The organism is Actinomadura bangladeshensis, from assembly GCF_004348335.1.
Lineage (GTDB): Bacteria > Actinomycetota > Actinomycetes > Streptosporangiales > Streptosporangiaceae > Spirillospora > Spirillospora bangladeshensis.
Genome location: NZ_SMJW01000019.1, coordinates 1 through 53,745 on the forward strand (window position 1 = coordinate 1; position 53,745 = coordinate 53,745).

60 protein-coding genes are annotated in these 53,745 nt (G+C 70.0%); 40 read left to right on the top strand and 20 right to left on the bottom strand.

All coding sequences use genetic code 11. The features are described from left to right. The first annotated feature begins 35 nt into the window (after positions 1-35). The 4 genes from E1284_RS06125 to lysX all read left to right on the top strand — a co-directional run bounded on the left by E1284_RS06125 (position 36) and on the right by lysX (position 3,448). Positions 36-254, top strand: coding sequence for a hypothetical protein (locus tag E1284_RS06125; RefSeq protein ID WP_243714283.1), 219 nt, complete (start codon positions 36-38; stop codon positions 252-254). Beyond that, positions 251-1,108, top strand: a complete 858-nt coding sequence (nadC, locus tag E1284_RS06130) for a carboxylating nicotinate-nucleotide diphosphorylase (protein ID WP_131937985.1) — start codon at positions 251-253, stop codon at positions 1,106-1,108. Before E1284_RS06125 ends, nadC begins: the two co-directional genes overlap by 4 nt. Positions 1,109-1,122: 14 nt before the next feature. Continuing rightward, positions 1,123-1,905: a type III pantothenate kinase gene (locus E1284_RS06135; RefSeq protein ID WP_131937987.1), complete on the top strand. Its 783-nt coding sequence runs from the start codon at positions 1,123-1,125 to the stop codon at positions 1,903-1,905. An 85-nt stretch (positions 1,906-1,990) separates the two neighbouring features. Next, the gene (lysX, locus tag E1284_RS06140) at positions 1,991-3,448 is read left to right on the top strand and encodes a bifunctional lysylphosphatidylglycerol synthetase/lysine--tRNA ligase LysX (protein WP_243714294.1); all 1,458 of its coding nucleotides are present in this window, start codon (positions 1,991-1,993) and stop codon (positions 3,446-3,448) included. Here lysX and E1284_RS06145 read toward each other — a convergent pair. Together E1284_RS06145 and E1284_RS06150 are read right to left on the bottom strand one after the other, a co-directional pair. Next, positions 3,432-4,673 (bottom strand): cytochrome P450, encoded by a 1,242-nt coding sequence (locus tag E1284_RS06145; RefSeq protein WP_131937991.1) that lies wholly within the window; start codon positions 4,671-4,673, stop codon positions 3,432-3,434. The two genes, lysX and E1284_RS06145, sit on opposite strands and share 17 nt — an antisense overlap. Positions 4,674-4,768: 95 nt before the next feature. Then, positions 4,769-5,791: a LacI family DNA-binding transcriptional regulator gene (locus E1284_RS06150; protein ID WP_165965142.1), complete on the bottom strand. Its 1,023-nt coding sequence runs from the start codon at positions 5,789-5,791 to the stop codon at positions 4,769-4,771. Positions 5,792-6,276: 485 nt separating this feature from the next. Here E1284_RS06150 and E1284_RS06155 point away from each other — a divergent pair, with 485 nt between their 5' ends. After that, entirely contained in the window at positions 6,277-6,507 is a 231-nt protein-coding gene (locus tag E1284_RS06155; protein WP_021591725.1) for a transcriptional regulator, read from the top strand. 222 nt (positions 6,508-6,729) lie between these two features. Here the strand turns inward: E1284_RS06155 and E1284_RS06160 are convergent, their stop codons facing one another. Continuing rightward, a complete protein-coding gene (locus tag E1284_RS06160; protein WP_243714284.1) occupies positions 6,730-7,725 on the bottom strand; it encodes a C40 family peptidase in 996 nt (331 codons plus the stop codon). 362 nt (positions 7,726-8,087) lie between these two features. On the opposite strand from E1284_RS06160, the gene E1284_RS06165 reads away from it, so the two are divergent. The 7 genes from E1284_RS06165 to E1284_RS06195 all read left to right on the top strand — a co-directional run bounded on the left by E1284_RS06165 (position 8,088) and on the right by E1284_RS06195 (position 16,110). Beyond that, positions 8,088-8,609: an amino-acid N-acetyltransferase gene (locus E1284_RS06165; protein ID WP_243714285.1), complete on the top strand. Its 522-nt coding sequence runs from the start codon at positions 8,088-8,090 to the stop codon at positions 8,607-8,609. A 5-nt stretch (positions 8,610-8,614) separates the two neighbouring features. After that, positions 8,615-9,430, top strand: coding sequence for an RDD family protein (locus E1284_RS06170; RefSeq protein ID WP_131937997.1), 816 nt, complete (start codon positions 8,615-8,617; stop codon positions 9,428-9,430). Positions 9,431-9,437: 7 nt separating this feature from the next. Then, positions 9,438-10,085, top strand: coding sequence for an RDD family protein (locus E1284_RS42935; protein ID WP_243714286.1), 648 nt, complete (start codon positions 9,438-9,440; stop codon positions 10,083-10,085). Between the two features lie 1,053 nt (positions 10,086-11,138). Then, the gene (locus E1284_RS06180) at positions 11,139-11,462 is read left to right on the top strand and encodes a histone-like nucleoid-structuring protein Lsr2 (RefSeq protein WP_131938000.1); all 324 of its coding nucleotides are present in this window, start codon (positions 11,139-11,141) and stop codon (positions 11,460-11,462) included. 602 nt (positions 11,463-12,064) lie between these two features. Then, complete coding sequence (locus E1284_RS06185) at positions 12,065-14,599, top strand: ATP-dependent Clp protease ATP-binding subunit (protein ID WP_131938002.1); 2,535 nt, start codon at positions 12,065-12,067, stop codon at positions 14,597-14,599. Between the two features lie 210 nt (positions 14,600-14,809). Continuing rightward, a complete protein-coding gene (locus tag E1284_RS06190) occupies positions 14,810-15,205 on the top strand; it encodes a VOC family protein (RefSeq protein ID WP_243714287.1) in 396 nt (131 codons plus the stop codon). A 233-nt stretch (positions 15,206-15,438) separates the two neighbouring features. Then, positions 15,439-16,110 (top strand): ArsR family transcriptional regulator, encoded by a 672-nt coding sequence (locus E1284_RS06195; protein WP_131938004.1) that lies wholly within the window; start codon positions 15,439-15,441, stop codon positions 16,108-16,110. Between the two features lie 334 nt (positions 16,111-16,444). On the opposite strand, the gene add is transcribed toward E1284_RS06195, so the two are convergent. Then, the gene (gene add, locus E1284_RS06200; RefSeq protein ID WP_131938006.1) at positions 16,445-17,419 is read right to left on the bottom strand and encodes an adenosine deaminase; all 975 of its coding nucleotides are present in this window, start codon (positions 17,417-17,419) and stop codon (positions 16,445-16,447) included. Positions 17,420-17,706: 287 nt separating this feature from the next. On the opposite strand from add, the gene E1284_RS06205 reads away from it, so the two are divergent. Continuing rightward, positions 17,707-18,828 carry an NADAR family protein gene (locus E1284_RS06205; protein WP_131938008.1) on the top strand — a complete coding sequence of 374 codons (1,122 nt, stop codon included), beginning with the start codon at positions 17,707-17,709 and terminating at the stop codon, positions 18,826-18,828. A gap of 94 nt (positions 18,829-18,922) precedes the next feature. Here the strand turns inward: E1284_RS06205 and E1284_RS06210 are convergent, their stop codons facing one another. After that, positions 18,923-19,801, bottom strand: coding sequence for an HhH-GPD family protein (locus E1284_RS06210; protein WP_131938055.1), 879 nt, complete (start codon positions 19,799-19,801; stop codon positions 18,923-18,925). Between the two features lie 108 nt (positions 19,802-19,909). Between E1284_RS06210 and E1284_RS06215 the strand changes: the two genes are divergently transcribed. After that, positions 19,910-20,485, top strand: a complete 576-nt coding sequence (locus tag E1284_RS06215) for a hypothetical protein (RefSeq protein WP_243714288.1) — start codon at positions 19,910-19,912, stop codon at positions 20,483-20,485. A 156-nt stretch (positions 20,486-20,641) separates the two neighbouring features. Here E1284_RS06215 and disA read toward each other — a convergent pair whose 3' ends face one another. The 4 genes from disA to E1284_RS06235 all read right to left on the bottom strand — a co-directional run bounded on the left by disA (position 20,642) and on the right by E1284_RS06235 (position 25,083). Beyond that, a complete protein-coding gene (gene disA, locus E1284_RS06220; RefSeq protein WP_131938010.1) occupies positions 20,642-21,724 on the bottom strand; it encodes a DNA integrity scanning diadenylate cyclase DisA in 1,083 nt (360 codons plus the stop codon). A 113-nt stretch (positions 21,725-21,837) separates the two neighbouring features. After that, the gene (gene radA / locus E1284_RS06225; RefSeq protein ID WP_131938012.1) at positions 21,838-23,259 is read right to left on the bottom strand and encodes a DNA repair protein RadA; all 1,422 of its coding nucleotides are present in this window, start codon (positions 23,257-23,259) and stop codon (positions 21,838-21,840) included. A gap of 30 nt (positions 23,260-23,289) precedes the next feature. Then, on the bottom strand, positions 23,290-24,348 hold the full coding sequence (locus E1284_RS06230; protein WP_131938014.1) for an alpha/beta fold hydrolase: 1,059 nt from the start codon (positions 24,346-24,348) through the stop codon (positions 23,290-23,292). 36 nt (positions 24,349-24,384) lie between these two features. Beyond that, positions 24,385-25,083, bottom strand: a complete 699-nt coding sequence (locus E1284_RS06235) for a class I SAM-dependent methyltransferase (RefSeq protein ID WP_131938016.1) — start codon at positions 25,081-25,083, stop codon at positions 24,385-24,387. Between the two features lie 141 nt (positions 25,084-25,224). On the opposite strand from E1284_RS06235, the gene E1284_RS06240 reads away from it, so the two are divergent. From E1284_RS06240 to E1284_RS41220, 9 genes are all read left to right on the top strand, one after another. Next, entirely contained in the window at positions 25,225-26,109 is an 885-nt protein-coding gene (locus E1284_RS06240; protein ID WP_131938018.1) for a sugar phosphate isomerase/epimerase family protein, read from the top strand. Beyond that, positions 26,106-26,690 carry a TetR/AcrR family transcriptional regulator gene (locus E1284_RS06245; RefSeq protein WP_131938019.1) on the top strand — a complete coding sequence of 195 codons (585 nt, stop codon included), beginning with the start codon at positions 26,106-26,108 and terminating at the stop codon, positions 26,688-26,690. Before E1284_RS06240 ends, E1284_RS06245 begins: the two co-directional genes overlap by 4 nt. 123 nt (positions 26,691-26,813) lie before the next feature. Beyond that, complete coding sequence (locus tag E1284_RS06250; protein WP_207923592.1) at positions 26,814-27,563, top strand: ABC transporter ATP-binding protein; 750 nt, start codon at positions 26,814-26,816, stop codon at positions 27,561-27,563. Next, entirely contained in the window at positions 27,560-28,294 is a 735-nt protein-coding gene (locus E1284_RS06255; RefSeq protein WP_131938020.1) for an ABC transporter permease, read from the top strand. Before E1284_RS06250 ends, E1284_RS06255 begins: the two co-directional genes overlap by 4 nt. A gap of 120 nt (positions 28,295-28,414) precedes the next feature. Further along, on the top strand, positions 28,415-29,587 hold the full coding sequence (locus E1284_RS06260) for an LCP family protein (protein ID WP_131938021.1): 1,173 nt from the start codon (positions 28,415-28,417) through the stop codon (positions 29,585-29,587). A 56-nt stretch (positions 29,588-29,643) separates the two neighbouring features. Next, on the top strand, positions 29,644-30,564 hold the full coding sequence (locus E1284_RS06265) for a proline dehydrogenase family protein (protein ID WP_131938022.1): 921 nt from the start codon (positions 29,644-29,646) through the stop codon (positions 30,562-30,564). A 54-nt stretch (positions 30,565-30,618) separates the two neighbouring features. After that, the gene (gene proC, locus E1284_RS06270) at positions 30,619-31,413 is read left to right on the top strand and encodes a pyrroline-5-carboxylate reductase (protein ID WP_131938023.1); all 795 of its coding nucleotides are present in this window, start codon (positions 30,619-30,621) and stop codon (positions 31,411-31,413) included. Between the two features lie 85 nt (positions 31,414-31,498). Beyond that, on the top strand, positions 31,499-31,933 hold the full coding sequence (locus E1284_RS06275) for a hypothetical protein (RefSeq protein WP_207923593.1): 435 nt from the start codon (positions 31,499-31,501) through the stop codon (positions 31,931-31,933). Positions 31,934-32,016: 83 nt separating this feature from the next. Then, complete coding sequence (locus tag E1284_RS41220) at positions 32,017-32,169, top strand: hypothetical protein (protein ID WP_165965143.1); 153 nt, start codon at positions 32,017-32,019, stop codon at positions 32,167-32,169. Here E1284_RS41220 and E1284_RS06280 read toward each other — a convergent pair. Further along, positions 32,166-33,149, bottom strand: coding sequence for an alpha/beta hydrolase (locus tag E1284_RS06280; RefSeq protein ID WP_131938024.1), 984 nt, complete (start codon positions 33,147-33,149; stop codon positions 32,166-32,168). The two genes, E1284_RS41220 and E1284_RS06280, sit on opposite strands and share 4 nt — an antisense overlap. A 168-nt stretch (positions 33,150-33,317) precedes the next feature. On the opposite strand from E1284_RS06280, the gene E1284_RS06285 reads away from it, so the two are divergent. From E1284_RS06285 to E1284_RS06310, 6 genes are all read left to right on the top strand, one after another. Further along, entirely contained in the window at positions 33,318-34,532 is a 1,215-nt protein-coding gene (locus E1284_RS06285; RefSeq protein WP_131938025.1) for an acetoin utilization protein AcuC, read from the top strand. 11 nt (positions 34,533-34,543) lie between these two features. Continuing rightward, complete coding sequence (locus tag E1284_RS06290; protein WP_131938027.1) at positions 34,544-35,404, top strand: phosphatase; 861 nt, start codon at positions 34,544-34,546, stop codon at positions 35,402-35,404. A 352-nt stretch (positions 35,405-35,756) separates the two neighbouring features. After that, positions 35,757-35,960: a helix-turn-helix domain-containing protein gene (locus E1284_RS06295; RefSeq protein ID WP_021591693.1), complete on the top strand. Its 204-nt coding sequence runs from the start codon at positions 35,757-35,759 to the stop codon at positions 35,958-35,960. A 452-nt stretch (positions 35,961-36,412) separates the two neighbouring features. Beyond that, positions 36,413-36,511 carry a 30S ribosomal protein bS22 gene (locus E1284_RS06300; RefSeq protein ID WP_018654693.1) on the top strand — a complete coding sequence of 33 codons (99 nt, stop codon included), beginning with the start codon at positions 36,413-36,415 and terminating at the stop codon, positions 36,509-36,511. 48 nt (positions 36,512-36,559) lie between these two features. Continuing rightward, the gene (locus E1284_RS06305) at positions 36,560-37,561 is read left to right on the top strand and encodes an NAD-dependent epimerase/dehydratase family protein (RefSeq protein WP_131938029.1); all 1,002 of its coding nucleotides are present in this window, start codon (positions 36,560-36,562) and stop codon (positions 37,559-37,561) included. 29 nt (positions 37,562-37,590) lie between these two features. Then, positions 37,591-38,553 (top strand): lysophospholipid acyltransferase family protein, encoded by a 963-nt coding sequence (locus tag E1284_RS06310; RefSeq protein ID WP_243714290.1) that lies wholly within the window; start codon positions 37,591-37,593, stop codon positions 38,551-38,553. Here the strand turns inward: E1284_RS06310 and E1284_RS06315 are convergent. Next, positions 38,550-39,419, bottom strand: coding sequence for an RNA polymerase sigma-70 factor (locus tag E1284_RS06315; RefSeq protein WP_131938031.1), 870 nt, complete (start codon positions 39,417-39,419; stop codon positions 38,550-38,552). The genes E1284_RS06310 and E1284_RS06315 overlap by 4 nt on opposite strands. A 103-nt stretch (positions 39,420-39,522) precedes the next feature. Here E1284_RS06315 and E1284_RS06320 point away from each other — a divergent pair, with 103 nt between their 5' ends. The 4 genes from E1284_RS06320 to E1284_RS06335 all read left to right on the top strand — a co-directional run bounded on the left by E1284_RS06320 (position 39,523) and on the right by E1284_RS06335 (position 42,683). Then, complete coding sequence (locus E1284_RS06320) at positions 39,523-40,698, top strand: low temperature requirement protein A (RefSeq protein ID WP_131938033.1); 1,176 nt, start codon at positions 39,523-39,525, stop codon at positions 40,696-40,698. A gap of 26 nt (positions 40,699-40,724) precedes the next feature. Next, a complete protein-coding gene (gene pip / locus E1284_RS06325) occupies positions 40,725-41,675 on the top strand; it encodes a prolyl aminopeptidase (RefSeq protein WP_131938035.1) in 951 nt (316 codons plus the stop codon). A 133-nt stretch (positions 41,676-41,808) separates the two neighbouring features. Then, positions 41,809-42,219: a hypothetical protein gene (locus tag E1284_RS06330; protein WP_131938036.1), complete on the top strand. Its 411-nt coding sequence runs from the start codon at positions 41,809-41,811 to the stop codon at positions 42,217-42,219. A 14-nt stretch (positions 42,220-42,233) separates the two neighbouring features. After that, the gene (locus E1284_RS06335; protein WP_131938037.1) at positions 42,234-42,683 is read left to right on the top strand and encodes a hypothetical protein; all 450 of its coding nucleotides are present in this window, start codon (positions 42,234-42,236) and stop codon (positions 42,681-42,683) included. 51 nt (positions 42,684-42,734) lie between these two features. On the opposite strand, the gene E1284_RS06340 is transcribed toward E1284_RS06335, so the two are convergent. The 4 genes from E1284_RS06340 to E1284_RS06355 form a co-directional block, all read right to left on the bottom strand. Continuing rightward, positions 42,735-43,145, bottom strand: coding sequence for an RNHCP domain-containing protein (locus E1284_RS06340; protein ID WP_131938038.1), 411 nt, complete (start codon positions 43,143-43,145; stop codon positions 42,735-42,737). A 1-nt stretch (position 43,146) separates the two neighbouring features. Then, positions 43,147-43,482 (bottom strand): RNHCP domain-containing protein, encoded by a 336-nt coding sequence (locus E1284_RS06345; RefSeq protein WP_243714293.1) that lies wholly within the window; start codon positions 43,480-43,482, stop codon positions 43,147-43,149. 413 nt (positions 43,483-43,895) lie between these two features. Next, a complete protein-coding gene (locus tag E1284_RS06350; RefSeq protein WP_131938039.1) occupies positions 43,896-44,270 on the bottom strand; it encodes a hypothetical protein in 375 nt (124 codons plus the stop codon). After that, the gene (locus tag E1284_RS06355; protein WP_131938040.1) at positions 44,249-44,662 is read right to left on the bottom strand and encodes an ATP-binding protein; all 414 of its coding nucleotides are present in this window, start codon (positions 44,660-44,662) and stop codon (positions 44,249-44,251) included. Before E1284_RS06355 ends, E1284_RS06350 begins: the two co-directional genes overlap by 22 nt. 246 nt (positions 44,663-44,908) lie before the next feature. Here E1284_RS06355 and E1284_RS06360 point away from each other — a divergent pair, with 246 nt between their 5' ends. From E1284_RS06360 to E1284_RS06375, 4 genes are read left to right on the top strand one after another with little or no spacing between them, the layout of a single operon-like run. After that, entirely contained in the window at positions 44,909-45,724 is an 816-nt protein-coding gene (locus E1284_RS06360) for a helix-turn-helix domain-containing protein (protein ID WP_131938041.1), read from the top strand. Beyond that, positions 45,721-45,900 (top strand): DUF397 domain-containing protein, encoded by a 180-nt coding sequence (locus E1284_RS06365; RefSeq protein ID WP_131938042.1) that lies wholly within the window; start codon positions 45,721-45,723, stop codon positions 45,898-45,900. The genes E1284_RS06360 and E1284_RS06365 overlap by 4 nt, the downstream gene beginning before the upstream one ends. Before the next feature lie 10 nt (positions 45,901-45,910). Then, positions 45,911-46,090: a DUF397 domain-containing protein gene (locus E1284_RS06370; RefSeq protein WP_131938043.1), complete on the top strand. Its 180-nt coding sequence runs from the start codon at positions 45,911-45,913 to the stop codon at positions 46,088-46,090. Between the two features lie 18 nt (positions 46,091-46,108). Beyond that, positions 46,109-46,579: an NUDIX hydrolase gene (locus E1284_RS06375; RefSeq protein WP_131938044.1), complete on the top strand. Its 471-nt coding sequence runs from the start codon at positions 46,109-46,111 to the stop codon at positions 46,577-46,579. 155 nt (positions 46,580-46,734) lie between these two features. On the opposite strand, the gene E1284_RS06380 is transcribed toward E1284_RS06375, so the two are convergent. After that, on the bottom strand, positions 46,735-46,911 hold the full coding sequence (locus E1284_RS06380) for an Arc family DNA-binding protein (protein WP_131938045.1): 177 nt from the start codon (positions 46,909-46,911) through the stop codon (positions 46,735-46,737). A gap of 50 nt (positions 46,912-46,961) precedes the next feature. On the opposite strand from E1284_RS06380, the gene E1284_RS06385 reads away from it, so the two are divergent. The 3 genes from E1284_RS06385 to E1284_RS06395 all read left to right on the top strand — a co-directional run bounded on the left by E1284_RS06385 (position 46,962) and on the right by E1284_RS06395 (position 50,683). Next, positions 46,962-48,167 (top strand): RNA-guided endonuclease InsQ/TnpB family protein, encoded by a 1,206-nt coding sequence (locus tag E1284_RS06385; RefSeq protein WP_131938046.1) that lies wholly within the window; start codon positions 46,962-46,964, stop codon positions 48,165-48,167. 97 nt (positions 48,168-48,264) lie between these two features. Further along, a complete protein-coding gene (locus E1284_RS06390) occupies positions 48,265-49,938 on the top strand; it encodes an Eco57I restriction-modification methylase domain-containing protein (protein ID WP_131938047.1) in 1,674 nt (557 codons plus the stop codon). Positions 49,939-49,963: 25 nt separating this feature from the next. Then, positions 49,964-50,683, top strand: a complete 720-nt coding sequence (locus E1284_RS06395) for a PaeR7I family type II restriction endonuclease (RefSeq protein WP_131938048.1) — start codon at positions 49,964-49,966, stop codon at positions 50,681-50,683. A gap of 34 nt (positions 50,684-50,717) precedes the next feature. Here E1284_RS06395 and E1284_RS06400 read toward each other — a convergent pair whose 3' ends face one another. The 4 genes from E1284_RS06400 to E1284_RS06415 all read right to left on the bottom strand — a co-directional run bounded on the left by E1284_RS06400 (position 50,718) and on the right by E1284_RS06415 (position 53,610). Beyond that, positions 50,718-50,936: a hypothetical protein gene (locus tag E1284_RS06400; RefSeq protein ID WP_131938049.1), complete on the bottom strand. Its 219-nt coding sequence runs from the start codon at positions 50,934-50,936 to the stop codon at positions 50,718-50,720. Between the two features lie 246 nt (positions 50,937-51,182). Next, positions 51,183-51,650, bottom strand: a complete 468-nt coding sequence (locus E1284_RS06405) for a hypothetical protein (RefSeq protein ID WP_131938050.1) — start codon at positions 51,648-51,650, stop codon at positions 51,183-51,185. A gap of 277 nt (positions 51,651-51,927) precedes the next feature. Beyond that, a complete protein-coding gene (locus E1284_RS06410; protein ID WP_131938051.1) occupies positions 51,928-52,269 on the bottom strand; it encodes a hypothetical protein in 342 nt (113 codons plus the stop codon). A gap of 471 nt (positions 52,270-52,740) precedes the next feature. Then, a complete protein-coding gene (locus E1284_RS06415) occupies positions 52,741-53,610 on the bottom strand; it encodes an HAD family hydrolase (RefSeq protein ID WP_131938052.1) in 870 nt (289 codons plus the stop codon). Positions 53,611-53,745 lie beyond the last annotated feature (135 nt).

The window sequence follows — 53,745 nt, forward strand, 5'->3', positions numbered from 1 at the left end:
ATCTACTACACTTATGCGATCGTCGGCAGCGTCCGATGTGTATAAGAGCCAGGGCCTGGGAGGCCACCAACCTGTACACCGTCGCGTCCGCGATCGTGGCGGCGGCGCGGCGGCGGGAGGAGACGCGCGGCAGCCACTGGCGGGAGGACTTCCCCGAGCGGGCGGACGGTGCCTGGCAGGGCCACCTCGTGACGCGGCTGGTCGGGAACACTCTGACGACCACGTACGAACCTCTGGAAGGACAGCGCTCATGACACCGGAACTCTCGCAGCGTCTCGAAGCCGCCGGGCTCGATCCACAGACTGTGGAAAACCTCGTCCGGACGGCGCTGGCCGAGGACGGCGACGTCGATGTCACCAGCATGCCGATCTTCGCGCCCGAGGAGACCGCCGCAGGAGACCTCCGCGCGCGGGAGGACGGCGTCGTCGCCGGCATCCCCGTGGCCTGTGTCGTGTTCGAGCTGCTGGACGTCGCGTACGAGGCGAAGGCCGAGGACGGCGACCGGGTCGTGCCGGGGCAGGTTCTCATCTCGGTCAGCGGCCAGACCAGGGCGGTCCTCAGGGCCGAGCGGACGGCCCTGAACTTGCTCACGCACCTGTCCGGCATCGCGACGGCCACCCGGCAATGGGCGGACGCCATGGAGGGCACCAAGGCCAAGGTGCGCGACACCCGCAAGACCCTCCCCGGACTGCGCGCCCTCCAGAAGTACGCCGTGCACTGCGGCGGCGGGGTCAACCACAGGATGGGCCTGCACGACGCCGCGCTCATCAAGGACAACCACATCGCGGCGGCCGGAGGCGTCACCAAGGCGTACGAGGCGATCCGCGCCGTGTACCCGTCCCTGCACATCCAGGTGGAGTGCGACACCCTCGCGCAGGTGGAAGAGGCGCTGGCAGTGGGCGCGACGAGCATCCTGCTCGATAACATGTCGGACGCCGAGACGGCCGAGGCGGTACGCCTTGTCGAGGGGCGGGCCGAGCTCGAGGCCAGCGGTGGCCTTACCCTGGACCGGGCCCGAGACGTCGCCGTGACCGGGGTGGACTACCTTGCCGTCGGCGCGCTGACGCACTCGGCGCGCGTGTTCGACATCGGCCTTGACTTTTCCTGACCAGCGGGGACCTGATGCTGCTCACCATCGACGTCGGTAACACCCAGACCGTCCTCGGCCTGTTCGAGGGCGACGAGGTGATCGAGCACTGGAGGATCAACACCGATCCGCGGCGGACCGCCGACGAGATCGCGGTCGTCCTGCAGGGGCTCGTCCAGCAGAGCCCGCTGCTGGCCGAGACCGACATCAGCGGCATCGCGCTGTGCTCCACGGTCCCGTCCGTCCTGCACGAGATGCGGGAGATGTGCCGCCGCTACTACGGCGACGTGTCCGCGGTGATCGTGGAGCCGGGCGTCAAGACGGGCGTCCCGGTCCGCATGGACAACCCCAAGGAGGTCGGCGCCGACCGCATCGTGAACGCGCTCGCCGCCGTCCACACCCACGGCGGGCCCGCGATCGTGGTCGACTTCGGCACCGCGACCACGTTCGACGCCGTGTCCGCGAAGGGCGAGTACGTGGGCGGCGCGATCGCCCCCGGCATCGAGATCTCGATAGACGCACTGTCGTCGCGCGGCGCCCAGCTGCACAAGATCGAGCTGGTCCGGCCGCGCAGCGTGATCGCCAAGAACACCGTCGAGGCGCTGCAGTCCGGCATAATCTTCGGTTTCGCCGGCCAGGTGGACGGCATCGTCGAGCGCATGTCGGACGAGCTCGCCGCCGACCCCGAGGAGGTCACGGTCATCGCGACCGGCGGCCTCGCCCCGCTCGTCCTGGAGGAGTCCCGCTGCATCGACGTGTTCGAGCCGTGGCTGACCCTCATCGGACTCCGCCTCATCTACGAGCGCAACACCCCGTAGCGGCGCAAGTCGTTCGCGGCGCGTCCGGCCGGGTGGATAGCCTTGGGACGTGAGTGACGAGACCTTCGACGAGCTCCCGGAGCAGATGCGCGTGCGCCGGGAGAAGCTCGACCGGCTCCGCGAGAGCGGGATCGACCCCTACCCGGTGACCTTCCCCCGGACGGCGACGATCGCCGAGATCCGGGAGAAACACCCGGACCTGGAGCCGGGCACCGAGACGGGCGAGAAGGTCGGCGTCACCGGTCGCGTCATGCTGATCCGCAACACCGGCAAGCTGTGCTTCGCCACGATCCGGGACGGTGGCGGCGACCTCCAGGTCATGCTGTCGCTGGCCAAGGTCGGGCAGGAGCAGCTCGACTTCTGGAAGCGGGAGGTCGACCTCGGCGACCACGTCGGCGTGGAGGGCGAGGTCATCACGTCCCGCCGCGGCGAGCTGTCGGTCATGGCCGACCGGTTCGCCATCACGTCCAAGTGCCTGCGTCCCCTTCCGGAGAAGCACGCCGGGCTCACCGACCCGGAGGCGCGGGTCCGGCAGCGGTACGTCGACCTCATCGTCAACGACGAATCGCGGAAGATGGCACGGCTCCGCAGCGCGACCGTGCGCGCGGTCCGGGACTTCTGGCACGAGGAGGGCTACCTCGAGGTCGAGACGCCCATGCTCCAGCCCATCCACGGCGGGGCGACAGCACGTCCGTTCACGACGCACATCAACGCGTACGACATGGAGCTCTACCTCCGTATCGCGATCGAGCTGTACCTGAAGCGGCTCGTCGTCGGCGGCATCGAGAAGGTCTTCGAGATCAACCGGAACTTCCGGAACGAGGGCGCGGACTCCACGCACAACCCCGAGTTCACGATGCTGGAGGCGTACGGCACGTACCTCGACTACAACGACATGGCCGACCTGACCCAGCGGATGTACCAGAAGGCCGTCGTCGCCGCCCTGGACACCACTGTCGTCGTCCATGACGGAGTGGAGATCGACCTCGGGCTGCCGCAGTGGCCGCGCATCACGCTGTACGGGTCGGTGTCGGAGAAGCTGGGCGAGGAGGTCACCCCGCACACGCCGATCGAGGACGTCCGCAAGCTCGCGGACGCGCACGACATCTCGTGGGACCCCAAGTGGGGGCAGGGCAAGCTCGTCCAGGAGATCTTCGAGGAGCTGATCGAGCACACCCTCGTCCAGCCGACGTTCGTCATGGACTACCCGGTCGAGACGTCGCCGCTGACGCGCCAGCACCGCGAGGAGCCCCTCCTCACCGAGAAGTGGGACCTCATCGGCTTCGGGACGGAACTCGGCACCGCCTACTCCGAGCTCGTCGACCCCGTCGAGCAGCGCCGCCGGCTCACCGAGCAGTCGCTGCTCGCCGCGGGCGGCGACCCGGAGGCCATGCAACTGGACGAGGACTTCCTGCGCGCACTGGAGTACGCGATGCCGCCCACCGGCGGGATGGGCGCCGGCATCGACCGGATGATCATGGCGTTCACCGGCAAGGGCATCCGGGACACGATCCTGTTCCCGCTGGTCAAGCCCGAAATGTGACCGGCAGGTCGCGCAGGCCCCGCAGGACGAGGTTGTCCCGGTAGACCAGGTCGCCGCCCGCGGGGTCGGCTCCGGCGAGGGCCACGTCGCGTTCGAAGAGCTTCTTCAGCGCGACCTGGCCCTCCAGCCGGGCCAACGGCGCTCCCAGGCAGAAGTGGATGCCGTGCCCGAACGACAGGTGCCGCGGCGTGTCGCGTCCCTCGGTGTAGCGGGCGAGGTCGAGGCGGTCGGGATCGTCGAAGACGGCCGGGTCGCGGTTGGCGGCACCGGTCAGCAGTAGGACGAGCTTGCCTCGCTCGATGAGCGTTCCGTCCAGGTCGACGTCCTCAAGGGCAGCCCTGAGGGTGAGCTGGACGGGCGGGTCGTAGCGCAGCAACTCCTCAACGGCTGCTTGGACGCTCTCAGGACGTGCACGGAAGAGCTCCAACTGCGCGGGATCGCGGAGCAGTGCCAGCGCGCCGTTCCCGATGAGGTTCACGGTCGTCTCATGGCCCGCCACGAGGAGCAGGACGCACGTGGCGAGCAGTTCCTCCTCCGACAGGACGTCCCCGCCGTCGGAGACGCCCACGAGGGCGCTCAGAAGGTCGTCCTGTGGTCGCCGGCGCCGTGCGGCCGCCAGTTCCCGGAAGTACGCCGCGAACTCCTCACGGGCCGTCTCGCGCTCGGCGATCTCGGCCTCCGGCAGGAGGAAGTCGGGGTCGAGCCCGCGCGCGAGGCTGTCGGACCAGCCCTTGAACAGGTCGCGGTCCCTCGCGGGGACGCCGAGCATCTCGCTGATCACGATGACGGGGAGCGGATACGCCAGCGCCGCGATCAGGTCGACCTCGCCGGACAGCCCGTCCAGCAGCCCGTCGACCAGCGCCTCCACGCGCGGCCGCAGCCGCTCGACGAGCCGCGGTGTGAACGCCTTGCTGACCAGCCGCCTGAGCCGGGTGTGGTCGGGCGGGTCCATCGTCAGGAACGACGGGTTCCGCGCCCGCGATTCGCGCCACAGGCCGCCGCCCTCGGGGCGATGCCCGAACCGGGGATCGCGCAGCACCTGCTCGCAGAGGCTGTAGGAGGTCGTCACGCGGAGGCCGACGTCCGTCCGGTGCAGGCGGTCTCCGGCGGCGGCGAGACGGCGGTAGTGGGCGTAAGGGTCGGCGCGGAAGGCCGGATCGCCCGGATCGAACCCGAGGACCGCCGCGGCTTCGGCCTCCACGACCTGCCCCGTCCTGTCCTCCATGCCCTAAGTCACCCGGATTTGAGACGATCTGTCAATAGTTTGGGCGGCCGGGAGCCCGCCGGGCCCGCCGTCGTCCTTGACGGCGGATCGGGGCGTTAAGCGCTTTCGCGGATGACGAGCTCGGGGCGCTGGACGACCTGGCGGTGCTGGTGCGACTTGCCCTCGCTCATCTCGGCCAGCGCCAGCTCGGCGGCCTCCCAGCCGAGTTCGCGGCGCGGCTGCCGGATCGTGGTCAGCGGGACGGCGGCGCTCGCGGCGAGCTCGATGTCGTCATAGCCGATGACGGCGATGTCGTCCGGGACGCGGACGCCGAGCCTGGTCAGCTCGTTGATCAGCCCGATGGCCAGCAGGTCGTTGGCGCAGAACACCCCGTCCGGCCGCGGCGTCATCGCCATGACCTCGTGGGCGGCGGCCTGGCCCTCGGTGGGGCTCAGCGCGTCCTGGACCAGTGTGCGGGGCTTGGCGAGGCCCGCCTCGACGATCGTCCGGGCGGCGCCGTCGCGGCGCTCCACGCAGGGCTGCGGCTCCGGGACGCCGGTCACGAACACGATCCGCTCGCGGCCGATGCCGAGCAGGTGCGCGGCGGCGATCTCCCCGCCCGCGACATGGTCGACCCGCGCCGAGCACACCTGGGGGGAGTCGCGGTCGATCAGCACCACGCTCATGCCGGCCGCGCGCAGCCGGGAGATGTCGCCGGGGTTCAGCCCGACGGGGATGATCAGCACTCCGGCCGCGCGCTGCTCCGTCAGCAGTTCCAGTGAGCGGCGCTCCTTGGCGGACTGGTGGTCGCTGGAGAGCCACAGGGCGTCGTGGCCCGCCTCGTTGAGCGCGGCCTCGGCACCGCGCGCGACATCGGACGCGTAGGGGTTGGTGAGGTCCTCGACGACGATGCCGAAGGCCCGGCGCGGCTGGTCGCCGAACTCGCCCGCGGTGCGGTCGGGGCCCCGGCGGAGCCGCCGGGCGGACTCGTTCCGCACGAATCCGAGCTCCTCGATCGCCGCGCGGACGCGGTCACGGGTAGCTTCGGCCACGAGGTCTGGCCGGTTTAGGACATTCGAAACGGTCCCAACTGAGACTCCAGCCCGCCTCGCGACCTCACGAATACTGGTCTGTGGCAACTCGCTCCTCGTCCCGCTCCATGGGTGTTTTCCCAGGTAGTGGAGTTATATGCGGCATGCCACCGATGATGCGGCCACGCTGCGTGGTCACACGGTCGCATAGCGCATTTGGGCAGCGCTTGACGGGCCGGATCCGGCCGCCTAGCGTTCCGAGCCGAAGCGTAGCTTGAAACGATTCACGATCTTGCTCCGCGGCGGGATCTGGCGAGTCCAACGAGGAGGGACGGGTGCGGATGGCTGGCGATCTCATCCCGGCTCCCTCGGACGGTCAACGAGTGAATCGTCACCCGGAGTTCCCCCGAACGACCCCGCAATCGGCCAGGCGGCCACCTCCGGCCAAGCTCGCGAAACAGAAAAGGAACCCGATGATCTAGTCCGGAAGGCTCCGGACCCGGCAACCCAACGCGCGTACAGAGGCCCAACCCGTGCCTGTGCAGCGGACGGCTGCATCCCCGCGGTCATCACCACGGACGAGGGAGGACGGAGTGGAAACAGCCACACTCGCACGTCGTGGCACCGACGATTTCGGGCTGAGCGAGGAGGAGATCCGGCTGCTCGCCCAGATCGCGAGCGGTGTCACCGCCGATGTGGCGGCACGCAAGCTGGAGTTGAGCGCACGGACCTTGCGGCGCCGGTTGCGGACGATCTGCGACCGGCTGGAGGTCAACACTCCTATCGAGGCCGTGGTGTGGGCGGCCCGGAGGCAGCTCATCTAGCGGCTTCACCCCCGACGCCCGCCAGGGGACGGGCGGGCGTCGCACAAGGATCCAGGCGGCGAACACAGTCGAATTCCGTCCGACCCCGCAGCGGCGGCGCCGGCGCCCAGGCAGGTAGGTCCCTGCAGAAGGCGTCGCCGCGGACGGCGTTCGAACCCCGCGCCCGATGGATCTCCTCGCCATGCGCGCCGTCAACGGCGGCACGGGGGAACGGGGCGCGGGTCAGGCGACCCGGACGCCGCCGGCGAAGGGACGTCCGGCCATGGAGACGATCTTCACGACGTCACCGGTCTGGGGCGCGTGGATCATCTTGCCGTTGCCGATGTACATCCCCATGTGGTGGAGATCGGAGTAGAAGAACACGAGGTCGCCCGGCTGGAGCTGGCTGCGCGACACGTGGGTGCCCGCGTTCCACTGGCTGCCGGTGTAGTGCGGGAGGTTGATGCCCACCTGCTTGTAGGCCCACATCGTGAGGCCGGAGCAGTCGAAGGTGCTCGGGCCGGCGGCGCCCCACACGTAGGGGCGTCCGAGCTTGCCCATCGCGTACCGCAGCGCCTGCGCGGCCTTGCCGGTGCCGATGACGGGGAGCTTGGCGAGCGCCGAGGGGTCCCGCTTGACGATCGTGCCGCGGATCTTCTCGTACGCGTCGGTGATCTTCTTGCGCTGCGCGTCGAGCTGGGTCCGCAGGTCCTTGACCTGCTGGGCGCGCGCCTCGGCGGACTTGCGGGCGCGCTGCGCGGCCTGCATGGCCTGCATGAGCCCGAGCACCTTGGTGCTGTCCTGCTTGGCGAAGTAGTGCAGGGTCGCGGCCTGGTCGAGGACGGCCTGCGGGTCCTGGGAGGCGACGAACGAGACCGTCGGGTCCGATCCGCCCTGCATGTAGCTGGTCGCGGCGAGGGCGCCGACCTTCTCGCGGATCGCCGCGAGCGACTTCTCCTGCCGCGCGGCGTTCTCCGTGGCGACCTTGGCGGCGCGCTTGGACTGCGCGAGCTTCACCTTCATGCCGTTGTACTGCTCGGTGAGCTGCTCGAGCTGGTCGGCGAGCTGGAACGCCTTGGAGGTGAGCTCCTTGGTGGAGGGCTCCGGGTCGGCGTGCGCGACGGCGATGGTGTGCGGGGCGATGACGTGCGGTGCGGCCGTCAGCGCGATGAGCGCACCGGCCACGGTGACCGCGCGGCCGCGAAATCGTGAAAGGGAAGCAGGCCGCGAGTGCTGCACGAATTCTCCTCTCCTCATCCGCCTACCGGGTCAGCTGACGGGTTGGGGCCGGAGCAGCCCGTCCGCGAGCGTGCGCGGGTGACGTCAGCGGGACAATAACGGAGCGCGCAATGGATGCCAACCAGAACCCATGAACTCGCAGGTCGCCAGGGCGGGGCGTGCTGGACTGCCGAGTACGCCCCGTGGTGGGAACTGTGTTTTAAGTCACTTTTTCGAGAGCGGACGACTTGTGCGCGACTTCGGCCTAGTCGTTTTTATCTAGTCACACATGGAGAGCGCTCACCGCACGTCTGGGCACGCATGCGTTCGGTTGCGGACGCGTGCGTTCGGCCGGACCCGGTGTTCGATAATCTCGCCTGTTTGTGGAGGTCGTGATCCGGCGTGCCCGTACCGCCGACGTTCAGGAGATCCGCAGGCTGGTCGATCTGTACGCCGGATCGGGGCGACGCCTGCTGAAGAAGAGCACGGTGAAGCTGTACGAGGACGTCCAGGAGTTCTGGGTGGCCGAGGACGTCCGGCAGGGGTCGCCGGGGCCCGTGATCGGCTGCGGCGCGCTGCACGTGATGTGGGAGGACCTCGCGGAGGTCCGCTCCGTCGCCGTGGACAAGGGGCACGGAGGGCGCGGCATCGGGCACCGCATCGTCACCCGGCTTCTGGACACCGCGCGGGAACTGGGCGTGCGGCGGGTGTTCTGCCTTACCTTCGAGGTGGAGTTCTTCGGCCGCCACGGCTTCCAGCAGATCCTCGGGACTCCGGTGGCGCCAGAGGTGTACGAGGAGCTTCTCCGCTCTTACGACGAAGGCGTGGCAGAGTTCTTGGACCTCGATCGGGTCAAGCCCAATACGTTGGGCAACACCCGGATGTTGCTTCGCCTGGAGGACTGACCCAAATGAGCGATTCCCCCAACCGCGGGCGGCGTTACCAGCAGCCGCAGGGGCAGGGTTCCTACGGCCCGCCGCCCCCGTACCAAGGTCCCCAGTGGCAGCAACCGCAGCAGCCTCAGCAACCCCAGCAGCGGCAGCCGTCGACGCAGCAATGGCAGCAGCAGCCCCAGCAGGACTGGGGGCAGACCTACGAGTCGTCCTACGACCAGTACGGCGACGCCTACGGCGACTCCCACGGCGGTGAGATGCAACTGGCCCCGATCCTCCGGCGGGCCGGTGCCAGGGTCATCGACAACGCTCTCGTCGCCGTCTTCGGGTTCGCGCTCGTCCTGCCCGTGACGGTCGCCGCGTTCGGGCTCGGCGACAAGAGCGGCAGCGACCAGGACGAGGGCGGCATCTGGAACTGGCCCATCATCTTCACCCTGTTCTGCGTCATGTCGGTGCTGCCGTTCCTCTATGAGGCCGTCCAGCTGTCGATGTGGGGACGGACGCTGGGCAAGCGCGTCCTGGGCCTGGGCATCGTCCAGGCGCGCCCTGCGGGACGCCCCATGAGCACGACACAGGCGGTATGGCGAGCGGGGATCGTCCACGTCGGCTACCAGGTCGGTGTCTTCTTCTTCCTCATCCTGGCGGTGATGGTGTGGGAGTACGCCGCGTATGGGATGGCCCTTGTCTGGGTGGGCGGCCTGATGGCCTACCTGTGGGCGATCTGGGACCAGCCCCTGCACCAGGCCCTGCACGACCGTTTCGCCGGCACGCTCGTCATCGATGAGCGGACCGGATACGACGAGTACTCCGAATACACCGAGTACGCGGAGTAGGGCCGCGATGGCGGTTCCCCTTGCCGAACCCGGCCAGCGGCTGCTGGCGCGCGTCGTCGACACGCTCGTCGTCGGCGTGCCCGTCATCGTCGTCATCCGCGAACTGGTGTCCGGACACATGGTGGACGTCGTCGCGCCGCCCGCCGTGGCCGGCTGCATGCTCCTGTACGAGGCGGTCCAGCTGGCCCTCTGGGGCCGGACGCTGGGCAAGCGCTTCGCAGGCATCGAGGTCGTCACCGCCTTGCCCGCCGCAGAGGCGGGCAAGGCGGACGCAGAGGAGGCGAGCGGTGCGCCCATGGGCGGCCTTGGGGACATCCCCGTCTCCGTTCCGGGCTTCGTGCCGGTGACCGCGCCTCCAGAGGCGGAGACCGCGTCTGGAGGCGCCGCGTCCCACGGGGGCGCGTCCGAAGGCGCCGTGCCCGGCGAAGTGGAGGCCGGGGCTCATCCCGGCGTGCTGCACTGCGTTCTCCGGGCCGCGGTCTATTCGCTGCCGATCGCGGTGCGCCCGGTTCCCGTCCTCGGCGTCTTGGCGAGCGTCGTCTGGGTCGTGAACGCCGGGGTCCTGTTCGAGGGGACGCGCCGCCAGGCCGTCCATGACAGGCTCGCGGGGACACTCGTTGTAAAGCGCGCACGCCGCGATTCCCAGGGCTTCTGAGGCCCGCTCAGGCCCGTTCGGGCGCCCTCGGAGGAGGCTTGATCCCCGGCGCCGCCGTCCGTTCGGCGATCTATCGCAGGACGACGGTATTCACTTGCCTTCTACATCCTTCCGAGATGCCCGGGTCTGTTTCGGACGCTCGCGTTCGCGGGCGATTCCCAGCTTGTTCCGGTTACGGCCCTGAATCCACCGGGATCTGTCGTGTCCCGGATGCCGCCTCCGGATTGAAAGTTGCTTCCCGCGCTGTTGCCGCGCCGCCAACTGCGCGGACTACTGCGCCGTCTACTGTGTCGCCTACCGCGCCGACTACTGTGCCGTCCGCGGTGTCGCTTCATAGCGGTACCGGACTTACTCTGGATGCGACACCGTCTCACCGGAACGGACTTTCCCGCACGCATGCGCGCGGCGGCGGTTGGTGGACCACGTTCGCCCTGCCGCTCCCGTGTCCGAGGACGAAGAACTGGGGATCGGGCGGTCGGATTGTGCCTCAATCTCCTGATTTCCGGCTTCAAGGGCGAGGGTGGGCTTCGGCGGGATCGCCGATGGCCGTGGGGATGGCGACTTCCCGTCCGGTGGGCGGCGTATGGGCGGCGGAACCGTGAGCCGTCCGGCGGCGGAACAGATTTTCGGCGCCGCCGAGTCCGCCGTTATCCCTCGACATCCGCCGGTCAGGCGATGATCTCCGCGAAAGCGGGAGCCCGGCGAACCCGCTCCAATGGACTGCAGCCCCTCTGCCCTGGTCGCGCCTGTCATGGGAGGTCGGGCGCGGTGGACCGCGGCAGTGGCCGGTGACACCGGTCACGTGCCAAAACCCCATGACGTCCCCGCGCAGGAAATTCACCCGCGCCGAGCCGCGCCGGGCCCCTCGCCCGGGCCCCGGAGGCATCGGAAACGGCGATCGCGATTACGGCCGGTCACCGCACGGAAGACGACTTCGACCGGATCCCGGTTGGTTCCCGGTTCATCGCCGAGCCTTGAATTGTCATCCGCGGAGTTCTCGGTATATCTTTGTCAACCGATTGAAAGTTTGCTCCAGCCGAAAGGTCTGTCCCCATGGCACAGAAGGTTCAGGTGCTTCTCGTCGACGACCTCGACGGTGGCGAGGCGGACGAGACCGTAGCGTTCTCGATCGACGGCGCCTCCTACGAGATCGACCTCAGTGGCGCCAACGCAACGAAGCTGCGGGAATCGCTGCAGCCGTTCGTGGAGAAGTCCCGCAAGGCGGGCACGGTCTCGCGTCGCCGCCGGCAGCGCGGCGCGTCCAGCCGGGAACGCAGCGCCGAGATCCGCGCCTGGGCCAAGAACAATGGCATCAAGGTCAATGAGCGCGGACGCATCCCGGCCCACGTGATCGAGCAGTACGAGGCGGCCAGCTGAGCCGCTCTCCCACTGGCGGCCCGTCTCCGTTAACGAGACGGGCCGTTCGTCGTTTCACGATCCATCCCCGCCCGTGTTATACGCGTCGTCCAGTCTCCGGCGCGTTTCCGGCCGTCCGGCCCGCGGCGTTTCGGAGCCGTCTGCCGGGGTGCGTTTCGCGGGCCGTCCGGTCACGCCGTGTTTCCGGAAGCGTCCGGCCGTCCGGGCGCGCCGATTCGGCCCGCGCCGCGATGCGCATCGCGATGCCCGACCGATCCGCGGACCGATCCGCGCAACGGATTCGGCCGTTCGCTTGTGGCGTAGCGGCAGCGGGGTTCGGTGCGGACGCGGCGAGGTACACAGGCGGCGCGGGCGGAACTGCGACCCCCATTCGGCAGGCTCGGCCCGCGCCCCGCTCGACCTGCGGAAAGCCCCCGTTCGCTTGCGGCGTAGCGGGAACATGACGCACCGATGCGGTAGTTGGATGAGACTGAACAGCGCATAGCTGGGGAACGTCTCCTGGTGGGAGTGCACCGGGCGGCCTCCTCGGGGCGGGCTAGCATGCGGAAGGACAGTTCCGGACGTTCCGGACTCTGCCCAACCGCTCTGTGAGGAGCGACGAGATGTTCGAGAGGTTCACCGACCGCGCGCGGCGCGTTGTCGTCCTGGCTCAGGAGGAGGCCAGGATGCTCAACCACAACTACATCGGCACCGAGCACATCCTCCTTGGCCTGATCCACGAGGGCGAAGGTGTCGCTGCCAAGGCTCTGGAGAGCCTCGGGATCAGCCTTGAGGCGGTCCGCCAGCAGGTCGAGGAGATCATCGGCCAGGGTCAGCAGGCGCCGTCGGGCCACATCCCGTTCACTCCGCGTGCCAAGAAGGTCCTTGAGCTGTCACTGCGCGAGGCGCTGCAGCTCGGCCACAACTACATCGGTACCGAGCACATCCTGCTCGGGCTGATCCGTGAGGGCGAGGGCGTCGCCGCCCAGGTGCTGGTGAAGCTCGGCGCTGACCTCAACCGGGTCCGCCAGCAGGTCATCCAGTTGCTGCACGGCTACCAGGGCAAGGAGCCGGCCGCCTCCGGCGGTCCCTCGGAGTCGGCTCCGTCCACCTCCCTCGTCCTCGACCAGTTCGGCCGCAACCTGACCCAGGCGGCCCGCGAGGGCAAGCTCGACCCGGTCATCGGCCGGGACAAGGAGATCGAGCGGGTCATGCAGGTGCTGTCCCGCCGCACCAAGAACAACCCCGTCCTCGTGGGCGAGCCCGGCGTCGGTAAAACGGCCGTCGTCGAGGGGCTCGCGCAGAAGATCGTCAAGGGCGAGGTGCCCGAGACGCTCAAGGACAAGCAGCTCTACACCCTCGACCTCGGCGCCCTCGTCGCCGGGTCCCGGTACCGCGGTGACTTCGAGGAGCGCCTGAAGAAGGTGCTGAAGGAGATCCGCACCCGCGGCGACATCATCCTGTTCATCGACGAGCTCCACACGCTGGTCGGTGCGGGCGCCGCCGAGGGCGCGATCGACGCCGCGTCCATCCTGAAGCCGATGCTGGCGCGGGGCGAGCTGCAGACCATCGGCGCCACCACGCTGGACGAGTACCGCAAGCACCTGGAGAAGGACGCCGCGCTGGAGCGCCGCTTCCAGCCGATCCAGGTCGCCGAGCCGTCGCTGTCCCACACGATCGAGATCCTCAAGGGCCTGCGGGACCGCTACGAGGCGCACCACCGCGTGTCGATCACCGACAGCGCGCTGGTCGCGGCCGCGCAGCTCGCCGACCGCTACATCAGCGACCGGTTCCTGCCCGACAAGGCGATCGACCTGATCGATGAGGCCGGCTCGCGGATGCGCATCCGCCGGATGACCGCGCCGCCGGACCTGCGCGAGTACGACGAGAAGATCGCCGACGTCCGGCGCGACAAGGAGTCCGCGATCGACGCGCAGGACTTCGAGAAGGCCGCGGCGCTGCGCGACTCCGAGAAGCAGCTGCTCGGCCAGAAGGCGCAGCGGGAGAAGGAGTGGAAGGCCGGCGACATGGACGTCGTCGCCGAGGTCACCGACGAGCTGATCGCCGAGGTCCTCGCCACCGCCACCGGCATCCCGGTCTTCAAGCTGACCGAGGAGGAGTCGACCCGGCTCCTGCGCATGGAGGACGAGCTCCACAAGCGCGTCATCGGCCAGCACGACGCCATAAAGGCGCTGTCGCAGTCCATCCGGCGCACCCGCGCCGGCCTGAAGGACCCGAAGCGTCCCGGCGGCTCGTTCATCTTCGCCGGCCCGTCCGGCGTCGGTAAGACCGAGCTGTCCAAGACGCTCGCGGAGTTCCTGTTCGGCGACGAGGACGCGCTGATCCAGCTCGACATGTCCGAGTTCATGGAGAAGCACACCGTCTCGCGGCTGTTCGGCTCCCCGCCCGGCTACGTCGGGTACGAGGAGGGCGGCCAGCTGACGGAGAAGGTCCGCCGCAAGCCGTTCTCGGTCGTCCTGTTCGACGAGATCGAGAAGGCCCACCAGGACATCTTCAACTCGCTGCTGCAGATCCTGGAGGACGGCCGCCTCACCGACGCGCAGGGCCGCGTCGTCGACTTCAAGAACACCGTCATCATCATGACGACGAACCTGGGGTCCAAGGACATCTCCAAGGGCGTCTCGATGGGCTTCGCCCGTCAGAACGACGAGCAGGGATCGTACGAGCGGATGAAGGCCAAGGTGTCGGAGGAGCTGAAGCAGCACTTCCGTCCCGAGTTCCTGAACCGCGTCGACGACACGGTGGTCTTCCACCAGCTCACCCCGAAGGAGATCATCCAGATCGTCGACCTGATGATCGCCAAGGTGGACGACCGGCTCCACGACCGCGACATGGGCATCGAGCTGCGGCAGGAGGCCAAGGACCTGCTGGCCATCCGCGGCTACGACCCGGTCCTCGGCGCCCGGCCGCTGCGCCGGACGATCCAGCGGGAGATCGAGGACAACCTGTCCGAGAAGATCCTCTACAACGAGCTGAAGCCGGGCCAGATCGTGATCGTGGGCACCGAGGGCTTCGACCCCGAGAACAAGGACTCGGCGGAGAACGCCAAGTTCACGTTCAAGGGCGTGCCGAAGCCGACGGGCGTCCCGGACAGCCCGCCGCCCATCGAGGGCGCGGTCAACTTCAACAAGGACTGACGTCCACGCGAGGGGCCCGCGGCCGGATCCGTTCCGGCCGCGGGCCCTTCCGCATGCCCGCGACCGGGCGGTGGGGCAGGCCGTTCGGGACGGTGCCGGCGGGCATATCCGGCCGCGAGCAGGGGATGCATCCGCCTACGCGGCCCGCGCGCAACTTGTGTGCGCGGAGGACCCGCGTACGCGACCCGACTCGACGCAGCAGGAGCCAACGTGAGCCGACCGCCGCGCATGACCCTGTCCGCCCCCGTCCTGGACGCTCCCGACCCGCAAGCGCTCGCCGACTTCTACCAGCGCCTCCTGGGGTGGACGGTCGTCCAGCAGCATGCCGACTGGGTGAAACTGCGGCCGCCGGGCGGAGGCACCGGCCTGTCCTTCCAGACGGAGCCGATCTACGAGCCCCCGACCTGGCCCGCCGCCGAGGGCACCCAGCAGATCGAGGCCCACCTCGACTTCGAGGTGGACGACCTGGAGGCCGCCTGCGACCACGCGGAGGCCGTGGGAGCCGTCCTGGCGGACTTCCAGCCCGAAGACGACGTCCGCGTCTACCTCGACCCCGCGGGCCACCCCTTCTGCCTCTTCCTCCCCGAACCCGAGTCGCCCGCCTAGCAGACGCGATCCCGCACCACCCGCACGAACGAAGAACCAGGCATCGACGGTAACGCCCGACGCCCCCTTGAAGGCCGGCACGGCGCCTCGCACCGGGCTGGGGGCACCAGCACGCCCGCCGCCTTGTGCCACCGGTTTTCCACAGAACGCCGTTCTACTTCCTTGTCTCCTCCCCGTCCCAGAGGATTCCAGTGGACGCGGGAGATGTCGGAGGCGGGGAATAGTGTTCGAACATGCGATCGAATGTGGTCGGGGCGGCGGCGGAGGAGTTCCGGCGGCGGGAAGCACGCGTGCCGGTCGGCGAGGCGCGTATCGCGGAGGCCTTCCGGCGGGACGTACGGGCCCGCGCGCCGGAAACGATCCCGATCTTCCGCTCCCGGCTGCAGGGCGAACTGCTCGCGCGCCTGCTGCTGGGTCCGGTGCGCGAGGTGTCGATGCTCGACCTGGCCGTGATGCTGCGCACCGACCTCGCGTCCGTGATGCGCGAGGTCGAAAGGCTGGCGCGGGCGGGCATCCTCACGCTCCGCCGCACCCTGGCCGGGCGGCTGGCGGCACGCAACGCGGCGAGTCCGCTCTACGAGCCGCTCGCCCACCTCCTGATGCTGACGTTCGGCCCCGCGGCGGTCGTGGCAAAGGAGTTCGGTCGGCTGCCGTCCGTCCGGGAGCTCTACCTCTTCGGGGCCTGGGCCGAGCGGTACGAGCATCCGCGGGGCGACGGTCCCGGCGATGTCGAAGTGCTGGTGATCGGCGACGTGGGCCCGGACGCCGCGTTCGACGCGGCCCAGGAGGCGGCCGCGCGCCTCGGCCTCCCCGTCCACCCGGTCGTCCGCACCTCCGCCCAGTGGGACGAAGACACCGACCCCTTCCTCCGCGAGATCCGAGCCGCCCCTCTGACAAGGCTCTGAGCCAACAGGGAGCCGCCGCAGCCCCCGACGACAGCACGGCCACGATCAAGACGTGGTCCACAGTCGCGCCCGTGGTCGCGACCCGCCGCTGGCTCAAGTCGTGGTTCGCCGTCACGGTGCGGCCGAAGAAGACGCTGTCGAGTCCGGTGTCCCGGGTAAGCCGGACTGGGTGACCAGATCGTCCAACCGGGCCGTTCCCGCGATGCTGAACAGGCCGATGCGCCTGGGGCCTCCTCGGCACGGCCGTCTGCCGCCCGCGAGCACGCGCCGGCGACGCCGTCACTATGCCGAACGGCCTCAGCACAGAGCCATGGAGCGGGGCATCAAGGGGAGATCAGGCGGAGTTCAGCCAGGTGGCGATCTCGGAATGGAGGCGGGTCTTCGTCTCGGGTGGGGCGAAAGAGGCGGTCACGGTGTCGCCGGCCAGTTCGGCGAGGGTGCGGTCGTCGTAGCCGAAGGTGTCGCGCACGTTGGCGTACTCGGTGGTCAGCGACGTGTTGATCAGCGCAGGGATGTCGGTGTTGAGGGTGACGAGCAGGCCCTCCTCGCGGAGGACGGGGAGGGGATGGGCGTCCAAGGACGGGGCGAAGCCCAGCGCGACGTTGGACGACGGGCACACTTCGAGCGGAATCCCGCGTTCCCGGACCTCCGCCACAAGATCGGGGTCGTCCAGGATGCGGATGCCGTGGCCGAGGCGCTCGGCGCGCCCGGGGCCGAGGGCCTGCCGGATGCTGGCGGGCCCCTCGCCTTCGCCCGCGTGGTGGACGACGTGCAGCCCGGCGTCGCGGGCGGCGGCGAACACCTCGGTGAACGGGTCGCCGGGATGGGCCTCATCGCCCGCGAGCCCGACGGCGATCACGCGCTCGTGGCGGCGGGCGAGGTCGAGCGTCCGCCAGGCGCGTTCGACGGAACGGCGCCGGGAGTGGTCGAGGATGAGGCGGCACTCGATCCCGAACGCGTCCTGTCCGGCCTCCAGGCCTTCCAGGACGGCTTGGAGGGGCATGCCGAGGTCGCCGAGCCGCTCACCGTGCCCGGCGGCCGTGAACGACACCTCGGCGTAGCGGACGCCTTGGGCGGATTCGTCCGCGCAGAACTCGTAGGCGATGCGGCGGAAGTCGGCGGGGCGCCGCAGGCAGGCCCGGACGAGGTCGTTCCGCGCGAAGAAGGAGGCGAAGTCGCCGAACGTGCCCGCATGGGCCGGTACCTCCACACGGTTGGCCGCGCTGATCTCCCGCAGCGTGGCCCACCGGACGGTGCTCTCCAGATGGACGTGCAGATGGGCTTTGGGCAGGCTCAGCAGGTCGCGCACGCCCGTACGCTACGGCCGTCCCGGCTGCGCCGCCCAACCATTATTCGCGCTGAGCGGCAGGGCAGAGGGAACGCCTGGAACCGTACCCGCGTCCGGATCGCCGAAATGATCAAAGACCGGCTGCGCGGCCCGCCGCCGATTGCCTCCACCGGCACGATCGCCGCCCTGAACTGGGCTGCGGGCATCGAGGCCACTGCGGCGTTCGTCCTGATCTACCAATCGGCTGCGCGGCTCGCCGCCGGTCCCCGGTGCCCGGTCGATCGGCCGGCAGTCCAAGAGGAGTCAACGTGTCCAACCGCATCCAGCGCATCGAGGATGGGCAGCGCATCGAAGGCATCGCGCGTCCCGTCTTCATCCACAACCTCTCGTACCACTTGACGGACCTTCTGGTGTTCGCGGACGGTGCGATCAACTGCTGGGACTGGGTCGACCTGGACGGCCTGCGCGAGAAGCTCGAGTCCGGCTGGGTGGTGACGGAAGTGCCCGAGGGCGCTGAGATCAGCGCGTTCGAGCTGGGGCGCTGGAAGGCCGCGGAGCCGATGTTCGGCCTCACGCCGGAGATGCTCCTGGGGGAGGTGGCCGACGACATCGAGAAGCTGAACGGCCGCCCCGACTCCACGGACCGCTGCCTGGCGGCCCTGGACCGCTACCTGGAGTCGCGGGACGAGGCCGACAGGCTGGCGCTGCGCGAATCGTACCTCGAAATTCCGCAGCACAGGCGGCATTACTCGCTCGGCGATATGGACAATAAAGACCGGCCTCTCGTCTACCTGTGCACCGATATCGGAGAGCGTCCGGTCGGCGGATGGTTCGACGACGACGAGATCACGGAGGCCATGCGAGAATGGGCACTAGAATACTTTGCCGAACGTGACCGCGTCCGCGCCGATTACGCTTCCAGGCGCCCGGCGGACGACCCGAAAGAACCTCCGAAAGGAACGATACGCCTCGGCGGACGCATATTTCCGAAGGGATTTCCCGAAGATGTGGGAATCCACGTCCTGCAGAACGATTACCCGTCCCCGATCGATGTTGGCGGCCTTGTCTACCCGTCCGTCGTGCATGCCTACTGGGCCTTGGCCACCGACGATCCCGAGGTCAGGGAGCGAATCCGTGCGGCCGAGCGGCCCGTCGAGGCCCAGGAGTCCGCCGCGGAGGCACCCCGCGTCCAGGACTGGCCGCACGTGCGGACGGCCGTGATGGCCGGCCTGCTCCGTGCGAAATTCACGCAGCACCCCGAACTGGCGGAAATGCTTCTCGGCACGGGTGACGCACCGATCGCCTACAGCGGGATGGATTCCGACCACTGGGTCATCCATGGCGGAACGGGACGCAACTGGATCGGCCGACTCCTCGAACTGATCCGCTCCGAACTCCACGCCCAGAGATCCGGCCTCCCCTTCCCGTGAGTTGCCGCTGCACGGCATGGCAGAGAATTGAGGCCGCAACCTCTGCGTCCGCACTGATATCGCCGCCGGCATGGTGCGGCTGGTGCCGCCCTGGTCAGGCGGGAAGGGCGTAGCGGCCGTCGTCCAAGGGGTCGACGAGACCGTCGGCGATGAGGGCGTCGAGGGCGCGTTCGCGCTGGACGGCGTCCGACCAGACGACATCGAGGGTCGGCTTTTCGACCGGTCCTTCAGCGTCCCGCAGAACGGCGAGGATGCGGCCACGGCACTGGCGGTCGGTGCCCGCGTACGTCTGGCCCCGGCGCGGCGGCCCGTCGTAGGCGGGGCGTCCGGCGAGTTGCCAGGCGCATGTGCCGAGCACCGGGCAGTCGACGCAGCGGGGCGTGCGGGCGGTGCAGACCAGCGCGCCCAGCTCCATCACGGCGACGGCCCAGCGCGCGGCCGTCGGCGGATCGACCGGCAGGAGGCTCTCCGCGAGCGCCACCTCCGCCTTCGTCTGCGATTTCGGCGGGTACTCGACACCGGACATCAGCCGGGCCAGGACTCGCCGGACGTTCGTGTCGAGCACCGCATGCCGCTGCCGGAACGCGAAACTGGCCACGGCCGCGGCCGTGTAGGAGCCGATGCCGGGCAGCGCCAGCAGTTCCCCATGCGACGACGGGACCTCGCCGCCGTGCCGTTCGGTGATCGCGCGGGCGCTCTCGTGCAGCCGCAGCGCCCGCCGCGGGTAGCCGAGCCGCCCCCACGCCCGGACGGCCTCGCCGGACGGTTCGGCGGCCAGTGCGGCGGGAGTCGGCCAGCGCGTCATCCAGGCGTCCCAGACGGGCAGGACGCGGGAGACGGGCGTCTGCTGGAGCATGATCTCGCTGACGAGGACGCCCCACGGCGTCGCGTCCGGCGCCCGCCACGGGAGATCCCGGGCGTTGGCCTCGTACCAGTCGAGGATCGGAGCGGTGTAGACGGAGTTCAGGTTCATGGCGCGCCGCCATTGTGGCACGCGGCGGGTCGTCCCCAGTTCCCGGTCCGCTGACTGCATACTGACCGTATGTGGCCGAATACTGGACGTGACTCCGGCGGTTCTGGGGTGGACCAGTACTGGCGGCGCCGCGCGCTGGCCCTGGCCGGCGCGCTCGGTGCCGTCGGCCTGCTGGCCTGGGCGTGCACCGGGACGGGCGAGGGCGAGCCGGTCCGGAACGCGAAGGCGGCCGAGAGCGCGAGCCCGCCGCCCCCGCCCACCGCGATGCCGACCGTCACGGTCACCACCACGACCACGCCCGAGCCGGAGCCGGCGGACGACGGCGGCCCCTGCGACGCCAAGGACCTCGTCGTCAACATGTCGGCCGCCGACACCACCTACACCGGTTCCGAGCGGCCGGAGTTCCGGGTCACGGTCGTCAACACGGGCAAGGGCAAGTGCACGTTCGACACGGGTTCGCTGGACGTCCGGATCACCTCGGGTTCCGACCGCATCTGGTCGTCCGACGAATGCCGTCACGGCAACGCCCCGAAGGAGACGCTCCGACGTGGCATCCCGTACGTCGACACCGTCACCTGGGACCGCACCAGAGGCTGCAAGGGCAAGACCAGGGCCCGCCCCGGCACCTACGTGGCCGACCTGAAGGGCATGAAGACGAAGGAACACATCTTCCGCCTCCGCTAATGGGAGCCACCGGGTCGGCCACAAACCGCGCTGATCCTGAGCCGTGCTGATCCTGAGCCGTGCTGATCCTGAGCCGTGCTGATCCTGAGCCGTGCTGGCCCCGAGCCGTGTCGATCCCGAGCCGTGCTGGTCCCGAGCCGTGCGGTGGGCCGGGGGTCAGACGTAGCGTTCGAGGATCGAGGATTCGGCCAGGCGGGAGAGGCCCTCGCGGACGCTGCGGGCTCGGGATTCGCCGACGCCGCCCACCGCTTGCAGGTCGTCGATGCTGGCGGCGAGGAGTTTCTGCAGGCCGCCGAAGTGTTCGACGAGGCGCTCGACCACCATGCCGGGCAGCCGGGGGACCTTCGCGAGCAGGCGGAAGCCCTTCGGGCTGACGGGCAGGTCGAGGGCGTCGGGCCCGGCGAAGCCCATCACCTCGGCGACCGTGGACAGGTCGAGGAGCTCGTTGGCGGAGAGCGTGTCGAGGGACGACAGGATGGCGGCGACGCCGCGGGCGCGGGTGTCGTCGGACGGGTAGTCGCGGACGATCAGCTCACGGTCGGCGTCGACGCCGGAGACCAGCTCGTCGAGTTGGAGGGAGAGCAGGCGGCCGTCGGTCCCGAGTTCGACGACGTAGCCCTCGATCTCGTCGGCGATGCGCCGCACCATTTCGAGGCGCTGGACGACGGCGCTGACGTCGCGGACGGTGACGAGGTCCTCGATCTCGAGGGCCGAGAGCGTGCCGGACACCTCGTCCAGGCGGAGTTTGTAGCGTTCGAGCGTCGCCAGGGCCTGGTTCGCCTTGGACAGGATGGCCGCCGAGTCCTCGAGGACGTAGCGGATGCCGTCCAGGTAGAGCGCGATGATGTGCATCGACTGGCTGACCGAGATGACCGGCAGGCCGGTCTGGCGGGCGACGCGTTCCGCGGTGCGGTGGCGCGTCCCCGACTCCTCGGTGGGGATGGTCGAGTCGGGCACGAGGTGGACGGCCGCGCGGACGATGCGGGTGTGGCTGTCGTCGAGGACGATCGCGCCGTCCATCTTGGCGAGTTCGCGCAGCCGGGTCGCGGAGAACTCGACATCGAGCTCGAAGCCGCCCGTGCAGAGTTCCTCGACTGGTTTGTCGTAGCCGAGGACGATCAGGCCGCCGGTGTGGCCCCGCAGGATCCGTTCGAGTCCGTCGCGGATCTGGGTGCCCGGGGCAACCGCGGCCAATGTGGCGCGGCGTCGTTCGTCATGACCCTTGTCGTGTGATGGCACCTGACCCCCGGAGGTCGCTGGACGGCGCCAGTTTACCGAGGAGGGCCGCGCCCTGGTTCCTCCCCAGGTCGCAAGCGTCGGTTGTGTGGAGTAATACTCTGGCGTGACCCGTGTCAGTGCGCCGTAAACGCGACCTGGAGGGCCTGCTGCAGGCTGTCGACCTCCATCACCTTCATGCCTTCGTAGCTGGTGAGCTGCGGGTCGGCGCGCTTGAGCGGTGATCCGTCGGCGAGTTCGAGGGAGCCGCGCGGGACGACGGCGTACTTGAAGCCGAGCCGGGTCGCCTCGGCGAGCCGCCGCTGGACGCCGGGCACGATGCGGACCTCCCCGGCGAGACCGACCTCGCCGAGCGCGATCAGGCTGTTGGACAGCGCCTGCTCGACCGTGGAGCCGGCGACGGCGAGGGCCAGCGCCAGGTCGACGGACGTTTCGCTGAGCCGCACGCCGCCGACGGTCGAGACGTACACGTCCTGCTCGTGCATGGAGATCTTGCAGCGCTGCGCGAGGACGGCGAGGACCATCGCGACCCGGGACGTGTCGAGCCCGGACGTCGCCCGCCGCGGCGCCGGCAGATGCGACTTCGCGACGAGCGACTGCACCTCCGCGACCAGGGGCCGCCGCCCTTCCAGCGTGACCGTCACGCACGTCCCCGGGACGGGCTCCTCGCGGCGGGTGAGGAACAGGCCGCTCGGGTCGGGCAGCCCGACGATGCCGACCTCGGACAGGTCGAAGCAGCCCAGTTCGTCGGTCGGCCCGTAGCGGTTCTTCACCGCGCGGATCATGCGGAGCCGGGAGTGCCGGTCGCCCTCGAAGTACAGGACGACGTCGACCAGGTGCTCCAGGAGCCGCGGCCCGGCGATCGCGCCCTCCTTGGTGACGTGGCCGACGAGCACGACGGTGATGCCGCGCTCCTTCGCGACCCTGATCAGGTTGGCGGCGACCTCGCGGATCTGCGTGACGCCGCCGGGCGCGCCGTCCACCTCGGACGTTCCGATCGTCTGGATGGAGTCGACGACGAGCAGCGACGGCTCCACGGAGTCGATATGCCCCAGAACCGCCGAGAGTTCGGTCTCGGCGGCCAGGTACAGGTGGTCGGTGATCGCCCCGACCCGGTCGGCGCGCAGCCGCACCTGCTCGGCCGACTCCTCGCCCGTCACATAGAGGACGTTCTTCGCGCCGCCTTCGGACGGGGTCGAGGCGAGCGCGGCGACCTCCAGCAGCAGCGTCGACTTCCCGATGCCCGGCTCGCCCGCCAGCAGCAGGACGGCGCCGGGCACGATGCCGCCGCCGAGCACCCGGTCGAGCTCGTCCAGGCCCGTGGGCCGCGTCTGCGCGGACCGGACGTCCACCTGCCCGATCGGCCGCGCCGGCGCGCTGACCGGCCCGGCCGACACGACCCGCGCCGGCGTGGCGGACGCCGCCTCGGTGACGGTCCCCCAGGTCTGGCACTCGCCGCAGCGCCCCACCCATTTGGAGGTCTGCCAGCCGCACTCCGAGCACCGATAGGCGGCCTTCGCCGTCTTAGCCTTCGCCATGCGCGGCAGCCTAGAGCCCCGCACCGACAGTCAGATGTCCTTGCGGGCGCGTTCGATCAGGTCGCCGAGGTGGTCGGAGACCGTGCCGGGGCGTTCGAGCATGGCCATGTGGCCGGCGGTCGGGATGACCTCCAGGCGGCCGGACGGCACGCAGGAGGCGATCTTGAGGCTGTGCTCGACCGGGGTGAGGAGGTCGTTCTCGGCGCCGAGGACGAGGGTGTCGGCGGCGGCGAGGGAGGCGCAGTCGCTGATGACGCCGGTCGTGATCATCGAGCGGAAGTAGTCGACGAACGCGTCCATGCGGGTGTCGGTCATCATCTGCTCGGCGAAGGCGACGGCGGCGGGGCTGGCGTCGGGGCCGAAGGCGACGAGGTCCTCGATGAGGGCGGCGGCGTCGCGGCCGAGGTGGCGGACCCGCTCGACGGCGCCGGAGCCGGCGCCGAGCGCGGCGAGCGCGCGGGGCAGGACGCGGTGGGTGGTGCGCGCGAGCAGGGCGGGCATGCCGAGGGTGACCTCGCCGAGGCCGCCGGACGAGGTGCACAGCAGCCCGGTCGCGAGGATCTTGCGGCCGACCAGGTCGGGGTTCTCGTCGCAGTACCGCATGATCGTCATGCCGCCCATGGAGTGGCCGACGAGGACGACGGGCGTGTCGGCGGGGACGGTCGCCTCGATGACGGCGCCGAGGTCGGCGGCGAGGCGGGGGACGGCGTAGCCGTCGCGGGCGCCGCCGTCGGAGCGGCCGTGGCCGCGCTGGTCCCAGAAGACGAGCCGGCCGAGGCCGCGCAGGGCCTTGCGCTGGAAGTGCCAGGAGTCCTGGGTGAGCGTCCAGCCGTGCGAGAACACGACGGCGAGGTCGGTGCGGTCCTCGCCGTCGATCTCGGCGTACAGGCGGGTGCCGTCGTCGGCGCGGACGGGGACGGGACGGCCGCGCAGCGACCCGAAAGGCTCGCCGGCGAACGGGTCGGGCCGCAGCTGGAGGCGGCGCACGGCGCGGCGCTGGGCGACGAGCCCGGCTCCGGCGCCGGCCGCGCCGACGGCGGTGGCGGCGAGAACGCCGCCGAACGCTCTTCCAGCAGTGACACGGCCCATGGCGGTACCTCCCGTGTGACCCGACCAGTCAGTAACTCAGGGGCAACGCCACCACAAATTGACGGCATAGTCCACCTCCAGGCCGGTGTGCTCGCGCAGGCAGGCGTCCGCGAGACCGGGCGGGAACTCGATGTGCAGAACGGCGGCGAGGTCGTCGCGGCTCTCGAACGACCACCGGATCGTCAGGGGGTCGCGGGAGAAGCCGCGCCGCGTCCAGAACCGCTCGACGGCCCCGGGGTCGTATGTCGGCAGGCTGCGCCGGAACCAGCGGCCGAACGTGGAGCGGGTCGCGTCGTTGTCGATGATGAAGATCGCCCCGCCGCGCCGGACGACCCGCTCCAGCTCGCGCAGGCCCGGTTCGCAGCCGGGCCCGAAGAAGTAGGCCCACCGGGCGTGGACGACGTCGACCGAGGCGTCCGGCAGCGGCAGCGCCTGGGCGGCGCCGACACGGACGGTGACGTTGGGCAGGTCCCGGGTGCGGCGCGCGGCGGCCGAGGCGAGGCCCGCGTGCGGCTCGACGCCGATCACCCGGCCGGCGTCGGCGGCGAAGAACGGCAGGTGGAAGCCGGTGCCGCAGCCGACGTCCAGGACGTCGGAGCCCGTCCACGGGCGGATGGCGCGCATCGCGGCGGCCAGCACCCCGTCGGGGTCGACGGCGCGGTTCTCCAGCTCGTAGACCTGCGGGGAGTTCCAGATGTTGGGGCTCGGCACGGCGCCCGGCGCGATATCGGCCACGGCGACCGAGCGTAGTCGGCTCCGGGGGCAGAGCAATCAGGATCACGCCGGGCGGTTGTTTCATCACGGCCGCCGCCGCATAGGCTTTACCGTGCGAACCTTGATGACCATCGTCGAGCGATCATTCCTGGCGAGGAAGCCTTGACCCCGCAGCACAACGGCGTCAGTACACCGGCTCTCCGTGTACCGGACGCGCCGATCACGCTCTCCACCGCGTCGGTCTACCCGGAGAAGGTACCGAGCGCGTTCGAGATCGCCGCGCTGCTGGGCTACGACGGCATCGAGGTCATGGTCTCCACGGACGCCTCCTCGCAGGACCTGAACGTCCTGCGCCGGCTGTCCGACTACCACCAGGTGCCGATCAAGTCGATCCACGCGCCCTGCCTGCTGCTCACCCAGCGGGTGTGGGGACGCGAGCCCTGGGGCAAGCTCATCCGCTCCAAGGACGTCGCGGAGGAACTGGGCGCGGAGGTCATCGTCGTCCACCCGCCGTTCCGCTGGCAGCGCGACTACGCGAAGGAGTTCGTCGAGGGCCTCGCCCGCATGCAGGACGAGACCGACGTCCTGTTCGCGGTGGAGAACATGTTCCCGCTCAAGGCGCGCGGTGCCGAGGCGGGCATGTACCTCCCCGACTGGAACCCGGTCGACCAGGACTACCCGTACGTCACCCTCGACCTGTCCCACACGGCCGTCTCCGGGTCCGACCCCATCGACATGGCGGGCAGCCTGGGCGACCGCCTGCGGCACATCCACCTCGCCGACGGCGTGGGCATCACGAACAAGGACGAGCACCTCGTCCCCGGCCGGGGCAACCAGCCGTGCGGGACGATGCTGGAGAACCTCGCCGAGGGCGGCTTCCGGGGGCACATCGTCCTGGAGGTGAACACGCGGCGCGCGTCCAGCCGCGTCGAGCGGATGGAGGACCTCGCCGAGGCCCTGGCGTTCGCCCGCCTGCACCTGGCCGCCGCCGACCACACCTGGGAGGTCACGCCGGCCGGGGAGGTCACCCGCCGGGGCGTCCGGTGACCGACGCCGCTGCGCCCAGGGGCCGCCGGCCCGGCCCGACCGAGACCCGCGAGAAGATCCTCACCGAGGCGCGCGGCCTGTTCGCCGAGAAGGGCTACGACGGCGCCTCGCTGCGCGCCATCGCCCGCGCCGCCGGGGTCGACCCCGCCCTCGTCCACCACTTCTTCGGCAACAAGGAGGGCGTGTTCATCGAGGCGATGCGCTTCCCGGTGGACCCGTCCGTTCTGGTGCCGCGCATCATGGCGTCCCCCCGCGAGCGCCGAGGCGAGGCGATCGTCCGGGCGTTCCTGGACGTGTGGGCGGACGAGGACCGCCGCGCGCCGATGCTCGCGATGCTGCGTTCGGCGATGACGAACGAGCGGGCGGCGGCGCTGCTGCGCGAGTTCGTCACGGTCGCCCTGTTCGGCCGCGCCAAGCAGGCGACCGAGGCGCCGCCGCTCGGCATCCAGGCGGCCGCCGGGCAGATGATCGGCCTGATGATCCTGCGCCACGTGCTGCGCATCGAGCCGATGGCCTCCGCGTCGGAGGAGGAGCTGGTCGAGCTGGTGGCCCCGACGATCCAGCGCTACCTGACCTCCTGACCCGCCCGGCCGGACCCGCCCCGGCCGGACCCGCACAGCACGCCCTCTTCCGGCCGCCGCCCGTCCCCGGCTTTCGCATGCGAACCCCTTGACCGGGCCCTCGTGTCCGCATAAATTCAACACATGATGAGTTCTAGTCCGGCGAGCGGAGCCGAGCCGGCCGTGAGCGTCCGCGACCTGCGGGTCGTGCGCGGCGGCCGGGAGGTCCTGCACGGGCTCACCTTCGGCGTCCCGCGCGGCTCCATCGTGGGCCTGCTCGGCCCGAGCGGCTGCGGGAAGACCACGCTGATCAGGGCGCTCGTCGGCGTCCAGATCGTGAAGAGCGGCACGGTGACCGTGCTCGGCGCGCCCGCCGGGTCCGCCGGGCTGCGGCACCGCGTCGGGTACGCGACGCAGTCGCCGGCGGTGTACGCCGACCTGACCGTCGCCGAGAACCTGCGCTACTTCGCGTCCGTGCTGCGGGCGCCGCGCTCGGACGTCGACCGCGTCATCGACGAGGTCGGGCTCGGCGCGAGCCGCGACCAGACCGCGGCGACGCTGTCCGGCGGGCAGCTCAGCCGCACCAACCTGGCCGTCGCGCTGCTCGGCGCGCCCGAGCTGATCGTCCTGGACGAGCCGACCGTCGGCCTCGATCCGGTGCTGCGGCAGGAGCTGTGGGAGCTGTTCCGCGAACTGGCCGACCGCGGCGCCACCCTCATCGTGTCGAGCCACGTCATGGACGAGGCCGGCCGCACCGACCGCCTCCTGCTGATGCGCGAGGGCGTCGTCCTCGCCGACGGGACCCCGGACGGGCTGCGCGCCCGCACCGGCGCGCCCGATCTCGAAGGGGCGTTCCTGCATCTGATCACCGAGACGTCCGGGAGCCCGGCATGAGCGCCGCCGTCACCTTCGCCACGATGCGGCGCATCCTCGCGCAGCTCAAGCACGACCACCGGACGCTCGCGCTGCTGATCGGCGTGCCGGCGCTGCTGATGGTCCTGCTGCGCTACGTGTTCGACCAGCCGATGATGTTCGACCGCATCGGGCCGATGCTGCTCGGCCTGTTCCCCTTCACCGTCATGTTCGTCGTGGCGAGCGTCGCGACCCTGCGCGAGCGGACGAGCGGCACCCTCGAACGGCTGATGACCATGCCGCTCGGCAAGCTCGACCTGCTGCTCGGCTACGCGCTCGCGTTCGGGCTGATCGCGCTGGTGCAGGTCGGCGTCGTGCTGGTGATCTCGCTGACCTGGCTCGGCCTGGACCTGAACGGCTCGCTGGCGTCGCTGGTCCTCGTGTCCCTGCTGGACGCGCTGCTCGGCATGTCGCTCGGCCTGTTCGCCAGCGCCTTCGCGCGGACCGAGTTCCAGGCCGTCCAGTTCATGCCCGCGTTCGTCCTGCCGCAGACGCTGCTGTGCGGGCTGGTCATCCCGCGCGACGACATGGCGTCCTGGCTGACCGCGGTCTCGGACGTCCTGCCCCTGTCGTACGCGGTCGAGGGCATGCAGGAGATCAGCGCCCGCCCCGACTTCACCGGCACCCTGACCCTGGACGTGGCCGTCATCGCGGCGTTCACGGTCGTGGCGCTCGTCCTCGGCGCCGTGACCCTCCGCCGCCGCACTGTGTGACCCCGGGGGACGACGCTTGAAGAGCGGTCTGGTTTACCTGTGCCGGGGTGTTCCGTGTTAATCGGACAGGTGGGGTGAAGTGGGCTATCCCGGGGCGATCCTGCTGGTAGCTTCTGCGCCATGACCGCGCCAGAGCAACCCGGACCGCGGCCGCCGCAGCGGGCCGACCAAGGGCCGCAGGTACCGGCGGCGGCCCAGGCCGGCGAGGGCTCCGCAGACGCCCCCACGGGCGAGGCCGGCGATGCCTTCTGGGCGTCGGCCGACGGTACCGAGCGCAAGCGCAAGCGGCGCTGGCCGCGGGTCCTGATCGCCATCGGGGTGTTCGTCGCGCTGCTCGTGGCCGGGATCGGCGGGCTGCTGTGGCAGCGCCAGTCGTCCTACAACGGCAACATCGACCGCATCAAGGGCGCGCTGCCGACCGACCAGGCCAACCGGCCGGGCCCGAACGTCGAGGGCACCGAGAACTGGCTGCTCGTCGGGTCGGACTCGCGTGCCGAGTCGCCGACGACCGGCGAGGGCGGCGACGTCTGGAAGCCGGGCCGGCAGCGCACCGACACGATCATGCTGCTGCACCTGCCGGCGGACCGGAAGAAGGCGTACATCGTCTCCTTCCCGCGCGACTCGTGGGTCCCGGTCCCCGGCTACGGCAAGCAGAAGATCAACGCGGCGTTCTCCTACGGCGGTCCGAAGCTGCTGATCGAGACGATGGAGAGCATCACCGGAGTCCGCATCGACCACTACGGCGCGATCGACTTCGAGGGGTTCAAGTCGATGACGGACGCGCTCGGCGGCGTCACCGTCAACATCAAGCAGAGCGTGTACGACCCGGCCCGCAAGAAGGAGTGGGCCGCGGGCAGGCAGAAGCTGAACGGCGAGGAGGCGCTGCTGTTCGTCCGGCAGCGCTACAACCTGCCGAACGGCGACTTCGACCGGATCAAGCGGCAGCAGGCGTTCCTCGGCGCCCTCGCCAAGCAGGCCGCGGACCGCGGCACGGTCACCAACCCGCTGAAGCTCGACCGGTTCCTGTCGGCGCTCACCAAGTCGATCAGCGTGGACGAGGAGGTGTCGTCGGGCGACCTGCGGTCGCTGGCGCTGAGCATGCGGAGCGTCCGGGCGTCGGACGTGGTGTTCATGACGCTGCCGCACAAGGGCACCGGCATGCGCGGCAAGCAGAGCGTGGTCTTCGTTGACTGGACGAAGGGCAAGCAGCTCTTCAGCGCCGTCAAGACCGCGCAGATGGCCCAGTACGTGCAACAGCACGGAGCCGGCAACAGCCTCGGCGCCGTCTCGTGATCGCCGGGGCGGCGGAGGCTTAACCTGGGACGGAGAGACCCGGGGGGTGCGCAACAGTGCTTCGTCAGGCGTTGCTGGTCGCGTCGCGCAGTGGCGGCGCGCGCAGGATCGTGGAGACCGCGCCGTTCAGCGGCGACGTCGTCCGGCGCTTCATCGCCGGTGAGACGGTCGAGGACGCGGCGAGCGTCACCGGGCGGCTGACCGGCGAGGGCCTGCTCGTCACCCTGGACGTCCTCGGCGAGGACACCGACGACAAGGACCGCGCCGAGGCGAACGTCGCGCACTATGTCGAGCTGCTGGAACGGCTGGGCGCCGCGGGGCTCGGTGCCCGTGCCGAGGTGTCGCTGAAGCTCTCCGCCGTCGGGCAGACCTTCGACGAAGACCTCGCCTTGGAGAACGCGAAGCGCGTGTGCGCGGCGGCCCGCTCCGCCGGGACGACGGTGACCCTCGACACGGAGGAGTACACCGCCGTCGACGCGAACCTGCGGATCGTCAACGAACTGCGGCGCGACTTCCCGGACGTGGGCGCGGTCATCCAGGCGTACCTGCGTCGAGCCGAGGAGTACTGCGCGGATCTCGCCTACGAGGGGTCGCGCGTAAGGCTGTGCAAGGGCGCCTATGCGGCACCGGTGGCGGTCGCCTTCACCGATAGGGACGAGGTCGACAGGTCCTACGTCCGCTGTATGAAGGTGCTGATGGCGGGCAAGGGCTATCCGATGCTCGCCACGCACGACCCGCGGCTCATCGACATCGCCGGAGCGCTGTCCGTCCTGCACGAGCGTGACGCCGACACGTTCGAGTACCAGATGCTCTACGGGGTCCGTCCGCAGGAGCAGCGCCATCTGGCCGCGCAGGGAGCGCAGGTCCGCGTGTACGTCGCGTACGGGCGCGAGTGGTACCAGTACTTCATGCGCCGCATGGCGGAGCGTCCGGCGAACCTCCGCTTCTTCGTGCGCTCCCTCGCCGGACGGTCCTGAACGCCGCCGCTATAGGGTGGATCAGTCGTTGAATCCCCACGTCAAGGTATGCCGATGATCGCGATTCTGGGTGCCGGGAAGATGGGCGAGGCGCTGCTGTCCGGGGTGCTCCGGGCCGGCCGCCGCCCGTCCGAGCTGATGGCGACCGCGCGCCGGGAGGAGCGCGGCGCGCTGCTGCGCGAGCGGTACGGCGTCGCGATCGTGCCGAACGCCGAGGCGGCGGCGAAGGCCGAGACGCTGATCCTCGCGGTCAAGCCGCAGGACATGGGCGCCCTGCTGGACGAGATCGGCGCGCACGTCCCGCCCGGCCGGCTGGTGATCTCGATGGCGGCGGGCATCACGACCGGGTTCATCGAGACGCGGCTGCCGGAGGGCGTCCCCGTCGTCCGCGTCATGTCGAACACGCCCGTGCACGTCGACCAGGCGATGAGCGTGATCTCGCCCGGCTCGCACGCGGCGGAGGAGCACCTGAAGCTGGCCGAGGAGCTGCTGTCCCCGGTCGGCAAGGTGCTGCGCCTCCCCGAGTCGCTGCAGGACGGCGCGACGGCCCTGTCCGGCAGCGGCCCCGCGTACTTCTACTACCTGGTCGAGGCGATGGTGGACGCGGGCATCCTGCTCGGCATGCCGCGCGCCGCCGCGCTGGAGATGGTCGTCCAGTCGGCCGTCGGCGCGGCGATCATGCTCCGCGACTCCGGCGAGCACCCGGTGCTGCTGCGCGAGGCGGTCACCTCGCCGGGCGGCACGACGATCTCCGCGATCCGCGAACTGGAGCGGCACGGCGTCCGCGCCGCCGTCCTGGAGGCCATCGAAGCCGCCCGCAACCGCGGCCGCGAACTCGCGAGCGGCTGAGCGGCCCGGCACCGGGCCGGCTTTCTCCTAGAAAGTTCACCTTTGAACATTGAGCCGCCCATGGGGGTGCGCTCGTGTTAGGGGTATGGGACTCGTACTCCGCCTGATCGTCGCCGCCGGGCTGGCGGCCGACGCCGTCGTGCACTGGATGTTCGCGCCCGACATGGCCTTCGTCGAGGGCGGGGCCATCGGGGGCGACCTGCTCTTCCGGATCCAGGCGGCGGTCGCGGCCGTCGTCGCCGTCATCGTCCTGACCTACGGGTCGCGCTGGGCGCACGCGCTGGCGTTCCTCGTCGCGGCGAGCGCGGCCGGCGCCGTCGTCCTCTACTACTACGTCGACCTCGGGGCGCTCGGGCCGCTGCCCGACATGCACGAGCCCGTCTGGTACCTCGACAAGACGATCAGCCTGGTCGGGGAGGGCGGCGCCGCGCTGGCCGCGCTCGTCGGGTTCTTCGTCGCGGGCCGGGGGCGCCGCGAGCAGGACGAGGTGTCCGAGCGCGAACCCGCCGGGCGCTTCTGACCTCATTTCGTAAGATCATTTTGGCCGCGGACGCCGGGCCGCCCCCGTTACCATCCAGATGATCATGGAATCGGGGGATCTGGATGGACGAGCGGCGCGAGCGACCCGGCGAGATGACGTTCCCGGCGTCCGGCGTGCACAGGATGCTGATCAGACTGCGGGTGCCGCGGTTCATGGCCGACCACGCCGCCGCCCTGCTGGACGCCCTGCTGCCGCGGCGGTCGCACCGGCGCTAGGCGGCCCTGCGGCGGCGGCCGGGGGAGGTGTGGTGCGTGACCGTGCAGATGAAGCGGGCCGCGTCCTGCATCGCCTCGCCGGCCTCCGGCAGGACGCGGTTCAGGATGTGGAAGACGTGCATCTGGCCGTCCCAGACCTGGAACTCGCAGTCCCCGCCGGCGCTGCGCAGGGCGTCCGCGAACGCCTCGGCCTCGGTGCGCAGGACCTCGGCGCCGCCGACCTGGATGAGGACGGGCGGCGGGTCGGTCCAGGCGCAGGTGAGCAGGGCCAGCCGCGGGTCGTCGAATCCGGCCGGCCCCACCACCAGGCGGGCGACCCGGCGCGCCGAGGCGGCGCTGATGTAGGGGTCGCGGGCGCCGTCCTGCGCCTGGCTGGAGAGCTCGCAGGTCAGGTCGACCCACGGGGAGAACAGGGCCAGCCCGGCGGGGTTCGGCAGGTCCAGCCGGCAGATCTCCCCGGCGAGCATGGCGGCGAGGTGGCCGCCGGCCGAGTCGCCCGCGATCACGATGCCGGACGCGGGGACGCCCCGCGCGAGCAGCCACCGGTAGGCGGTGACGGCGTCCTCCAGCGGCGCCGGGAACAGGTGCTCGGGCGCCAGCCGGTACCGGGGCGCGAGGACGGGCAGGCCCGTGTCGTGCGCGAGCCGCGAGGTGATCGGCCGGTGGGTGCGCGGCGAGCAGGCCACGTAACCGCCGCCGTGCAGGTAGAGCACGGCGCCGTCGGCCTCCCCCTCGCGCGCGTCCCGGGGGATGAGCCACTCGCCCTTGACCGGGCGGTCGTCGCCGCCGTCCGCCGGCGGCTCGTTCAGCCCCTCGATCCGCACACCCGAGCAGGGCCGCATCAGTACCGACGCGGCGTCCACCGTGGAGCGTGCGGTCCGTATCCCGGTGGCGTGTCCGGGGAGGTAGTGCAGGAGAGGCCGGACGCCCAGCCGCAGAGCGCTGCTGATCGCACGGCTGCGAACGCTCGGGCTGTCCATGTACCCCCCTTTGGTATTTAGGTGTCGTGTGATCGGTATGCCCGCTTTTGGCGGGTAATTCACGTCACAGTCTCGCAATGGGTTCCGGCGGCGCCCCGGCGCGTGATCCAGTCGCGTGACCGGGCCCGCGTGATCCAGGTCATGTGACCCTCGCGATACCGTGAGGCCATGAGCAGTTCCGATTCGTCCGCATCCGCCGAACCCGGCGCCTGCGGGCTCGAGGTCTTCTGGGACGAGCGGCTCATCTCCTACGACTTCGGCTCCGGGCACCCCATGAACCCCGTGCGCGTCGAGCTGACGATGGCGCTGGCCCGCGGGCTCGGCGTCCTGGACCGGCCGGGTGTGCGGGTCTCGGAGTTCGCGGCGGCGGGCGACAAGCTGCTGCGGCTCGTCCACGAGGAGTCCTACATCGCGGCCGTCAAGCAGGCCGGCGCGACCGGGCTGCCGGACCTGCGGCACGGCCTCGGCACCACCGACAACCCGATCTTCCTCGGCATGCACGAGGCGTCCGCGCTGGTCGCGGGCGCGTCCGTGGCCGCGGCCGAGGCCGTGTGGACGGGACGGGCGGAGCACGCCGCGAACGTCTCCGGCGGCCTGCACCACGCGCTGAGCGGCGCCGCCAGCGGGTTCTGCGTCTACAACGACCCGGCGATCGCGATCGCCTGGCTGCTGGAGAACGGCGCCGAGCGCGTCGCGTACGTCGACATCGACGTCCACCACGGCGACGGCGTCCAGGCCGCCTTCTACGACGACCCGCGCGTCCTCACGATCAGCCTGCACGAGACGCCCCGCACGCTGTTCCCGGGCACCGGCTTCCCGGACGAGACGGGCGCCGAGGGCACGTCCGTCAACATCTCGCTGCCGCCGGGCACCGGCGACCGGCCGTGGCTGCGCGCGTTCGACGCGATCATCCCGCCGCTGCTGCGCCGGTTCCGGCCCGACGTCCTCGTCACCCAGCAGGGCGCGGACGGGCACGCGCTCGACCCGCTCGCGCACCTCATCCTCAGCGTGGACGGGCAGCGCACGGCCTACGGGCTGCTGCACCGGCTGGCGCACGAGACCGCGGGCGGCCGGTGGGTGCTGACCGGGGGCGGCGGCTACGAGCTCGTCCAGGTCGTGCCGCGGGCGTGGACGCATCTGCTGGCCGAGGCGGCCGGCGGGCCGATCCCGCCGGACACGCCGACGCCGGAAGAGTGGCGCGACTTCGTCCGGCGGCGGACGGGGGAGATCGCCCCGCGCCGGATGACCGATGGGACCGACGTGGTGGAGTACGGCAGGTGGGGGGACGGCTACGACCCGGCGAACCCCGTCGACCAGGCGATCCTGGCGACGCGGCGGGCGGTCTTCCCCGAGCACGGCCTCGACCCGATGACGGACGAGTGAGGCCCGCAGGAATGAGCACCGCACCCGGAAAACCGGCTCCGACGCGCGACGAACTGCGCGCCCACCTCGTCCGGACGATGATCGCCGGGGACGTGGCGACGCCGCGCCAGAACAACCTGCTGCACTACCGCCGGATGGCCGCCGGGCACCCGTACTACCAGTTCGGCCTGGAACTGAAGCCGTCGTGGACGGAGCGGACCGTCCTGGAGATGATGGTCGAGCGCTGCGGCGTCAGCCCCGACCCCGGGCACATCTACGGGGACGACACCATCGACCCCGACATCACGATCGCCACGCTGGAGGCGATGGGCGACCGCATCGGCCTCGCGGCCCGCCGCCGGGAGGACGTGGTCGTCGCGACGGGGCATCCGGCGACGCTGACGCCGCTGTACCAGGGGGTCGCGCGGGCGCTGGAGGGTGCGGGCTGCCGGGTGCTGACCCCCGCCGGCGGCTGGACGTACGAGATCGAGACCGGCTACGGCGGCTCGGACCTGCGCCGCCTCGTCTACGCCGAGCCCGGTGTCGCGATGCTGGAGGGCGAGGACGGGCGGACGCACCACACGCACGATCCGCACCCGATGGAGGCCATGCTCCGGGAGCTGGCCGATAGCGTCTCCGAGCGGTCTTCGGAAGCTAAACCTGATATCTGGCCGGATCTGGCCATCGCCGATCACGGCTGGGCCGGAGCCGCCGGTCAGGCGGGCATCGACACCGTGGGGTTCGCGGACTGTAACGACCCGGCGCTGTTCGCCGGCGCCGCCGAAGGCAAGATCGAGGTGGTCGTACCGCTCGACGACGGCATCTCCGCGCACCACTACGCGCCGCTGACCGCCTACATCCTTGATCGCGCGGGGCTGGCGCCGTCCGGCTGACCTGCCCGTAGCCGCGCGCCGGAGCCGTCCGGGGCACGTCCGGGCTGTCACCGACTGTGACGAGACTGCCGTATGGGACGGATGGGCTTGCGCTGAGCGATGGGGAACAGCGGAACCGCAGGTCAACGCGGGATTGTGGTTGACAACCGTTCGTTTCGACACGTCCAGTGCCGTCCCGTCCACGCTGCGTACGGGATCAGCACTGTAACCCGCGAGTCAGGTCGGGGGACGGAAATGGGCGCAACTCCCCTCTTGCGACTGCCGATGCGCGATTTACGCTGGAGGAAGTACACGTGCGTGATCAAAGTCACCCGAAGGGCCGGTGCGCGGCACGTGTGGAAGAGGGCGTCCGATGACCTCAGGCGAGCGACCTCTGAGCGAGGTCAGGTTCCTGACCGTGGCCGAAGTGGCGGCGGTGATGCGGGTGTCCAAGATGACCGTCTACCGCCTCGTCCACTCGGGCGAGCTTCCCGCGATCCGCGTGGGCCGCTCGTTCCGGGTTCCCGAGCAGGCCGTTCACGACTACCTGCGCGACGCGTACATCGAAGCCGGATAGCGGGTAAGGGCGGGGCATGAGCCATGACCCCGCCGGACACTCGTCACCCGGCCGTGCAGGGGGCGTCGGGGCGATCCCCTGGGACCGCCCCGAAGCTGGGGATGCAGGACGAGGACCGGCCGGCGGCCCCGCGGCCGCCGGAGCCGGCGTCGGGGGAACGGGGGCACCGCCTCCGCCCGCCCCGATCCGGCGATTCGGTCCGGACACCGAGCGGGACGGGCGGCCGGCCGGAAGGCCGGCGACAGCGCCCGCCCCGCCGGAACGGTGCCCGGCGCCGCGCGACGCGCGGTGCCGGACGCCGCCATGCCGGGGCGAGGGGCGCGGCATGATCCCCATCCGTTCGGCGGTAGTCTTGGGCGGCGGACCGTGCGCGCTCACCGAGCCATGCTCACCATGCTCGCCCGCGGCACGTTCCTCTCCTGCACACCACCCGATACGCCGAGCGAGGTCCCGTGGGCTCTGTCATCAAGAAGCGTCGCAAGAGGATGGCCAAGAAGAAGCACCGCAAGCTGCTGAAGAAGACGCGCATCCAGCGCCGCAACAAGAAGTGATCACGCCGGCAACTCAGCCGTGAAGGGGTGGGGCGCACAGTGTCCTCCATGCCCGCCGCCGCGGCCCGTGTCGTCCTCGTCACGGGCGTCTCCCGTTTCCTGGGGGCGCGGGTCGCGAACACCCTGCAAGCAGACCCGGGCATCGAGCGGGTCATCGGCGTGGACACGGTGCCGCCCACCGAGTCACTCGGCCGCACCGAGTTCGTCCGCGTCGACATCCGCACGCCCGGCATCGCGAAGATCATCGCGTCGGCCGGGGTGGACACGGTGGTGCACCTCAACCTGGTGACCTCCTCGTCCGGCTCGCGGGCGAAGGCCAAAGAGCTCAACGTCATCGGCACGATGCAGCTGCTGGCGGCGTGCCAGCGCTCGCCCGACATGCGCAAGCTCGTCGTGCGGTCCTCGGCCGCCGTGTACGGGTCCTCGCCGATGGACCCGGCGGTCTTCACCGAGCGGGACGAACCGGTCGAGCCGCCGAAGACCGGCTACGCCAAGGACGCCGTCGAGGTCGAGGGCTACGTCCGCGGGCTGATGCGGCGGCGCTCCGACCTGGCCGTGTCGGTGCTGCGGTTCGCGAACTTCATCGGCCCCGGCGTCGACTCCCCGCTCACCCGGTACCTGCACCTGCCGGTCGTCCCGACCGTGCTGGGCTTCGACCCGCGGCTCCAGTTCGTCCACGAGGACGACGGCGTCGAGGTGCTGCGCCGCATGACCACCGAGGACCACCCCGGCTGCTACAACGTCGCCGGGGACGGCGTGCTGCTGCTCTCCCAGGCGCTGCGGCGCGCCGGACGGCCGTACGTGCCCGTCCCGGCGCCGTCCATCTCGGTGCTCGGCGACATGGGGCGCCGCTTCGCGGGCCTGTCCGGGTTCTCGCCGGAGCTGCTGCGCTGGCTGACGTACGGCCGGGTCATCGACACCACCGCGCTGGAGCACGAGCTCGCGTGGCGCCCGAAGTACGGCTCCGAGGCGGCCTTCGCCGACTTCGCCGCCGCCCAGGGGCTCGGGCACGGCCACGGACGGCTGACGAACCTGCTCGGACGCACCTGACATCGGACGCACCGGAAAGGGGAGCCCGGATGATGAACGCCCGTTATATGGACGACGGTGACGACGAAGGCGCGCAGGTCATCCGGCTCGACACGGGCCACCAGCGGGAATCCGGCGACTCCGGTTCCGCCGCCGGGGGCGGCGAGTCCGGCGGCGAGCAGAGCCCGCTGGAGCGCGGCATCGCCTCCGGGCTGGCGTTCCTGCGCCGCCGGCTGGCCGGCGAGTACGAGGTCGACGAGTTCGGCTTCGACCCCGAGTTCAACTCCACGGTCTTGCTGCCGGCCGCCCGCGCGCTGTACGAGCACTGGTTCCGCGTCGAGGTCACCGGTCTGGAGAACGTCCCCGAGGGCGGCGCGCTGCTCGTCGCGAACCACTCGGGCACCATCCCGCTGGACGCGCTGATGCTGTCGGTCGCGCTGCACGACAACGCCGACCGGTGCATCCGGCTGCTCGGCGCCGACCTCGTCTACCAGATCCCGGTGCTCGCCCATCTGGCCCGCAAGGCCGGCCACACCCTCGCGTGCCAGGCCGACGCCGCCCGCCTGCTCGGCAAGGGCGAGCTGGTCGGGGTGTTCCCGGAGGGCTTCAAGGGCGTCGGCAAGCCGTTCGCCGACCGGTACAAGCTGCAGCGCTTCGGCCGCGGCGGCTTCGTCGGCACCGCGCTGCGCGCCGGCGTCCCGATCGTCCCGTGCGCCATCGTCGGCGCCGAGGAGATCTACCCCAAGATCGCCGACCTGCGGCCGCTGGCCCGGCTGCTCGGCCTCCCGTACTTCCCGATCACGCCGACGTTCCCGCTGCTCGGGCTGGGCGGCCTCGTCCCGCTGCCGTCCCGGTGGGTGATCCAGTTCGGCGCGCCGATGACGCTGGACGACTACGACGCCGAGGACGCCGACGACCCGATGACGGTGTTCGAGATCACCGACCACGTCCGGGAGAACATCCAGCACATGCTGTACGAGGCGCTGCTGCGCCGCGGCCCGGCGTTCCTCTAGTATCCGCGGAGCTTGTCGGGGTTCAGGACCCACAGCAGCTGGTCGATGCCGTCGTCGGACGCGGTGATCGTGATGAGCGCGTAGGCGGCGCCGTCCCGCGAGACGAGGATCGCCGGCCGCCCGTTCGCCTCGACCCACGAGACGGTCGTGCCGGTCCAGAACCGGGGCGCGTACGCGACGACGACCTTCGCGACCCGCTCCCGTCCGATGATGGGGATCCGGGACGCGCCGCGCACCGCGCCGTTGCCGTCGGAGTAGCTGACCGCGTCCTCGGCGAGGAGCGACTCCAGGGCGTCGAGGTCGCCGGTGCGGGCCGCCGCGAGGAACGTCTCCAGCAGCCGCCGGTGCGCGGCCCGGCTCACCGGATTGCGGCGCCCCGCCGCCACCCGCCTGCGCCCCCGGCTGGCGAGCTGCCGCGCGTTCGCCTCGGTCACCTGCAGGATCGCCGCGATGTCGGCGTAGGGGTAGTCGAACGACTCGCGCAGCACGTACGCGGCCCGCTCCGGCGGGGACAGCCGCTCCAGCAGCATCAGGACGGCCAGTTCGACGTCGGCGGCCTGCTCGGCGCCCGCCTCGGGCCCGCCGCCGGTGTCGATCGGCTCGGGAAGCCACGGGCCGACGTACTTCTCCCGCCGCCGCCGCGCCGACTGGATCACGTTGATCGCGAGCCGGGTCGTCATCGTCACCAGGAAGGCGGCGGGATCCCGCACGGGCTCGCGGTCGGTCGTCTGCCACTTGACCCACGTCTCCTGGACGACGTCCTCGGCCTCGGCGACGCCGCCGAGCATCTGGTAGGCGATGCCGAACAGGCGGGGCCGCAGGCCGGCGAACACCGACGCGGCCTCGTCGAGCGTTCCGTCCGTGATCGTGCCCCTTCCGCGGTCGCCGGCCGCCCCATTTTATGGGCAGAAGCGGGACCCGTCCGGCCGGCATCGCGGACGGCGGCGTCCGGCGATCTACTCTGAGCGGATGCCGCCGATCCGCCGCCGCATGGTCGCCCGCGACCTGGGCGAGCCGCACCGCGTGTCCAGCCCGCTCGAACTCCTGTTCGATCTTACCTTCGTCGCCGCCGTCTCCCAGGTCGCCGGCCGGTTCGCCCACGCGGTGGCGGACGGCCACGTCGGAGACGCCGTCGCGCCGTTCCTCATGGTGTTCTTCGCCATCTGGTGGGCGTGGATGAACTTCACGTGGTTCGCGTCCGCGTACGACACCGACGACGTCCCGTACCGGATCATGACGTTCGTGCAGATGGCGGGCGTCCTGCTGCTGGCGGCCGGGGTGCCCGACGCGTTCGACGGCGACTTCACCACGGTCACCATCGGCTACCTCGTCATGCGCGCCGGCCTGGTGAGCCTGTGGCTGCGCGCCGCGGCCGCCCACCCGGAGGGACGCGCCACCGCCCTCCGCTACGCGGCCGGGGTCGCGTTCCTCCAGGTCCTGTGGCTGTCGCGGCTCGCGCTGCCGGACGGCGACGGCGGGCCGTGGGTGTTCATCTTCCTCGTGGTGCTCGAACTCTCCGTGCCGCCGATCGCGGAACGCCCCCGGATGACGACCTGGCACCCGCACCACATCGCCGAACGGTACGGGCTGTTCACGATCATCCTGCTGGGCGAGAGCGTCCTCGCCGCGACGAACGCCGTGCAGGACTCCGTCGAGCACGGCTTGAACGCCGATCTCGTGGTCATCGCGCTGGCCGGGCTCGCCATCCTGTTCACGCTCTGGTGGATCTACTTCTCCGAGCCCGCCGGCGAGGGCCTCGCGGCGCGCCGCGACTGGTCCTTCGCCTGGGGCTACGGCCACTACCTGGTCTTCGCCGCGCTGGCCGCCCTCGGCGCCGGTCTGGAGGTGGCGGTCGTCTCCACGGGCGAGATCCACGCCGGCGCGCACACCGTGGTCGCGACGGTCGCCGTCCCCATCGCCGTCTTCCTGGTCATGCTGTGGGCGTTGCACGCGCCGATGCGGCGGACGGCCGTCCGTCCGGAACTGATCACGACCACGGCCGTCCTGGTCCTCCTCACGATCTTCGCCGCGCCCGGCATCGGCATCGCGGCGAGCCTCACCGTCATCGCGGCCCTGCTCGTCCTGCTCCTGACCACCACCCTGGCGCGGGGCCAAGGCCGTAATGCCCCTCAGACGGAGCAGTGAATGGCCCGAGCAGGAGGAAGAGGCGGATGCGTCCCGCGTTAGAGCCGTATGAGACGGGAATGCTCGATGTCGGCGACGGCAACCGGGTGTACTGGGAGACCTGCGGCAACCCCCAGGGCAAACCGGCGCTCGTCGTCCACGGCGGGCCGGGGTCGGGATGCCGTCCTACGATGCGCCGCCACTTCGACCCGGACCGGTACCGGGTCGTCCTGTTCGACCAGCGCGGCTGCGGGCGCAGCACCCCGCACGCGAGCGACCCGGCGACGGACCTCCGGCACAACACCACCTGGCACCTGGTCGCCGACATGGAGCGGCTCCGCGGGCATCTCGGCATCGACCGCTGGCTGCTGCACGGCGGTTCCTGGGGCTCGACGCTCCTGCTGGCCTACGCCGAACGGCACCCCGAGCGCGTCTCGGAGATCGTCATCTCCAGCGTCACCACGACCCGGCGGTCGGAGATCGACTGGCTGTACCGGGGTGTAGGACGCTTCTTCCCCGAGCAGTGGGAGCAGTTCGCCGCGAGCGCTCCCGGGGCCCGGACCGGCGTCGACATCGCCGCGGCCTACGCGCGCTTGACGGAGCATCCCGACGCCGCCGTGCGGGAGCGGGCGACGGCCGACTGGTGCGCGTGGGAGGACGCCGTCCTGTCGGGGGAGACGAAGGGCGCCGCGAACCCCTACGGCGCCCGTCCACCGGCGGCGCGGCTGGCGCTGGTGCGCCTGTGCGCCCACTACTTCTCCCATGGCGCGTGGCTGGACGAAGGCGTGCTGCTGCGCGAGGCGAACCGGCTGGACGGCATTCCGGGCGTCCTCGTCCACGGGCGGCTCGACATGGGCGGGCCGCTCGACACGGCCTGGGAACTGCACCGGGCCTGGCGCGGCTCGGAACTGATCGTCGTGGAGGACGCGGGGCATCTGGGCGGTGCGGCGGCGCGCGGCCATGTCGTCCGGGCGCTCGATGCCTTCGCGGGGATGTGAGCGGCGGGCGGCTGTAAGGACTTTGTCAGATGACGTCATCGCTTGTCAGGGGGCGTATCGGACAACAGGGTCGCGCTGCCAGGCTGGCGCCGTCCGCGCTGGGCGGACCCTGGACAGGAGGGCGATCGACGTCATGAAGCTTGCCAAGACGGCCCTGGCGGGTCTCCTCGCCGTGCCCGCGGTCGTGGGGATTCCGGGCATCGCCAACGCCGAGTCGGCTCCCGGGTGCTCCGGCACCGTGCAGATCGGCAGCACCGCGCACATCTACTCGGGCGGCCAGACCTTCGCCTCGGTGAAGCAGTTCAAGGGCTGCGGGAAGAACTGGGCCTACGTGTACGTGTGGGAGGGATACCGCAGTTCCCACAGCTCCTGGAGCGCGTGCGCCGCCGTCGGCGACAACAGCACCAAGACGCTGGAAGGCACCCAGTGCCGGACGAAGACCAAGGAGGTCTGGTCGCTCGGCGCCAGCACCCTCGCGCACTGCACGCAGGCGATCGGCTGGATCCCCAACGGGGCGTCCGCCAAGTCCAGCGAGCGCTGCTGAGAACGGGGAACACCATGCGCCTGCGCCATCGCGCCGCGGCGGCCGCCACCACGCTCGCCGTCGCCGCGGGCTTCACCATGGCGGTGTCGCCGGCCGCCCACGCGGGCGGCTACGGCTGCTCCGGCTCCCTCATCGACACCTACGCGGTGAAATCGCCGGTGAACACGCTGAGCCACGTGTACCTGTACTACAACTCCAGTACCGGGTACAACTGCGCGGTCAACGTCAAGACGGCGTACTACTCGCAGTTCAAGCACGAGATCAGCATCGAGATCTACAACACGACGCTCACCGAGGACAACATCCGCTGGGGCGTCAACATCGACCAGGACAACGGCAAGTACTGGCAGTACGCCGGCCCGGTGAAGGTGAAGGGCCGCGGCATGTGCATCTCCATCGTCGCCAGCACCTACTACTACGACGAGTTCGCCCATCTCTACAAGTCGGCCCAGCACTGCGGCTGAGTCCGCGGTCAGGCCGTGGGCGGTGCCCGGCGGCACCGCCCACGGCGGCCTTCACAGGGTCAGCATCGTGCGGGTGGCGATGGCCCCGTCCTGGAGGGGTTTCAAGGCCAGGCGCATCAGGACCAGCACGTTGTCGTCACCGGCGATGCGGTTGGCGCTGACCTTCTCGCAGGTCTGGCACTGATGGATGATCATCCACTCGCCGTCGGGGCGCGCGGACAGCGTCAGCGGCTCCATGCGCCTGCGGCACGCGGACGCGCGATCGCCCGGAACGCGGTGGTCCACATGCAGGCTGACCAGGCAGTTCGGGCAGTGGTTGCGGTGGGCGCTGCCCGGCGCGTCCAGGGACACGTCGAGCCGGCACCCGACGCAGCGGAAGGCGTCCGCGCGTCCGCCGTGGATATGGAGGACGTCCTTGCGTCGCTGGGGGCGGCGTTCCCGCGAGTTCTTACGCCTCGGCATGTCAAAGCGATCCGAACGTTTCGAGGGGGAACGGCGGCTCCGCCAGCGGACGCACCGCCATGCGCATGAGGATGAGCTGGTTGTCATCCGTGCATACCGGGTTGGACGTGAGCAGGTCGCAGCCCACGCAGCGGTGAATGACCATCCAGTCGCCGTTGCGCAGAACGGCGATGGCGATGGGCATCATGCGCGAGCGGCAGTCGCTCGGCCCGCCGTCGATGTGGTCGATGACGTGCTCGGAATGCAGGCACGCGGGACAATGGTTGCGGCGCGTACCGTCAGCGGCGCGGACGGTGACGGTCAGACCGCATTTGATGCAGAGGAAGGTGTCGGACACCCGGATGCTCCTTGCTGAGAGTCGTCGAAGACAGCAAGAGGCGGCCGAGCGGTCTCGGCGAACGGTTACGGAATGCGCCGAGTAACGCTCGGCACGGGCCGGGACATAAACCCTCTTCCTAAGGCACAAGGCCAGGTACACGCGATCTGGACTGACTGGCCAGCGTAGACACCGCCCCGCGTCCCGCGCGACTGGTTTTCCTCGCCTTCGACCGGACGCGGGCAGGTCAGAACATCGCGCGGTGTCGGCCGACGTATCTCGGACGCCGCCGATCCGCCACGAGCAGTGCCGCGGCCCCTGCCAGGGCGGCCGCGCACCCGGCGATGGCGGTGAGGACGAGCAAGGTCACAGCGCACCTCCCGAAAGGAAACCCAGCCGCATGCGCGGCCCGCACTCAGCCCACGCCATGGTCATCACCACGTCGCAGGGAAGAGGCGGTGCTTGAGAAGACGGTCGATTTGGGCGGCGGCTGTCCCGGTGTCGCCGCAAGGACACAGGTATCCGCGCCGTCCCCGCTGGGCGTCGTGGTAGGCCCAGGTGCGGCCGGGGACGGCGAGAACGCTGACCACGATGCCGACGTCCTTGGTCCCGCTCGCGTGGATCCAGAGCAGCGGGGCGGGGACGGGGAACTCCTCACGCCGGTAGAACTTCACGAACCGCCAGCCCTGGGGAGCGAGCGCCGCGGCGAGGTCGTCCAGATGCCGGGTGGCCGTCTCGTATCCCAGCCGGGTGCGCCACCGCAGCAGATGACGCTCGGCCCGGACGGTCAGATCCCGCACTTCGCCCATGCCAGCTTCCCTCCTTCCACCAGCGGCCGCGTCCCCCAGTCGTGGGCGAGTCCTGCCACCATCTGGAGCCCGCGCCCGCTGACCGCCGCGCAGTTCTCCGGCTGGACCACCGGCTGTCCGTCACCGCCGTCCCGGACCTCGATCGTGGGGAGGCGGTCGCGCTCGTCCCGGAACACGCGCAGGACGATCGGCCCCTCCCCGTGCAGCAGCGCGTTCGTGACCAGCTCGGAGACGATGAGCCGCCCGGTGTAGTCGTCGGCGATGCCCCACCCGGCGAACCTCTCGGCGACGAACCGCCGCGCCCTGGCCGGCGCGTGCTCGTCCGGTTCGAGGACGAGCGTCGATACGCCCTCGTCGCACATCGCGGCCACTCCCTTTGTGAATTGATTCATTGCTCAGCACTCCATGCCGTCCGATTTGCCCGACAGGTTGCGAAAACGAATTCCGCTATGACCGTTTCGGGGGGAACTGTCAAAAGATCGGTGTCGAACATGCCGACCCTTTTTCTGTCATCCCCTGGCCGAGCATCGCGCAAAGTGGCATGCTGGGAAATGCGAAAGGAAACCCACAGGGCAACCTCGGACCATGGCCCCCGACCACTGGTCGTCGCTGGTCATGGCTGGTCATAGGGAGAAGCCATGCCGCAACCCCCGAAGCGCCTCACCCCGTCGAACAGCGCCCTAGATCTGTTCGGATCAGAAGTCCGCAGATACCGCGTCCTCGCGAACTACAGCATCAAGCAGCTCGCCGACAAGATCCCCTACAGCCCGTCCTTCATCGGCGCCGTCGAACGCGCCGAATGCCACTGCGAACGAAACTTCGCCGAACACTGCGACGCGTCCCTCGACACCAAGCAGGCCCTCGCCCACCTCCACGACGGCCTGTTCGGCGACAAGAAGGACGGCTTCCCCGAGTGGTTCCGCAAGTGGCCCGGCGTCGAGGAGAAAACGGGAACCCTCAAGGTCTACGGTCCCCATGTCGTCTACGGCCTACTCCAGACGGAGGCGTATGCGAGCACGCTGCTCTTCGGTGACCGTGAGGCGATCGATGCGCGGATGGCTCGACAGTCCATCCTCACTCGGACGGACCCGCTGCCGCCGCGTTTGATCTACATCCTTCCCGAAACCGTCCTCTGGAACGACGTTGGAGGGCCGGACGTGATGCGGCTTCAACTGGAGCGGCTCAGCCAGAGCATCGGGCCCCGTCTCGGTATCCAGGTAATCCCCAACGGTGTGCCCCATCCAGGAAACCAAGGATCGTTCACCCTTGCCACTATGCCGGATGGCGAGGAGATCGCTTACATCGAGACTGCCGCGCGTGGCATCATGATGGACGCGCGAGAGGACATCTTCAAGCTCAAGGACAGGTTCGACGCAATCAGCACACAGGCCCTCCCGACAAAAATGAGTGCTGACCTGATCAACCGCACGATTGAAGAGAAGTGGAAAACATGAAGCGAGACCTTCCGTGGCGCAAGTCGAGTCACAGTGGCAGCGATGGCGGTGAGTGCGTTGAGCTGGCCAGCGCGGAGAACGGGGTCGCTATTAGGGATTCAAAGGACCCGGAGGGTCCGGTTGTCCTGGTCCGTCCGGCCGTGTTGCGTGAGGCGATCCGGCGCGCGACTGCATGAGGGAGGCCCGATGCAGGACGTGACCTGGCGCAAGTCGAGGCTCAGCGGCAGCGACGGGGGCAGCTGCGTCGAGTTGGCCAGCCTGAGGGGCGGGGTTGCCGTGCGGGACTCGAAGGACCCGGACGGGGCGGTTCTGCTCGTTCCGCGTCCGGTCCTGCGGGCGGCGCTGCGCGGCCTGACCGGTCGTTAGTGCGGCGGGCGGCCAGTAGTGGCTCGTGTTGAGTACTACGACGATCCGGCCGCGCCGGTCCCGAACTCGGTGGTCGTTGCTGCCTCGGCGGTGGTCGCCAATGAGCGCGGCGAGGTGCTCATGCAGCGCCGGGCCGACTCGGGGCTCTGGGCGCTGCCGGGCGGTGGGATGAACTTGGACGAGTCCCTGCCGGGTGCGGCCGTCCGGGAGGTCAGGGAGGAGACCGGGTACGAGATCGAGGTCACGGGCCTGGTCGGCACCTACACCGACCCGCTGCACATCATCGCCTACTCGGACGGCGAGGTCCGCCGACAGTTCAACGTCTGCTTCCAAGCTCGCCTGCTGGGCGGCGAGCTTCGAGTCAGCGACGAGTCCCTGGAGGTCCGTTGGGTTCCGGTCGGAGAGTTGGACGACCTCCCCATGCACCACACCCAGCGCTTAAGGCTGCGTCACTACCTCGAAGACCGGCACACACCTCACCTCGGCTGAATCCAGGCGAGAGTCCCCGGCCCCGGCGCGGCGAACTGGCACCAGGGCAAGGAGGCCAGTGTGGTAGCGCTGTGGTGTCACCCGTGTCACCCGTGTCTCCCGGAGGATGCCCAGGCCTTCAGGCCGGGGAGGAATCCGGCCTCCCGCGGGGCGGGTCAGGGAAAGCCGATCCGCGCTCCGGGCGGATCGGCGTCGCCCCCGGCGCCGCCGAGGGCCGTCTCCAGCAGGTAGAGGATCTCGGAGTTGAGGGAGCGCCGGTCGGCGGACGCCTGCTCGACCAGGCGGGCGTGGATGTCCACAGGGATCCGCAGTGTGATGCGCTTGTCATCCATGACTCCAGAGTAACGCCATGAACACGTTCAGTCAGTGTAGGGTCAGTGGCATGACGACACCGAAACGACGCGATAGCGACACCGGGAATGCCCGGTTCGGCTACCGCCTCCGGCTGTCGTCGACCGCCGAGCGGGCGCTGCTGGCCGAGTGGGACCGCTGCCGGTGGGTGTGGAACGAATGCGTCGCGCAGTCCAAGGCCGCGTACACGGCTGGGCGGACGTGCGGCCCCGCGCAGCTGGACAAGATGCTCACCGGATGGCGCGCCGGCAGGCGGTGGCTGCGCGCGGGGGCCTCAGTGCCGCAGCAGCAGGTCATCCGCGACTTCGGCAAGGCCCGAACCAAGGCGCTCGCCGACATCGCCGAACGCCTGCCGGTCAAGCAGCGGGCGGGGATGCCGCGTTTCAAGAAGCGGGACCTGGCCGATCCGACGATGAACTACACCCGCCGCGGGTTCCGCCTCACCGGTGGGCGCCTGCGCTTGGCCGGGGGCATCACGGCGGGGGTGGTGTGGTCGCGGGACCTGCCCGCCGAGCCGTCCTCGGTGCGGATCCGCCGCGACTGTCTCGGGCACTGGTACGCCTCGTTCGTCGTGCCCGCGCAGGTGGAGCCGCTGCCCGCCACCGGCCGGGTCCTGGGCGTGGACTGGGGCGTGAAAGAGACCGCGACGACCACCAGTGACGACTACGACCTGCCGCACTCCGAGCACGGCCGCAAGGCCGCCGAAAAGCTCGCCCGCTACCAGCGGCAGATGGCGCGGCGCCGCGCCCCCACGGGAAACAAGCAGTCCAAGGGGTACCGGCGGGCGCAGCAGCGGGCTGCCAAGGTGCACACGAAGGTCGCCCGGCAGCGCCGCGACGACGCCCGTAAATGGGCGAAGACGGTCGTGCGCGACCATGACGCGGTCGCGGTGGAGGACTTCCGCCCCAAGTTCCTGGCCAAGAGCACGATGGCGCGCAAGGCCGCCGACGCCGCGATCGGCGACACCAAGCGGGCCCTGATCGAGATGGGCCGCAAGCATTGCCGGGACATCCGGCTGGTGGATCCGGCGCACACCACGATGGACTGCGGCGAGTGCGGTGCGAGAGCCAAGCACCGCCTGCCGCTGTCCGAACGCATCTACACCTGCACCGCGTGCGGGACGTCCCGCCCGAGGGACAAGAACTCCGCACGCGTGATGCTGGTCCGGGCAGGTCTGGACCCGGACGGTGCCGATGGCGGAAGACCTCCCGCCCCGCCGGGGCGGGAGGCTGCCTGAGCCGTGTATCCCCGCAGTTCTCATGGCGGGAGGGACCAAGAGAATCCCCTCCCTTCAGAGAGGGGAGCAGTCAAAGGGGGCGTCTACGATGAAGTCCATGCTCACGGAGCCGGGTGGGAGCCTTGCCGACACGGCGCCGCATGCAGGCGCCGCGCCCGTCCAGTACGGGGAGGTCTTCACCCGGCGATGGATCGTTGAACTGATCCTCGACCTGTGCGGCTACTCCGTCGATACGGACCTGACGACGAAGAGGCTTGTAGAGCCCGCCATCGGGTCCGGTGCCTTTCTCATGCCAGTCCTGGACCGGTTGCTCGAAGCCAGGGAGAAGTACTCGCCCGACGGACCTTGGGATGAGTTGCTCCCGGCCATCCTCGCCATGGACGTTCAGCCTGGGCATGTGCGCAGTTGCCGAAGCCTCGTCACAGCACGGCTCATCAGGTCGGGGTGCCCGGCTGAAACGGCGAACCGGCTCGCGACCGCTTGGGTACGAGAAGGGGATTTCCTGCTCGACGGGTTCCCCGGCTGCGCAGATTACGTGGTCGGAAACCCCCCGTACATCCGTATCGAAGATGTGGCTCCCAGCCTCCTCGCCGCGTACCGCCGAGCCTGTCCCACAATGGGCGGTAGGGCCGACGTGTACATCGGTTTCTTCGAACGTGGCCTCGATCTGCTCGATGAGGGCGGCACTCTGGCGTTCATCTGTGCTGACCGCTGGATGCGGAACCAGTACGGGCGCCGTTTGCGGGAGAAGATCATCAAGGGCGGGTTCGCCGTTGACTCCTGCTTGGTGATGCACGACGTCGCCGCGTTCGAGAACGAGGTGTCCGCCTACCCGGCGATCACGGTGCTCACGCGTGGACCGCAAGGTGACGTGGGCATCGGCGAGGCCGGCGAGACCTTCGATTTCAAAGCCGCTGCGGACTTCGCGTCCTGGGCGAGCCTCCGGACGCGTAAACCCCTCCATGGCGCGGCCGTTCGAGGGTCGCGCCTACCGCATTGGCACAGCACCGCCGACTCGTGGCCGGATGGAACTCCTGAGGCCCTGGCTTGGCTTGAGGACTTGCAAGACCGGCATCCGCCGCTTGAAGATCGCGAAGCCGGTACCAGAATCGGGATCGGTGTCGCGACCGGAGCCGACGCCGTTTACATCACGCGAGACGCCGAGGCGGCCGAGCCGGAACGCATGCTGCCGCTCGCCATGTCCGCCGACGTGAAGAGCGGCACCTACGATTGGACGGGGCATTACCTGGTCAATCCATGGGACGAGGACGGTCTTGTCGACCTGGATGAATGGCCGCGGTTGTCCGAGTACCTCAGCAGGAACGCGAACGCCATCCTGCGCCGTTCGATCTCGAAGCGGTCACCCGCGAGTTGGTTCCGCACCATTGACCGCGTCACCGCGTCCCTCACCGGCCAGCCCAAGCTGCTTCTCGAAGATATGAAGCGGCAGCCGAATCCCGTGCTTGAGCCGGGTGGTCACTACCCGCACCACAACCTCTACTACCTGGTGTCCCAGGAGTGGGACCTGGAGGTCTTGGGCGGACTCCTCCTCTCTGAGGTGGTAGAGCGCCAGATTGCGGCGTACTGCGTGAAGATGCGCGGCAACACCTTGCGCTTTCAGGCTCAGTATCTCCGAAGAGTTCATGCTCCGCGGCCTGCGGGGATCTCTGCGGACGTAGCAGATGAGCTCGTTACGGCATTCAGGGCTCGAGACCGGGCGGCTGCCACGGCCGCGGCCCTACGTGCCTATAAGATACGCGCCCTTCCCTGATTTTCTTCTCCTCCCGGAGTAGTCCATGGGCCAGACGGCCGAGCAAAGAGTGCAGCTTGCTCTTGAACATTGGGTTCGAGTGCGTCGCAAGCAGCAAGAAAAATCGAGAGCCGGCGGCCACGCCCAGGGCGGCAACCGGTCAGCGGTCACCGGTGCCGGGCATCTCGACGGGCTGAACGCCCTGATCGTGGACGAGATCCAGAGCACAGGCGCGTCCGATCTGGAAATTCGGACCAATCGCAAGGCCACCCTGCCCGGGTACTACCGGCCGTCCAAAGCATGGGACCTGCTCGTACTCCAGCAGGGTTGCCCCGTGCTCGTGGTGGAGTACAAATCGATGAAGGGCAGCGAGGGCAAGAACCTTAACAATCGTGCCGATGAGATATTCGGGATGGCCGAGGATCTGCGGCAGGCGGAACTCAACGGCAGGCTCATGAGGAATCTGCGTCGAGCCTATGTTTTCGTCATGGGCCTCACCCCCGAGAGCCTTGAGCCGGTGGAGGCCCAGACGGCCTTCGGCGGGGCCGACCCGATCTTTGACGGGCGCTCCTACTTCGAACGCGCCGTGATCATGTGCCATCGGATGCGCGAGTCGGGCCTGTTCCACCTGACCTGGGCGATAGGCGTCCGGGAGGATCCCGTCAGTTGGCACGAGTCCGACCCCGACGTTGGCTGGCAGCGTTTCGCCGCGGATCTGCACGGGGCGTTCGGGGGTGGTGTTCCCGTCCCTCCGGAGGTTCCCTGACATCCGGCGGGTGGCACCGCATGGCCGGGGGGCGTCAGGGCCTGGACGTGCGGAAGTAGGTGATCAGGGTGGCGGCGGGGCCCATCACCAGGTAGTACGCCGTCCACAGGATCAGTTCGGGGCGCATTGAGGCGACTTCTTGGCGCTCGCCGCGGGGGCCCGTGCAGTACCTCGTGAAGTTGGTGCCTCGGCCTGCGCGGTCGGAGACGACGAAGAGGTCCGAGTAGGGCGCGTCGCAGAGCCACGGGGCCATCCAGACGAAGATCCGCGCCGCTATTGACCGGCTCCTGGGCGGCGACCTGCCACCCGGCGGGAAGCTCGACATCAAGACCCTCGCCCGCGAATCCGGCATCGATCGCACCGCCTTCTATGGCACCCGGCCCTACGCCCACCTGCGCGATCCGCAACCAAGGCGACCGAGACTCACGAGTACGTCGCCTTCCCACCCGTTCAGCCGAGACGAGACCAGCTGATGCCCCTCACCAGCTATCCGACCACTTCAGGACCCAAGCCGCAGGACCCGATCAGTGGCGAGGTCGTATCCGATCAACGGATACGCGGCACCGTTCTCGGGCGTGAGAAACATCGGCTTGCCCAGCCGGCGACCGACCGCTCGAAGGAACGCGCACACGGCATCGAGCTGCTTCTGGCCCTGGAGCTCCCGGGGATCGAGATCGGCCTCGATCTCCTCTTCGATGAAGAAATGGACGTTGACCAGCACCTCCGGGACCGGCCTGACCTGCAGCAGCGCCCCCATTTCACCGCGTCGGGCCAACACCTCCTCAACCCGCTCAGGCAAGCTCACAGCCTGGCCGTCCTCGGAATAGGCGAACCACCAGCCCACCGACCGGACGAGATCAACGAAGTTCTGCCAGTCCGCAACCGTCGTATCGAAGACATACGCATCCAGCAACGAGCCGTCCGGCTCGAAGAACCGGCGAACGTCCTCCCACAGCAAGTCAGGCACCAGATCATGATCTCTGACTACGCTCCGCTAAGCACGCTCGTTTCCGCAGCGATCGGGCAGGCGCCGACCACGCATGCGACCTTCGTCACGCCCCGCGCCGCGAAACGCAACACGCGCCACCATCCAGGAGCCCAACGGGCGTCTCGCCGTTGCGCGCAAACAATCACCACACGTCCACAAGCGCACACGGCAATTGCGGGCAGAAGCCACATGTACGCCGCGAATGCCCTGATCGGCAGCATCACGGCGAGTGTGATGAGTGCGCGGCGCCAGGGGCTCATACGCGGTTCACCTTGGTGAATCGCCCGTCCGCCGCGAAGGCGACCATGGCGTTAGCGCGGGGAGACGAGACGGCGACGGTGATCTCGGGGGCGGAGGCTTTGCGGGTCACCGTGATCCTTGTGACGTAGCCGCCCTCGTAGCGCGTCTTCGCCAGCGCGGTGTCGACGAGATTCTCCACGCCGCGGAGTCCCGGCACGTCCTGGACGGTGAAGGACATGCGGTCCAGGTCGTCGGTGGCGCTGGTCTTCACGGGGGACGGGTCGTCGAGACCGTCTTCAGTGAAGGTGAGTTCGTCCAGCTGGTCGGGATGCCGGGGGACGCGGAGGTAGGCGGTCACGCCGGCGTCCTCCGACTCGAAGGGCGAGACTGGTGAAGCTGAGGCGCTCCGTCCCGTAGTGCTTGGAGAAGGCGGCCGCTGCGTCCCGGACGAGGGCCGCGGTCAGTCCGCCGCCGCGTGACCGCATCTCGGCCACGAACTCGTCGCGAGGTATCGAGCCGCAGGCGGAGGTCATGATCGCCAGTGTCAGCACCGTCGCCAGACACACGCCAAGGCGTTTGAAGGGGGACTTGATGATCTTAATCGCGAGAGCCTGGGGTGAGACCGCGGCGGGGATCGTCAGGAGGCGTTGCGTGACCGTATAGGTATCAGCTGGTCAGCGGGGATGCCTGCAACTGTGCGCCCGCATGGTCGCCATCGCGGGCGTTCGCGGACGCGGGGAGCAGTTACGGGCAAACGCGACTCGACTTGCCGCCCCGTGCGGGGACCGGATCCGCCTGCGGAGACCGGGCGCGTTGGGGCGGGGGCGGATCAGGTCGCGCGGTAGTGGCGCCGTAGGGCGATCCCGGCCGCGACGCCGCCCGCCAGTGCGCCCGCGCCCGCGGCGGCCGGCAGTGCGACCATCGTCACCTTGCGCCCGGTGCGGAAGTCGTGGATCGGCCAGCCGTGCTCCTTGGCGTGGGCGCGCAGTTCGGCGTCGGGGTTGACGGCGTGCGGGTGCCCGACCACGGTCAGCATCGGCAGGTCGTTGATCGAGTCGCTGTAGGCGGAGCAGCGCGCGAGGTCGAGGCCCTCCCGCTGGGCGAGCGCCCGGACGGCCTCCGCCTTCGCCGGCCCGTGCAGCAGGTTCCCGACGAGCCGCCCGGTGTAGAGGCCCTCGCGGGTCTCGGCGACGGTGCCGAGCGCGCCGGTGAGGCCGAGGCGGTGCGCGATCGTCCGGGCGACCTCGACGGGCGTGGCGGTGACGAGCCACACCTGCTGGCCGGCGTCCAGGTGCTGGAGCGCGAGGGTGCGGGTGCCGTGCCAGATGCGGTCGGCCATCACCTCGTCGTAGATCTCCTCGCTGAGCGTGACGATCTGGGCGACCTTCTGCCCGGCGACGAACGCGAGCGCGGCCTCCTTGGCGCTGCCGATGTGCTCGGAGTTCTCGGTGCCGCGCATCCGGAACAGGGCCTGCCCCCACGCGAACATCGCGAGGTCGCGCATGGTGAACAGCTTGCGGGCGGCGAGGCCGCGCGCGAAGTAGTAGATGGACGCGCCCCGCATCATCGTGTTGTCGACGTCGAAGAACGCGGCGGCGGCGGGGTCGGGCACGGGCAGCGGACCGGGCGGGGCCGCTGCCGCGGCGGCGGCCTCCCCGGCGCTCTTGTGGTCCACGTCGCGTTGCCAGAATCGCCGCATGAGGCGAAGCCTAGTCAACCGCCTCCCCGCGACCGTCCTCCCGGCGATGATTGCGACGGTCTTCACCCCGGTCGCCCGCGGCCGCCATCAGCCGTTCACGCAGCACCTCGCGAAAACGCGGATCCGGCCCCGGCC

What these genes read in the sequence shown, in the direction of transcription:
- E1284_RS06125 (WP_243714283.1), top strand. Translation starts at nt 36, where the DNA reads ATGTGTATAAGAGCCAGGGCCTGGGAGGCCACCAACCTGTACACCGTC.
- nadC (WP_131937985.1), top strand. Translation starts at nt 251, where the DNA reads ATGACACCGGAACTCTCGCAGCGTCTCGAAGCCGCCGGGCTCGATCCA.
- E1284_RS06135 (WP_131937987.1), top strand. Translation starts at nt 1,123, where the DNA reads ATGCTGCTCACCATCGACGTCGGTAACACCCAGACCGTCCTCGGCCTG.
- lysX (WP_243714294.1), top strand. Translation starts at nt 1,991, where the DNA reads ATGCGCGTGCGCCGGGAGAAGCTCGACCGGCTCCGCGAGAGCGGGATC.
- E1284_RS06145 (WP_131937991.1), bottom strand. Translation starts at nt 4,673, where the DNA reads ATGGAGGACAGGACGGGGCAGGTCGTGGAGGCCGAAGCCGCGGCGGTC.
- E1284_RS06170 (WP_131937997.1), top strand. Translation starts at nt 8,615, where the DNA reads ATGAGCGATTCCCCCAACCGCGGGCGGCGTTACCAGCAGCCGCAGGGG.
- E1284_RS42935 (WP_243714286.1), top strand. Translation starts at nt 9,438, where the DNA reads ATGGCGGTTCCCCTTGCCGAACCCGGCCAGCGGCTGCTGGCGCGCGTC.
- E1284_RS06180 (WP_131938000.1), top strand. Translation starts at nt 11,139, where the DNA reads ATGGCACAGAAGGTTCAGGTGCTTCTCGTCGACGACCTCGACGGTGGC.
- E1284_RS06185 (WP_131938002.1), top strand. Translation starts at nt 12,065, where the DNA reads ATGTTCGAGAGGTTCACCGACCGCGCGCGGCGCGTTGTCGTCCTGGCT.
- E1284_RS06195 (WP_131938004.1), top strand. Translation starts at nt 15,439, where the DNA reads ATGCGATCGAATGTGGTCGGGGCGGCGGCGGAGGAGTTCCGGCGGCGG.
- E1284_RS06210 (WP_131938055.1), bottom strand. Translation starts at nt 19,801, where the DNA reads ATGAACCTGAACTCCGTCTACACCGCTCCGATCCTCGACTGGTACGAG.
- radA (WP_131938012.1), bottom strand. Translation starts at nt 23,259, where the DNA reads ATGGCGAAGGCTAAGACGGCGAAGGCCGCCTATCGGTGCTCGGAGTGC.
- E1284_RS06230 (WP_131938014.1), bottom strand. Translation starts at nt 24,348, where the DNA reads ATGGGCCGTGTCACTGCTGGAAGAGCGTTCGGCGGCGTTCTCGCCGCC.
- E1284_RS06250 (WP_207923592.1), top strand. Translation starts at nt 26,814, where the DNA reads ATGATGAGTTCTAGTCCGGCGAGCGGAGCCGAGCCGGCCGTGAGCGTC.
- E1284_RS06255 (WP_131938020.1), top strand. Translation starts at nt 27,560, where the DNA reads ATGAGCGCCGCCGTCACCTTCGCCACGATGCGGCGCATCCTCGCGCAG.
- E1284_RS06260 (WP_131938021.1), top strand. Translation starts at nt 28,415, where the DNA reads ATGACCGCGCCAGAGCAACCCGGACCGCGGCCGCCGCAGCGGGCCGAC.
- proC (WP_131938023.1), top strand. Translation starts at nt 30,619, where the DNA reads ATGATCGCGATTCTGGGTGCCGGGAAGATGGGCGAGGCGCTGCTGTCC.
- E1284_RS06275 (WP_207923593.1), top strand. Translation starts at nt 31,499, where the DNA reads ATGGGACTCGTACTCCGCCTGATCGTCGCCGCCGGGCTGGCGGCCGAC.
- E1284_RS41220 (WP_165965143.1), top strand. Translation starts at nt 32,017, where the DNA reads ATGGACGAGCGGCGCGAGCGACCCGGCGAGATGACGTTCCCGGCGTCC.
- E1284_RS06280 (WP_131938024.1), bottom strand. Translation starts at nt 33,149, where the DNA reads ATGGACAGCCCGAGCGTTCGCAGCCGTGCGATCAGCAGCGCTCTGCGG.
- E1284_RS06285 (WP_131938025.1), top strand. Translation starts at nt 33,318, where the DNA reads ATGAGCAGTTCCGATTCGTCCGCATCCGCCGAACCCGGCGCCTGCGGG.
- E1284_RS06290 (WP_131938027.1), top strand. Translation starts at nt 34,544, where the DNA reads ATGAGCACCGCACCCGGAAAACCGGCTCCGACGCGCGACGAACTGCGC.
- E1284_RS06295 (WP_021591693.1), top strand. Translation starts at nt 35,757, where the DNA reads ATGACCTCAGGCGAGCGACCTCTGAGCGAGGTCAGGTTCCTGACCGTG.
- E1284_RS06305 (WP_131938029.1), top strand. Translation starts at nt 36,560, where the DNA reads ATGCCCGCCGCCGCGGCCCGTGTCGTCCTCGTCACGGGCGTCTCCCGT.
- E1284_RS06310 (WP_243714290.1), top strand. Translation starts at nt 37,591, where the DNA reads ATGATGAACGCCCGTTATATGGACGACGGTGACGACGAAGGCGCGCAG.
- E1284_RS06320 (WP_131938033.1), top strand. Translation starts at nt 39,523, where the DNA reads ATGCCGCCGATCCGCCGCCGCATGGTCGCCCGCGACCTGGGCGAGCCG.
- pip (WP_131938035.1), top strand. Translation starts at nt 40,725, where the DNA reads ATGCGTCCCGCGTTAGAGCCGTATGAGACGGGAATGCTCGATGTCGGC.
- E1284_RS06330 (WP_131938036.1), top strand. Translation starts at nt 41,809, where the DNA reads ATGAAGCTTGCCAAGACGGCCCTGGCGGGTCTCCTCGCCGTGCCCGCG.
- E1284_RS06335 (WP_131938037.1), top strand. Translation starts at nt 42,234, where the DNA reads ATGCGCCTGCGCCATCGCGCCGCGGCGGCCGCCACCACGCTCGCCGTC.
- E1284_RS06340 (WP_131938038.1), bottom strand. Translation starts at nt 43,145, where the DNA reads ATGCCGAGGCGTAAGAACTCGCGGGAACGCCGCCCCCAGCGACGCAAG.
- E1284_RS06350 (WP_131938039.1), bottom strand. Translation starts at nt 44,270, where the DNA reads ATGGGCGAAGTGCGGGATCTGACCGTCCGGGCCGAGCGTCATCTGCTG.
- E1284_RS06355 (WP_131938040.1), bottom strand. Translation starts at nt 44,662, where the DNA reads ATGAATCAATTCACAAAGGGAGTGGCCGCGATGTGCGACGAGGGCGTA.
- E1284_RS06360 (WP_131938041.1), top strand. Translation starts at nt 44,909, where the DNA reads ATGCCGCAACCCCCGAAGCGCCTCACCCCGTCGAACAGCGCCCTAGAT.
- E1284_RS06365 (WP_131938042.1), top strand. Translation starts at nt 45,721, where the DNA reads ATGAAGCGAGACCTTCCGTGGCGCAAGTCGAGTCACAGTGGCAGCGAT.
- E1284_RS06370 (WP_131938043.1), top strand. Translation starts at nt 45,911, where the DNA reads ATGCAGGACGTGACCTGGCGCAAGTCGAGGCTCAGCGGCAGCGACGGG.
- E1284_RS06380 (WP_131938045.1), bottom strand. Translation starts at nt 46,911, where the DNA reads ATGGATGACAAGCGCATCACACTGCGGATCCCTGTGGACATCCACGCC.
- E1284_RS06385 (WP_131938046.1), top strand. Translation starts at nt 46,962, where the DNA reads ATGACGACACCGAAACGACGCGATAGCGACACCGGGAATGCCCGGTTC.
- E1284_RS06390 (WP_131938047.1), top strand. Translation starts at nt 48,265, where the DNA reads ATGCTCACGGAGCCGGGTGGGAGCCTTGCCGACACGGCGCCGCATGCA.
- E1284_RS06395 (WP_131938048.1), top strand. Translation starts at nt 49,964, where the DNA reads ATGGGCCAGACGGCCGAGCAAAGAGTGCAGCTTGCTCTTGAACATTGG.
- E1284_RS06400 (WP_131938049.1), bottom strand. Translation starts at nt 50,936, where the DNA reads ATGGCCCCGTGGCTCTGCGACGCGCCCTACTCGGACCTCTTCGTCGTC.
- E1284_RS06415 (WP_131938052.1), bottom strand. Translation starts at nt 53,610, where the DNA reads ATGCGGCGATTCTGGCAACGCGACGTGGACCACAAGAGCGCCGGGGAG.